The organism is Sulfurospirillum sp. 1612, assembly GCF_036556685.1.
In the GTDB taxonomy this organism is placed as follows: Bacteria; Campylobacterota; Campylobacteria; order Campylobacterales; family Sulfurospirillaceae; genus JAADIZ01.
Genome location: NZ_CP140614.1, coordinates 57,672 through 114,467 on the forward strand (window position 1 = coordinate 57,672; position 56,796 = coordinate 114,467).

The 56,796-nt window shown below is 37.3% G+C and carries 61 protein-coding genes and 6 tRNA genes (2 of these 67 running past the window's edge); 39 read left to right on the top strand and 28 right to left on the bottom strand.

Annotated elements, in window-relative coordinates:
- Nucleotides 1–289, bottom strand: partial view of a methylated-DNA--[protein]-cysteine S-methyltransferase gene (locus SFB89_RS00275; protein WP_331774959.1) — the 5' portion only. 203 nt of this gene lie to the left of the window's left edge; only the first 289 of its 492 coding nucleotides appear in the window; it begins with the start codon at nt 287–289; the stop codon falls past the left edge of the window.
- Between the two features lie 154 nt (nt 290–443).
- On the opposite strand from SFB89_RS00275, the gene SFB89_RS00280 reads away from it, so the two are divergent.
- Nucleotides 444–1,736, top strand: coding sequence for an NAD(P)/FAD-dependent oxidoreductase (locus tag SFB89_RS00280; protein WP_331774960.1), 1,293 nt, complete (start codon nt 444–446; stop codon nt 1,734–1,736).
- Nucleotides 1,737–1,753: 17 nt separating this feature from the next.
- Here SFB89_RS00280 and SFB89_RS00285 read toward each other — a convergent pair whose 3' ends face one another.
- Nucleotides 1,754–3,145, bottom strand: coding sequence for a hypothetical protein (locus tag SFB89_RS00285; protein ID WP_331774961.1), 1,392 nt, complete (start codon nt 3,143–3,145; stop codon nt 1,754–1,756).
- Between the two features lie 170 nt (nt 3,146–3,315).
- Here SFB89_RS00285 and rsmA point away from each other — a divergent pair, with 170 nt between their 5' ends.
- The 5 genes from rsmA to SFB89_RS00310 are packed head-to-tail and all read left to right on the top strand — an operon-like array spanning nt 3,316 to nt 9,039.
- Complete coding sequence (rsmA, locus tag SFB89_RS00290) at nt 3,316–4,164, top strand: 16S rRNA (adenine(1518)-N(6)/adenine(1519)-N(6))-dimethyltransferase RsmA (RefSeq protein ID WP_331774962.1); 849 nt, start codon at nt 3,316–3,318, stop codon at nt 4,162–4,164.
- Nucleotides 4,133–6,097 (top strand): ribonuclease J, encoded by a 1,965-nt coding sequence (locus tag SFB89_RS00295; protein ID WP_331774963.1) that lies wholly within the window; start codon nt 4,133–4,135, stop codon nt 6,095–6,097. The genes rsmA and SFB89_RS00295 overlap by 32 nt, the downstream gene beginning before the upstream one ends.
- An 11-nt stretch (nt 6,098–6,108) precedes the next feature.
- Nucleotides 6,109–7,071 carry a KpsF/GutQ family sugar-phosphate isomerase gene (locus SFB89_RS00300; protein ID WP_331774964.1) on the top strand — a complete coding sequence of 321 codons (963 nt, stop codon included), beginning with the start codon at nt 6,109–6,111 and terminating at the stop codon, nt 7,069–7,071.
- Nucleotides 7,071–7,853 (top strand): pseudouridine synthase, encoded by a 783-nt coding sequence (locus tag SFB89_RS00305; RefSeq protein WP_331776023.1) that lies wholly within the window; start codon nt 7,071–7,073, stop codon nt 7,851–7,853. The genes SFB89_RS00300 and SFB89_RS00305 overlap by 1 nt, the downstream gene beginning before the upstream one ends.
- The gene (locus tag SFB89_RS00310; protein ID WP_331776024.1) at nt 7,846–9,039 is read left to right on the top strand and encodes a replication-associated recombination protein A; all 1,194 of its coding nucleotides are present in this window, start codon (nt 7,846–7,848) and stop codon (nt 9,037–9,039) included. Before SFB89_RS00305 ends, SFB89_RS00310 begins: the two co-directional genes overlap by 8 nt.
- A 230-nt stretch (nt 9,040–9,269) precedes the next feature.
- Here SFB89_RS00310 and SFB89_RS00315 read toward each other — a convergent pair whose 3' ends face one another.
- The 3 genes from SFB89_RS00315 to purM are packed head-to-tail and all read right to left on the bottom strand — an operon-like array spanning nt 9,270 to nt 11,319.
- Nucleotides 9,270–9,518 (bottom strand): glutaredoxin family protein, encoded by a 249-nt coding sequence (locus tag SFB89_RS00315; protein ID WP_331774965.1) that lies wholly within the window; start codon nt 9,516–9,518, stop codon nt 9,270–9,272.
- 14 nt (nt 9,519–9,532) lie between these two features.
- Complete coding sequence (locus SFB89_RS00320) at nt 9,533–10,324, bottom strand: YdcF family protein (RefSeq protein WP_331774966.1); 792 nt, start codon at nt 10,322–10,324, stop codon at nt 9,533–9,535.
- Complete coding sequence (gene purM, locus SFB89_RS00325; RefSeq protein WP_331774967.1) at nt 10,324–11,319, bottom strand: phosphoribosylformylglycinamidine cyclo-ligase; 996 nt, start codon at nt 11,317–11,319, stop codon at nt 10,324–10,326. Before purM ends, SFB89_RS00320 begins: the two co-directional genes overlap by 1 nt.
- A gap of 69 nt (nt 11,320–11,388) precedes the next feature.
- Between purM and coaE the strand changes: the two genes are divergently transcribed.
- Genes coaE through SFB89_RS00340 form a run of 3 tightly spaced genes read left to right on the top strand, consistent with a single transcriptional unit; the run spans nt 11,389 to nt 13,418 of the window.
- Nucleotides 11,389–11,958, top strand: a complete 570-nt coding sequence (coaE, locus tag SFB89_RS00330; protein WP_331774968.1) for a dephospho-CoA kinase — start codon at nt 11,389–11,391, stop codon at nt 11,956–11,958.
- A complete protein-coding gene (gene dapF, locus SFB89_RS00335) occupies nt 11,945–12,691 on the top strand; it encodes a diaminopimelate epimerase (RefSeq protein ID WP_331774969.1) in 747 nt (248 codons plus the stop codon). Before coaE ends, dapF begins: the two co-directional genes overlap by 14 nt.
- Nucleotides 12,666–13,418: a glucosaminidase domain-containing protein gene (locus SFB89_RS00340; RefSeq protein WP_331774970.1), complete on the top strand. Its 753-nt coding sequence runs from the start codon at nt 12,666–12,668 to the stop codon at nt 13,416–13,418. The genes dapF and SFB89_RS00340 overlap by 26 nt, the downstream gene beginning before the upstream one ends.
- On the opposite strand, the gene prfA is transcribed toward SFB89_RS00340, so the two are convergent.
- Entirely contained in the window at nt 13,385–14,452 is a 1,068-nt protein-coding gene (gene prfA / locus SFB89_RS00345) for a peptide chain release factor 1 (protein ID WP_331774971.1), read from the bottom strand. The two genes, SFB89_RS00340 and prfA, sit on opposite strands and share 34 nt — an antisense overlap.
- Nucleotides 14,453–14,479: 27 nt before the next feature.
- Complete coding sequence (gene rpsT / locus SFB89_RS00350) at nt 14,480–14,752, bottom strand: 30S ribosomal protein S20 (protein ID WP_331774972.1); 273 nt, start codon at nt 14,750–14,752, stop codon at nt 14,480–14,482.
- A 195-nt stretch (nt 14,753–14,947) separates the two neighbouring features.
- Here rpsT and glmM point away from each other — a divergent pair, with 195 nt between their 5' ends.
- The 10 genes from glmM to rplT all read left to right on the top strand — a co-directional run bounded on the left by glmM (nt 14,948) and on the right by rplT (nt 22,971).
- Entirely contained in the window at nt 14,948–16,288 is a 1,341-nt protein-coding gene (glmM, locus tag SFB89_RS00355) for a phosphoglucosamine mutase (protein WP_331774973.1), read from the top strand.
- Nucleotides 16,281–16,742 (top strand): signal peptidase II, encoded by a 462-nt coding sequence (gene lspA, locus SFB89_RS00360; protein WP_331774974.1) that lies wholly within the window; start codon nt 16,281–16,283, stop codon nt 16,740–16,742. Before glmM ends, lspA begins: the two co-directional genes overlap by 8 nt.
- A gap of 50 nt (nt 16,743–16,792) precedes the next feature.
- Complete coding sequence (locus tag SFB89_RS00365; protein WP_331774975.1) at nt 16,793–17,752, top strand: TRAP transporter substrate-binding protein; 960 nt, start codon at nt 16,793–16,795, stop codon at nt 17,750–17,752.
- Nucleotide 17,753: 1 nt separating this feature from the next.
- Entirely contained in the window at nt 17,754–18,239 is a 486-nt protein-coding gene (locus SFB89_RS00370; protein ID WP_331774976.1) for a TRAP transporter small permease, read from the top strand.
- The gene (locus SFB89_RS00375; RefSeq protein ID WP_331774977.1) at nt 18,239–19,507 is read left to right on the top strand and encodes a TRAP transporter large permease; all 1,269 of its coding nucleotides are present in this window, start codon (nt 18,239–18,241) and stop codon (nt 19,505–19,507) included. The genes SFB89_RS00370 and SFB89_RS00375 overlap by 1 nt, the downstream gene beginning before the upstream one ends.
- 57 nt (nt 19,508–19,564) lie before the next feature.
- Nucleotides 19,565–19,640, top strand: a tRNA-Val gene (locus SFB89_RS00380).
- A 235-nt stretch (nt 19,641–19,875) separates the two neighbouring features.
- Nucleotides 19,876–21,693: a threonine--tRNA ligase gene (gene thrS, locus SFB89_RS00385; RefSeq protein ID WP_331774978.1), complete on the top strand. Its 1,818-nt coding sequence runs from the start codon at nt 19,876–19,878 to the stop codon at nt 21,691–21,693.
- Nucleotides 21,694–21,710: 17 nt separating this feature from the next.
- The gene (gene infC / locus SFB89_RS00390; RefSeq protein WP_443082180.1) at nt 21,711–22,205 is read left to right on the top strand and encodes a translation initiation factor IF-3; all 495 of its coding nucleotides are present in this window, start codon (nt 21,711–21,713) and stop codon (nt 22,203–22,205) included.
- 101 nt (nt 22,206–22,306) lie between these two features.
- The gene (gene rpmI / locus SFB89_RS00395; RefSeq protein ID WP_331774980.1) at nt 22,307–22,501 is read left to right on the top strand and encodes a 50S ribosomal protein L35; all 195 of its coding nucleotides are present in this window, start codon (nt 22,307–22,309) and stop codon (nt 22,499–22,501) included.
- 116 nt (nt 22,502–22,617) lie between these two features.
- Complete coding sequence (gene rplT / locus SFB89_RS00400; RefSeq protein ID WP_331774981.1) at nt 22,618–22,971, top strand: 50S ribosomal protein L20; 354 nt, start codon at nt 22,618–22,620, stop codon at nt 22,969–22,971.
- 46 nt (nt 22,972–23,017) lie between these two features.
- On the opposite strand, the gene SFB89_RS00405 is transcribed toward rplT, so the two are convergent.
- Genes SFB89_RS00405 through SFB89_RS00415 form a run of 3 tightly spaced genes read right to left on the bottom strand, consistent with a single transcriptional unit; the run spans nt 23,018 to nt 26,070 of the window.
- Nucleotides 23,018–23,971, bottom strand: a complete 954-nt coding sequence (locus SFB89_RS00405) for an SLAC1 anion channel family protein (protein WP_331774982.1) — start codon at nt 23,969–23,971, stop codon at nt 23,018–23,020.
- 59 nt (nt 23,972–24,030) lie between these two features.
- A complete protein-coding gene (ccoG, locus tag SFB89_RS00410; protein WP_331774983.1) occupies nt 24,031–25,410 on the bottom strand; it encodes a cytochrome c oxidase accessory protein CcoG in 1,380 nt (459 codons plus the stop codon).
- Between the two features lie 9 nt (nt 25,411–25,419).
- Entirely contained in the window at nt 25,420–26,070 is a 651-nt protein-coding gene (locus SFB89_RS00415) for a helix-turn-helix domain-containing protein (protein ID WP_331774984.1), read from the bottom strand.
- A 141-nt stretch (nt 26,071–26,211) separates the two neighbouring features.
- Here SFB89_RS00415 and rpsU point away from each other — a divergent pair, with 141 nt between their 5' ends.
- The 7 genes from rpsU to SFB89_RS00450 all read left to right on the top strand — a co-directional run bounded on the left by rpsU (nt 26,212) and on the right by SFB89_RS00450 (nt 30,613).
- Nucleotides 26,212–26,424, top strand: a complete 213-nt coding sequence (gene rpsU / locus SFB89_RS00420) for a 30S ribosomal protein S21 (RefSeq protein WP_331774985.1) — start codon at nt 26,212–26,214, stop codon at nt 26,422–26,424.
- Between the two features lie 132 nt (nt 26,425–26,556).
- The gene (locus SFB89_RS00425; RefSeq protein ID WP_331774986.1) at nt 26,557–27,246 is read left to right on the top strand and encodes a helix-turn-helix domain-containing protein; all 690 of its coding nucleotides are present in this window, start codon (nt 26,557–26,559) and stop codon (nt 27,244–27,246) included.
- Nucleotides 27,247–27,265: 19 nt separating this feature from the next.
- On the top strand, nt 27,266–28,213 hold the full coding sequence (locus tag SFB89_RS00430; RefSeq protein WP_331776025.1) for a D-2-hydroxyacid dehydrogenase: 948 nt from the start codon (nt 27,266–27,268) through the stop codon (nt 28,211–28,213).
- Nucleotides 28,197–28,694 carry a YajQ family cyclic di-GMP-binding protein gene (locus SFB89_RS00435; protein ID WP_331774987.1) on the top strand — a complete coding sequence of 166 codons (498 nt, stop codon included), beginning with the start codon at nt 28,197–28,199 and terminating at the stop codon, nt 28,692–28,694. Before SFB89_RS00430 ends, SFB89_RS00435 begins: the two co-directional genes overlap by 17 nt.
- Before the next feature lie 2 nt (nt 28,695–28,696).
- The gene (locus tag SFB89_RS00440; RefSeq protein ID WP_331774988.1) at nt 28,697–29,017 is read left to right on the top strand and encodes a hypothetical protein; all 321 of its coding nucleotides are present in this window, start codon (nt 28,697–28,699) and stop codon (nt 29,015–29,017) included.
- Nucleotides 29,018–29,021: 4 nt separating this feature from the next.
- On the top strand, nt 29,022–29,633 hold the full coding sequence (locus tag SFB89_RS00445) for a MarC family protein (RefSeq protein WP_331774989.1): 612 nt from the start codon (nt 29,022–29,024) through the stop codon (nt 29,631–29,633).
- Nucleotides 29,634–29,689: 56 nt separating this feature from the next.
- Nucleotides 29,690–30,613 (top strand): AEC family transporter, encoded by a 924-nt coding sequence (locus SFB89_RS00450; RefSeq protein ID WP_331774990.1) that lies wholly within the window; start codon nt 29,690–29,692, stop codon nt 30,611–30,613.
- 48 nt (nt 30,614–30,661) lie between these two features.
- Here SFB89_RS00450 and SFB89_RS00455 read toward each other — a convergent pair whose 3' ends face one another.
- The 4 genes from SFB89_RS00455 to folE form a co-directional block, all read right to left on the bottom strand.
- A complete protein-coding gene (locus SFB89_RS00455; protein WP_331774991.1) occupies nt 30,662–31,651 on the bottom strand; it encodes an iron-sulfur cluster assembly scaffold protein in 990 nt (329 codons plus the stop codon).
- Between the two features lie 12 nt (nt 31,652–31,663).
- Complete coding sequence (locus SFB89_RS00460) at nt 31,664–32,854, bottom strand: NifS family cysteine desulfurase (protein WP_331774992.1); 1,191 nt, start codon at nt 32,852–32,854, stop codon at nt 31,664–31,666.
- A gap of 112 nt (nt 32,855–32,966) precedes the next feature.
- Complete coding sequence (fliI, locus tag SFB89_RS00465) at nt 32,967–34,265, bottom strand: flagellar protein export ATPase FliI (RefSeq protein ID WP_331774993.1); 1,299 nt, start codon at nt 34,263–34,265, stop codon at nt 32,967–32,969.
- The gene (gene folE / locus SFB89_RS00470; protein ID WP_331774994.1) at nt 34,265–34,840 is read right to left on the bottom strand and encodes a GTP cyclohydrolase I FolE; all 576 of its coding nucleotides are present in this window, start codon (nt 34,838–34,840) and stop codon (nt 34,265–34,267) included. Before folE ends, fliI begins: the two co-directional genes overlap by 1 nt.
- A 142-nt stretch (nt 34,841–34,982) precedes the next feature.
- Between folE and tig the strand changes: the two genes are divergently transcribed.
- The 12 genes from tig to SFB89_RS00530 all read left to right on the top strand — a co-directional run bounded on the left by tig (nt 34,983) and on the right by SFB89_RS00530 (nt 42,461).
- Nucleotides 34,983–36,302, top strand: a complete 1,320-nt coding sequence (gene tig / locus SFB89_RS00475) for a trigger factor (protein WP_331774995.1) — start codon at nt 34,983–34,985, stop codon at nt 36,300–36,302.
- Nucleotides 36,302–36,889, top strand: coding sequence for an ATP-dependent Clp endopeptidase proteolytic subunit ClpP (gene clpP / locus SFB89_RS00480; RefSeq protein ID WP_331774996.1), 588 nt, complete (start codon nt 36,302–36,304; stop codon nt 36,887–36,889). Before tig ends, clpP begins: the two co-directional genes overlap by 1 nt.
- A gap of 40 nt (nt 36,890–36,929) precedes the next feature.
- The gene (locus SFB89_RS00485) at nt 36,930–37,937 is read left to right on the top strand and encodes a GGDEF domain-containing protein (protein ID WP_331774997.1); all 1,008 of its coding nucleotides are present in this window, start codon (nt 36,930–36,932) and stop codon (nt 37,935–37,937) included.
- Complete coding sequence (gene def, locus SFB89_RS00490; protein WP_331774998.1) at nt 37,927–38,442, top strand: peptide deformylase; 516 nt, start codon at nt 37,927–37,929, stop codon at nt 38,440–38,442. Before SFB89_RS00485 ends, def begins: the two co-directional genes overlap by 11 nt.
- Nucleotides 38,443–38,494: 52 nt before the next feature.
- Entirely contained in the window at nt 38,495–39,970 is a 1,476-nt protein-coding gene (locus SFB89_RS00495; RefSeq protein ID WP_331776026.1) for a YifB family Mg chelatase-like AAA ATPase, read from the top strand.
- A 4-nt stretch (nt 39,971–39,974) separates the two neighbouring features.
- Nucleotides 39,975–41,360, top strand: a complete 1,386-nt coding sequence (locus SFB89_RS00500; protein ID WP_331774999.1) for an NAD(P)H-hydrate dehydratase — start codon at nt 39,975–39,977, stop codon at nt 41,358–41,360.
- Nucleotides 41,351–41,929: a phosphoribosylglycinamide formyltransferase gene (gene purN, locus SFB89_RS00505; RefSeq protein WP_331775000.1), complete on the top strand. Its 579-nt coding sequence runs from the start codon at nt 41,351–41,353 to the stop codon at nt 41,927–41,929. Before SFB89_RS00500 ends, purN begins: the two co-directional genes overlap by 10 nt.
- A gap of 78 nt (nt 41,930–42,007) precedes the next feature.
- Nucleotides 42,008–42,085, top strand: a tRNA-Pro gene (locus tag SFB89_RS00510).
- Between the two features lie 17 nt (nt 42,086–42,102).
- Nucleotides 42,103–42,179 (top strand) — tRNA-His (locus SFB89_RS00515).
- Nucleotides 42,180–42,188: 9 nt separating this feature from the next.
- A tRNA-Arg gene (locus tag SFB89_RS00520) sits at nt 42,189–42,265 on the top strand.
- Between the two features lie 18 nt (nt 42,266–42,283).
- Nucleotides 42,284–42,360 (top strand) — tRNA-Arg (locus SFB89_RS00525).
- A gap of 16 nt (nt 42,361–42,376) precedes the next feature.
- Nucleotides 42,377–42,461: transfer RNA gene (locus SFB89_RS00530), tRNA-Leu, on the top strand.
- 35 nt (nt 42,462–42,496) lie between these two features.
- Here the strand turns inward: SFB89_RS00530 and SFB89_RS00535 are convergent.
- From SFB89_RS00535 to SFB89_RS00550, 4 genes are read right to left on the bottom strand one after another with little or no spacing between them, the layout of a single operon-like run.
- Nucleotides 42,497–42,796: a helix-turn-helix domain-containing protein gene (locus SFB89_RS00535; protein ID WP_331775001.1), complete on the bottom strand. Its 300-nt coding sequence runs from the start codon at nt 42,794–42,796 to the stop codon at nt 42,497–42,499.
- Nucleotides 42,789–43,553, bottom strand: coding sequence for an AAA family ATPase (locus SFB89_RS00540; RefSeq protein WP_331775002.1), 765 nt, complete (start codon nt 43,551–43,553; stop codon nt 42,789–42,791). Before SFB89_RS00540 ends, SFB89_RS00535 begins: the two co-directional genes overlap by 8 nt.
- Nucleotides 43,546–44,163: a replication protein gene (locus tag SFB89_RS00545; RefSeq protein ID WP_331775003.1), complete on the bottom strand. Its 618-nt coding sequence runs from the start codon at nt 44,161–44,163 to the stop codon at nt 43,546–43,548. The genes SFB89_RS00540 and SFB89_RS00545 overlap by 8 nt, the downstream gene beginning before the upstream one ends.
- A 14-nt stretch (nt 44,164–44,177) precedes the next feature.
- Entirely contained in the window at nt 44,178–44,798 is a 621-nt protein-coding gene (locus SFB89_RS00550) for a hypothetical protein (RefSeq protein WP_331775004.1), read from the bottom strand.
- 202 nt (nt 44,799–45,000) lie between these two features.
- On the opposite strand from SFB89_RS00550, the gene SFB89_RS00555 reads away from it, so the two are divergent.
- Complete coding sequence (locus SFB89_RS00555) at nt 45,001–45,546, top strand: helix-turn-helix domain-containing protein (RefSeq protein WP_331775005.1); 546 nt, start codon at nt 45,001–45,003, stop codon at nt 45,544–45,546.
- Here SFB89_RS00555 and SFB89_RS00560 read toward each other — a convergent pair.
- The 10 genes from SFB89_RS00560 to SFB89_RS00605 form a co-directional block, all read right to left on the bottom strand.
- Nucleotides 45,541–45,750, bottom strand: a complete 210-nt coding sequence (locus SFB89_RS00560; protein WP_331775006.1) for a hypothetical protein — start codon at nt 45,748–45,750, stop codon at nt 45,541–45,543. The two genes, SFB89_RS00555 and SFB89_RS00560, sit on opposite strands and share 6 nt — an antisense overlap.
- Nucleotides 45,737–49,690 (bottom strand): MobF family relaxase, encoded by a 3,954-nt coding sequence (gene mobF, locus SFB89_RS00565; RefSeq protein WP_331775007.1) that lies wholly within the window; start codon nt 49,688–49,690, stop codon nt 45,737–45,739. Before mobF ends, SFB89_RS00560 begins: the two co-directional genes overlap by 14 nt.
- A 489-nt stretch (nt 49,691–50,179) precedes the next feature.
- Entirely contained in the window at nt 50,180–51,064 is an 885-nt protein-coding gene (locus tag SFB89_RS00570; protein WP_331775008.1) for a tetratricopeptide repeat protein, read from the bottom strand.
- On the bottom strand, nt 51,064–52,164 hold the full coding sequence (lepB, locus tag SFB89_RS00575) for a signal peptidase I (RefSeq protein ID WP_331775009.1): 1,101 nt from the start codon (nt 52,162–52,164) through the stop codon (nt 51,064–51,066). The genes SFB89_RS00570 and lepB overlap by 1 nt, the downstream gene beginning before the upstream one ends.
- A gap of 86 nt (nt 52,165–52,250) precedes the next feature.
- Nucleotides 52,251–52,508: a hypothetical protein gene (locus SFB89_RS00580; RefSeq protein ID WP_331775010.1), complete on the bottom strand. Its 258-nt coding sequence runs from the start codon at nt 52,506–52,508 to the stop codon at nt 52,251–52,253.
- An 11-nt stretch (nt 52,509–52,519) separates the two neighbouring features.
- Entirely contained in the window at nt 52,520–53,566 is a 1,047-nt protein-coding gene (locus tag SFB89_RS00585; protein WP_331775011.1) for a hypothetical protein, read from the bottom strand.
- Entirely contained in the window at nt 53,563–54,312 is a 750-nt protein-coding gene (locus SFB89_RS00590) for a hypothetical protein (RefSeq protein ID WP_331775012.1), read from the bottom strand. The genes SFB89_RS00585 and SFB89_RS00590 overlap by 4 nt, the downstream gene beginning before the upstream one ends.
- The gene (locus SFB89_RS00595) at nt 54,309–55,052 is read right to left on the bottom strand and encodes a hypothetical protein (protein WP_331775013.1); all 744 of its coding nucleotides are present in this window, start codon (nt 55,050–55,052) and stop codon (nt 54,309–54,311) included. Before SFB89_RS00595 ends, SFB89_RS00590 begins: the two co-directional genes overlap by 4 nt.
- Nucleotides 55,049–55,519: a hypothetical protein gene (locus SFB89_RS00600; RefSeq protein WP_331775014.1), complete on the bottom strand. Its 471-nt coding sequence runs from the start codon at nt 55,517–55,519 to the stop codon at nt 55,049–55,051. Before SFB89_RS00600 ends, SFB89_RS00595 begins: the two co-directional genes overlap by 4 nt.
- 29 nt (nt 55,520–55,548) lie before the next feature.
- On the bottom strand, nt 55,549–56,796 hold the 3' portion of the coding sequence (locus tag SFB89_RS00605; protein ID WP_331775015.1) for a type IV secretory system conjugative DNA transfer family protein. 588 nt of this gene lie beyond the right edge of the window; 1,248 of the gene's 1,836 nt are visible here — the last part of the coding sequence; its start codon lies beyond the right edge, outside the window — the gene reads right to left on this strand; the stop codon is at nt 55,549–55,551.

The window sequence follows — 56,796 nt, forward strand, 5'->3', positions numbered from 1 at the left end:
TTGTGTTCCCGTAGGGTATCTTTATGAGGGCATCCCAAGCAGCTTTTTGAAATGGCGTGCCCTGTGGCAAGAGTGGAATATCAAATGTGGTGCGCTTGCCCTCAAAATATTCATGGAGTTGATGTTGTGTTTGCACTAAAATAGTATTGTCTTCTTGGAGGGGATTATCAAATTGTAGATTCATCTCCTCCTTGGTGCTTTTGATCAACAAGGCTAAGAGATGTGTTGCATTGGCAATAGCATAAATAGTCCCAATAGGTGATTGAATTGCTTTATAATACTTTTTCATGTTATTTTCTTTATATTATTTATTTGTGATTATACACAAAAAATATAAATATCTGAAGCATTAATGATACTAGGTATCATTATTAAAAAAAGAAGGAGATGATTGATGTCGATATTTTAAAAATTAGAAGGAAATTTTGGTTATAATTTGCATTATGAAAACAGTAACATTAAAATCAAATTATGATGTGATTATTGTAGGTTCTGGACCAGCAGGTTTGGGGGCGGCTTTTAAGATAGCAGAAAATTCCGAGCAATCGGTGTTACTGCTAGAAAAGAAAAAAATAAGCTCCGGTGGACTTCGTAATGATTGCAAACAAAATTATACTTATCCCGTAGGATTCCCTCTGGAGCACTGGAAAAAAGAAGATGCCGATGCCTTGATGGAGGAAGTGAAAGAACACTTAAATCCTACGATTGAAAGACGAGAAAATATCGACAAATACGTCAAAAGAGCGCAAAAGATTGATGTGGAAATATTGATGATTGACCAAGCACATGTCGGCACTGATAAATCTTCGAAACTCATCAGTGACTTACTTCAAAAACTCCGAACACTTCAAGTAGATGTCGTTTTGGAAACAGAAGTACAAGCATTGTCAAAAACGTCCAAAAAAATCATTCTTAGCGATGGTAGGCACATTGGATTTAATAATATTATCTTAGCACCCGGACGGGCTGATTATGATTGGATGCAAGAACAGATGGACCATATTGGTGTTGCATACAACGATAATATCGTAGATATCGGCATTAGAATTGAGATGAAAGAAGAAAATTATCCGATTGTCAAAGAGTATTATGATCCTAAAATCCTATTTCCCAATAAAGTGCGGACGTTTTGCACTAATTCCGGATGCGCTCATGTTGTCCGTGAAAAGTATAAAGGATACTATTCGGTCAATGGACACTCTTTATCAAAAGAAAATGAGAGAAATAACCTTGTAAATTTTGCAGTCCTAAAGACCATTCGTCTCACAGAACCCGTAGTCAGCGGACAGCAATTTGGTAAAATCTTGGGGGAAATGGTGATGCAACTCAGTGGCGGTTCTGTGATTATGCAGCGCGTGGGTGATTTTAGATTGGGCTCTCGTAGTAAGGTTGAAACGTTTAATAATGATTTATATGACTTTAAACCAACGCTTAAAAGTGCCGTAGCCGCAGACTTATCTCTGAGTATGCCTGCAAAGATATTGCGTGATATATGGAAATCACTCAAGATGCTAGATACTATTGTCCCAGGTGTTTTACATCCCTCAAATATCATCTATTATCCAGAGATTAAAACCTACTCAAATAAGCCACATTTTTTAGATGAAAATTTTAAAGTAAAAGAGGGGTATTATATCATCGGAGATGGGGCTGGGACGAGTCGTGGTATTACAGCAGCGTGGGCCTCAGGTATCCGAGCGGCTCAGGGTATCTTAGCAGTCAAGCCCAAGAAGTAAGCAATGTTTTGATGCCCTCAGCGTGTTGTGCCCCGTCCAAATTTGTACAACACGCCGATATTGAGATACGTGTCATTTAGGTTGCCGTTGAGGGCTTTGATTTGTCCGGCTCCCAAAAAGAAATTTTTGAATTCTACCCCGGCTTCTGCCTTGGCAATCAATCCCCCTCCTACATCGACACTTCCTCCTCCTGCGGCACCAACAGAAAGCTTGATAAAGGGTGAAATAGTACTATTATAAATGTATCCTGCGTTGAGCATCCCCGTGGCATATCCACCAGAATTACCGCTATAAGCACTTGATGCGGTAATTCCGACAAAGATGTTGTGACTGAGGAGATAATCAAGATCAAAAGCCAGATTATCTAAAGGTGTGGTATCAGAATTTTTGCGTATAGTAGCACTGCTGAGGTAGCGCTCGTTGTAAATTTTAAGTTTAAAATGAGAGATATCGATATTTCCGCCAGTATAATGATTTCCTGCTGTGACGAGATTAAATCTTTTTTCATATCCAAAAGAGAGATAATAGGCCTTGAAAGTATCTTGAAACGTACCGTAATAACCACCTTGGAGTTTAAAATTATGAAATTGTGTGGCAAGCCCTATTTTATAAGCCATGCCACCAGCAGTATTGACACTTCCCCCGCCTGCCGCACCCAGTGATGCTTTTAGTTGTAGGGGTCCCATTTGCTTCCCCATACCGAAAAAATACTCCGCATACCCATCACTACTGCCGTTGATTGCGCCACCGGCTTCCATAAAATAAAGATATGAGTTGTCAATCTGCCCAATCTCTGCGCCGATAAGATTGAATGATTCTTGTTTGGTTTGATGCGTGTTGTTAGAAGAGCGTGGGAAATATCTCAACACAAAAGGTGCAAAATAGACATGTTTCAAATCATAGCTCAGGTTTTCTGGTTTTTTAAAGAGGTAAATATCTTTGAAATTATAAGCCAATTGTAGTGCGACTTGGTTAGATTTTATTTTGCCATCTGGAAACTCAATATGGTTAACATTGAGCCCCAAATCAAAAGCTCCCATCCTATAAGAGATGCCCGTGTGTGCTTTTATCATGAAGCCACTTCCCTGAGGAGCTGCTCCGCCCCCTCCTCCGCCTAAGAAGAAACCACTATCCCAGATGAATTTATGAAATTTGTATTGATATCCCCCAGATAAACCACTGACAAAAAATCCTCCCCGTTTCCCTGATACTGCAGAATATACACTTGCGCCTGTGTAGATACAATTGCCATAATAGTTGCAAAAATTAAATAAATAACTTGTTTCAAAAAGTCCTAAATCTTCGTTATCTAGATGGAGGTTTTGATAACTTGTCCTAAAGCTATTTTGGGTTGTTTGGGCATATGTCACACTAAGAAGACCCATCATGATAACTAAAAATTTTTTCAAAAAAGCTCCTACTCGCTTAAAATTATAGAGGGAAAGATTTTAACATAAAAAATTAAAATTAACGTTACGAGAAGGAGGTATCATGAGGGGAATGTTTGTAAATATCTATTAATAATACTAATATAAGCAAAATAAAGATAAAATGAAGTAAATTTAAAGGTGGTTTAATATTGATAGAGGCTAAAAAAAGGTTTGGTCAAAATTTTTTGAAAGATAGCACCGTATTAAACAAGATCATCCAATCGATGTCCAACACTAACCGAAACGTGGTTGAAATTGGACCTGGCTTAGGTGATTTGACGCAAGAGTTATTAAGAGAAAAATCCTTGATAGCATATGAGGTCGATAAAGACTTATGCGTTCATTTGAGAAAAAAATTTCACAAAGAGATAGAAGAAAATAGGCTAAAATTAGTAGAGGCTGATGTCTTAGAGTGCTTTGAAAAAGGCTCATTAGAAGACCAGCCGTATGACTTGGTTGCAAATTTACCATATTATATTGCAACCAAGATAATACTAGAAGCATTAGAAGATCCCATGTGCCAATCTTTGCTTGTCATGATACAAAAAGAGGTCGCACTAAAATTTTCAGCTAAGCCCAATACGAAGGAATTCAGCTCTTTATCGATACTTTCTCAAAGTATAGCAAAAGTAACAATATTATTTGATGTGGATCAGAGCTCATTTGAGCCTCCTCCCAAAGTAATCTCGTCTATTATAAGCATAAAAAAGAATAAAGAATTTTATCAAAAACAAGACTCTTTATTTGACAGTATTTCAGATTTTAAGCAATTTAAAAGATATCTAAGAGTGGCCTTTGCAAGTCCTCGGAAAACTTGGATTAAGAATATATCTGCTGTTTATGATAAAACGAAAGCTTTAGATTTGTTGGAAGAGTATAATATTCCGGCAAATTTTAGACCTCATCAACTCTGTGTTAACGATCATCTTAATTTATTTAGGGAACTCCTAAAAATTAAGGTAAATAATGGAAAAGAAGACAACAAACACGCCCAATGAAGTAAGCGAAAAACAACAGGCTCCTGCAAAAAAACACAATGCAGGGCAAACCCAACCTGCCGCAAAACGCAATACGACAGGTCAAACACAACAAAATCACAAAAAAAGATCCAACCCCAATCGCAATGCACGATCTTCAAAAAGTGCCAAAAATCAGCCTAGTGTGATAGGTGGCAATGACAAATGGCAACTTGATATCAAAAAATCAATAGATCTCAATCATAAAATGCACAAAGAGCGACTTGAGCGATTTCATCATTTTGATTTGAATACAAAGGCGAAAGTCAAAATCACACCATTAGGTGGATTGGGTGAGATTGGTGGAAATATCACGGTGATTGAGACAGATATGAGTGCTATTATCGTGGATGTAGGGATGAGTTTCCCAAGCGAAGATATGCATGGTGTAGATATTTTAATACCCGATTTTACCTATTTGCGACAAATTCGTAAAAAGATCAAAGGGGTAGTGATTACTCATGCTCATGAAGATCATATTGGTGCTGTGCCGTATCTTTTTAAAGAGATGCAATTTCCAATCTATGCCACACCTCTGCCACTGGGTATGATATCCAATAAATTTGAAGAGCATGGACTGAAAGAGTACCGAAAATATTTCAGACCAATTCAAAAAAGACAAAAGATCAAAATCGGAGATATTCAAGTCGAATGGATGCATATTACCCACTCTATTATCGATGCCTCTTCTTTGGCGATTACTACAGAAGCAGGTACCATCATCCATACCGGAGATTTCAAGATTGATCATACGCCAATTGATGGGTATCCTACGGATCTTCATCGTTTTGCTGCCTATGGTGAAAAAGGCGTGCTTTGCTTGCTCAGTGATAGTACTAATTCCCATAAAGAAGGGATTACTAGAAGTGAAAATACCGTCGGCAAAACGTTTGATTATATATTCTCAAAAGCCAAGGGACGGGTGATTATGTCCACGTTCTCTTCAAATATCCATAGAGTGTATCAAGCGATTGAATATGGTATCAAACATGGAAGAAAAGTGTGTGTCATCGGAAGATCAATGGAACGCAACCTCTTTACGGCGATTGATTTTGGCTATATTAACTTAGAAAAAAGTATTTTTATTGATCCTCATGAAGTCAATAAACACCCAGATAAGAGTGTTTTGATTGTCACAACAGGGAGTCAAGGTGAGACAATGGCCGCGCTTTATAGAATGGCGACAGATGAACATCGCCATATCAAGATTAAGCCAAGTGACCAGATTATCATCTCAGCTAAAGCCATTCCTGGCAATGAGGCCAGCGTCTCAAAAGTGCTAAACTTTTTGATTAAAAGTGGGGCAAGTGTTGCTTATCAGGATTTTAGTGAGATTCATGTCAGTGGTCACGCCGCACAAGAAGAACAAAAACTGATGTTGCGTTTGGTGAAACCAAAATTTTTCTTACCGGTTCATGGTGAATATAATCATATTGCCAAACATCGTGATACCGCAATAAGCTGTGGCGTTTCATCTAAAAATATATTATTAATGAGCGATGGCGATCAAATCGAAGTGTGTCCAAAATACATGAAAAAGGTCAAGACGGTCAAAACGGGTAAAGTCTTTGTTGATAATCAATTAAACGAAAAAATAGCCAATGATGTCGTGATGGATCGACAAAAGATGGCCGATTCTGGTTTGGTGATGATTATCGCACAGGTGGATGGAAAAGAGTTTAAATTGAGCAGTAGACCAAAAGTAGCCAGTTATGGATTGGTTTCGGATAAAGATGATAGAAAATTTTCACTCGAGATGGAAGGGGTGATTGACCAGTTTACTATCAATGCTAAAAAAGAACTTTTTGAAAATAAAAGAGCACTTGAGAATGAGTTACGACAAGTAGTGAGAAAACATATTTATAGAAAAATGAAAAAATATCCTACAATCGTTCCGACCATATTTGTAATGTAAGGCAGAGTATCATGAACTTTATAGAGATTGCACAAGATGTCTTGAAATTGGAAGCAAAAGAGTTGTTAGATGCCGCCGTCAAAATTGATGCGGAGATGGAAAAAGCGGTCGAGCTAATTAGTCATATTAAAGGCAAACTCATCGTAACCGGTGTGGGTAAAAGTGGGTTGATTGGCGCGAAAATCGCTGCAACATTTGCCAGTACTGGAACCAGCAGCTTTTTTATTCATCCTACTGAGGCTTTGCATGGTGATTTGGGAATGATTGATAAAAATGATGCGGTATTGGCGATTAGTTACAGTGGTGAGAGTGATGAATTGATCAAAATATTGCCGCATGTCAAACGATTTGATGTCCCTTTAATCGCTATGGCACGAACAAAAAATTCTTCTTTAGGCAAATATGGTGATATATTTTTGTCCATCGATGTCTCTAAAGAGGCGTGTCCTCTTGGGGCTGCCCCTACTACGTCTACTACATTGACTTTAGCGATGGGAGATGCCCTTGCGGTGTGTCTCATGAAGAAGAAAAATTTTCAAAAAGAAGATTTCGCATCGTTTCATCCCGGGGGTAGTTTAGGCAAGCAACTTTTTATTAAAGTCAAAGATTTGATGAAAAAGGATGAACTCCCTATTGTCAATGCCAAAACCAGTCTCAAAGAGGCTATTGTCGTGATGAGTGAGGGACGATTGGGTAATGTCATGATTGTTGATGACCAACAACGCCTACTTGCTATATTGAGTGATGGGGATTTAAGACGGGCATTGATGCGTGATGATTTTTCGATTGAAGCCCTCGCCCTCTCGTATGCAACCAAAAATCCAAAAACACTCCAAGGGGACAATTTACTAGCTAGTGATGCGCTTGCCCTTGTTGAGTCGTATAAAATTCAATTGCTCGCGATTGTCGATGATGACAATAGACTCATCGGGACCTTACATATTCATGACCTTATCGAAGCAGGTATCAAATGATGAAGCCTATCCGACTCAATAAAATGATATCCCACAATACGAAGTATTCCAGGAGAGAGGCGGACAAACTGATACAAGAAGGTGCGGTGAGTGTTGATGGTGTTGTTGTCACAGACTTGTCAACAAAAGTGACCTTTGATAATAAAATCAAACTCAAAGGCAGAAGTCTCTACCAAAAAACCAAATACTCAGTGATTGTCTATCATAAACAAAAAGGCGAATTGGTGAGTAAAAAAGATGATAGAGGAAGAAAAACGATTTATGATACCCTCCCCTCAAAATTTGCACACTTTATGAGCGTAGGACGATTGGATTTTACCAGTGAGGGGTTATTGCTGCTCAGTGATGCTCCTGATATCGTCTCTGCGTTGATGCATGGAGATTTAGAGCGTATCTATTATGTCAAGATTAAAGGCCCGGTTACTGAGCACATGCAAACGGCCATGAAAGAAGGATTATTTCTCGAAGATGCCAGCAAGGGCGGTCATGAGATGAGTAAAGTGCATTCGATGGAGTTTGCCCCATTTGTGGGGTATCGTATCATAAAAAACACCCCAACCTACTCTACCATCAAAGTCGTTATCAATGAAGGGAAAAACCGAGAATTACGACGTTTCTTTGGATATTTTGATGCCGAAGTTGTTGGATTAAAAAGAGTGAGTTATGGCAAGATAGACCTTGATGCCCTCAAACCGGGAAAACACCGATTTTTAACGGCTAGTGAATATGATAATCTCAGGGATTATTTGGCCTATTCCAAAAGTGAAAAGCGTGATCAATAACTTTTCTTTAGCATATCGTCCCTCTCATATAGAAGAGATGTGTGGACAGCAGCATCTCTGTGCTCCTGATGCGCCATTTCGAAAACTGTTGGAAAAAAAGAGTCTGTCCCATTCTATATTTTTTGGTCCCGCAGGCGTGGGAAAAACAACGCTAGCAAAGATTGTTGCCAAGAGTATGGAACTCCCCTTTTTTGAGTTGGATGCGACCAATTTCAAGCTGGAAGATATTCGGAAAATTTTGGCAAATCATCGCAATGCTTTATTGAAGCCTTTGATTTTTATTGATGAGGTACACCGCCTTTCAAAAACACAACAAGAAGCCCTACTTCTGCCTATGGAAAATCACGAGGCTATTATCATCGGGGCTTCTACTGAAAACCCCTATTTTACATTGACCAGTGGTATCCGGTCGCGATCTTCTTTGTTTGAATTTTTCTCTCTGGAAGCGAAGGATTTAGAACGCGTATTGGAGATGATTCATCAAAAGATTGATTTTGAAATCAAACCCGATGCCAAAGCCTATTTGATTGATTCATCTGCTGGAGATGTGCGTTCTATGCTGAATCTATTAGAATTCGCTCTCAAAGTGGATAGGTGTGTGGATCTAAAAACCCTAAAAGCGCTCCGACCTAATGCCCTCAAAGATGGTGTGAGTTCGAGTAATACCCATTATGACCTTATTAGCGCTATGATTAAGAGTGTCAGAGGCAGTGATGTGGATGCGAGTATTTACTATCTCGCCCGCTTGATTGATGGCGGAGAAAGTGCTGATTTTATCGCAAGGCGTTTGGTGATATTGGCCAGTGAAGATATTGGAAATGCCAATCCTAATGCGCTCAATCTTGCCAATAGTTGCTTGCAAAGTGTGAGTAAAATCGGTTTCCCTGAAGCCCGGATTATTTTGGCGCAAACCATTGTCTATCTTGCTGCTTCTCCAAAATCAAACAGTGCCTATTTGGCGATTAATCAAGCTTTGGATTATGTAAAAAATGAAAAAAGGCTGGAGGTTCCCAAGCACTTGACAAAACTAGGCTCCAAAGCATATCAATATCCTCATGATTTTGGCGGATGGGTCGCACAATCTTATCTACCCAAGCCACTACATTTTTATGAAACATCAGGGATAGGGTTTGAAAAAACATTACAAGAATGGCTTGAAAAAATTAAGCAAAATAAGAAAAAATAGCAATTTTTGGTAGCAAAAAGAGTCCGTTTTAAAACTTCGAAGCGCGAGATGGTATCTGTTTTGTTATCGACGTCATGAGTGTGATTATAAGACGATGTAGCATCATCTTGATACTCAGGTCTCTTTTGTGGGGGTTCGTTCAAAAAAAAGGTGCTAGCATACTTTAGCGGCGCACCTTTTTATTTATCAAAATATCACAAGAGCAGAATATCTCTTGTATCATGATAGCGTTATTTTTTTAATTCTTGATCGATCTTTGCTTTATCAAATCCACAGATCCAACGCGATCCGATCAATAAAACCGGTACTCCGGTGCAGCCATGTCGTTTGCAATCTTTGGCGGCATCGGGGTCTTTACTGATATCGATTGTTTTAAATTTAATCTCTTTCTTTTTAAGATATTGTTTTGCGGTGCTGCACCAGCTACATCCTGGAGCTGTAAAAATGACAACACGTTTTTGTTTTTTAATTTCTGCCATTAGTAGGTCCTCCTTTATATTTCATTTCTCAGTGCGAGACTTAAGATTCCAAAGTATTCATGCAGGGCAAGATAACTGTGTCTCAATGCGCTCATATTCGGAAAATAATCCCAAACAGTTCTAGGGGAATCTCCTATTTTGATATCTGTGGCTGCTGGAATCACGCGAAAGCCAACATGGTGATACAGTATCATCGCGCGCCTCATGTGATAAGCCGAAGTCACCAGATAAATCAGTGGTTTCTGAATACCGGCTTTATCAAAGATTGCTTTGGAGAAGCGTGCATTTTGCATCGTATCGAGACTTTTATCTTCAACACTAACATTAAAATATCCTGGAATAAGCCTATCTGAGATTGGAATGGTAAGATCAAGAGAGTGATTCAATTCTTGGACACTTTGTAAAAAAGCTTTTGATTCGCTATTGTTGTGGTCCAATCCGCCCCCACTAAAGAGTAAGGGGAGATTTTGTGCTTTAGCAAGAGACAGCCCCCACAGTGCTCTTTTAAAAGCATCAGTGCCGAGTGGAAAATTAGTACTATTGCTCACACTTCCCCCAGCAAGTACGACAACCGCATCGATGTTTTTTGCTTTCATGGGTGCCTTATTGTACGGAGCTTCTAAGGATTTCAACATCGCATCAGCGACAAAGGAATTGCTTAACAAATAGAAGGTTAATGCCAATGATAAAAGAAGCGTTTGAAATCTTTTAGCATACCATGCTGCTACAAAGAGTGCGATGATAAAGATGCCCGGTGGCAACAAAAGATAGGTGAAAAGCTTGGAGAAAATATAGATGATTGACATTAGATAATCTTCGCTTCTTTTGGCCCCTCTTGTAACTCTCCGATGACATAACCATCACTATTTTGCAATATAAAATCAACATTTTTAGGATCAACGACTAAAATCATGCCAACCCCCATATTAAAGGTGCGGTACATTTCAGCCTCTTCTATATGTTGCGACATAAGCTCAAATATAGGCAAGAGTTTAATCTTATCTTTGTGTACGATAGCCTGTAGATTTTCTGGCAAAACCCGTGGAAGGTTCTCCACAATACCACCGCCGGTGATGTGCGCAAGGGCATTGATTTTATCTTTTAGCTTTTTAAAGAGTTTGACATAAATACGGGTTGGTTCTAAAAGGATATCAATCAGTGGTTTGCCATCAACTAAAGTATCAAAATGATAGTCAAGTTTTTCAAAAAACAGTTTTCTTACAAGAGAAAAACCGTTTGAGTGAATACCCGAACTTGGTAGGGCGATTAAGATATCACCGCTTTTTACATGAGGAAGTCTGTTGAGTTCATCTTTCTCTGCCATACCCACAGCAAATCCGGCAAGATCAAAATCTTTTGGTGTATACATCCCTGGCATTTCAGCTGTTTCACCACCAATGAGCGCAGATTCTGATTGGATGCACCCTTGAGAAATACCCGCTACCACTGCGGTGGATTCTTCGATATTTAATTGACTCGTAGCATAATAGTCCAAAAAGAACATCGGGGTACCAAAGTTGCAGATGAGATCATTCACACACATGGCAACGAGGTCGATGCCAACCGTATCAAATTTCCCTGAGTCTATGGCGAGTTTTAATTTTGTTCCGACGCCATCGGTAGCTCCGAGCAAGACAGGTTTTTTATATCCTGTTGGCAATTCGTATGCCCCTGCAAATGAACCGATTCCGCCCAAAACATTGCGATCAAACGTGGCTTTTACCAAAGGTTTGATATTTTCTACAAATGCCGCTCCGGCATCAATATCGACTCCGGCCTCTTTATAGCTGATGGTACTCATGTGAATCCTCATGTTATATTTTAAATAATTTTAGCAAAACTATGTTAAAATGACTATAAAGGTGATGAAATGATTGTGATAACGGGCTCGATTGCCTCTGGAAAATCTACGGTTTGTAAAATACTCAAAGAAAATGGTTATTTGATTGTAGATGCAGATCGTATTGCAAGAAATCTTATTAATCCTGAAGTGATTGGCGATATTTTCGGCAGCGCTTATATTAAAAATGGCACGGTGGATCGCAAAGCTTTGGGTGCATTGATATTTGCTAATCCAAAAGAAAAAGAGAAGCTCAATGCCTACATTCATCCTTTGATTCGTCAACAAATCTATCATGATGTAGAAAAACTCGAAGAGAAAAAGGCGAAGTATCTCGTCGATATTCCTCTCTATTTTGAAAGTGGACATTATGATGCTGAGATTGTGGCGGTGGTGTTTTGTCCTAAGTCATTGCAGATTAAGAGATTAATGGCACGAGATGGAATGTGTGAAGACGATGCACTGATGCGTATCGAGAGTCAAATCGACATTGAAGAAAAAAAGAAAAGAGCAGATTTTGTGATTGATAATTCGCTTGATTTTGCACATGTAACAAAAGAAACAAAAAAATTTATGGAGTTTTTAGATGCACGTATCTAAATATAATGCCAGTGGCAATGATTTTGTGATATTTCATACCTTCAAGCAAGAAGACCGTAGTGCCCTTGCTAGGAGATTGTGTCACCGACAAAGTGGCGTAGGCGCCGATGGCTTGATTGTGGTGCTCCCTCATGAAACGTATGATTTCCAATGGCAGTTTTACAATAGTGATGGCAGTATGGCCGCCATGTGTGGGAATGGAACCCGTGCGTGTGCGCATTATGCGTTTCAAAATGGTCTAGCTCCTGCTAATATGAGCTTTTTGACACAAGCGGGAGTGATTCGCTCATCCGTTGAAGGGGATATCGTAGAGACTCAATTGAGTGCGAGTAAAAAACTGCGTGAGCCCTTTGTGTATGAGGGGAAAACGTGGTATTTTTATGATACGGGTGTTCCTCATCTTGTGACTTTTACTGAAAATCTTGATGATTTTGATCTGACCTTGGCATCAAAGCTACGTTATGAACATAATGCCAATGTGAATTTTGCTTCCATTACGCCAAAAGGCCTGTTGGTGCGCACTTATGAACGAGGAGTAGAGGGGGAGACTTTGGCTTGTGGTACAGGGATGGCCGCGTGTTTTCGTAGCGCTTATGATCAAGGAAATATCCCAGATAAAATCAAAGTATATCCTCGTAGCAACGAAGAGTTAGCACTCAGAATCGAAGAGGGGCAACTCTATTTCAAAGGAAAGGTGTCAAAAGTGTTTGACACGAGTATTGATGCACTTTAAAATTTTGATTGTTGGACTTTTTGTTCTCAAATCCTTTGGTTCTGGATTGCCAGATTATTATTATAAAATGAAGAGTGGTGAGCGACAAAAAAGAGAATTTATCAAAATTATGTTACCCCTGATTAAGAAAAGTAACCATCTCATCGTGGTGGAGCGACAGTTTGTTAAGAAATTTTTTGATGAGGCCATTAAGACGGGATTTCGAGATTTACCATCTAAAAATCTTAGCAAACTGTTGCGTCTCTCTCGTAAATATCGTATTAAAAATTTATTTGATAGACGCCAATATCTAAAACGCATTGATGTTGTTCCTGTCTCATTGGCGCTAGCACAAGCCTCAGTTGAGAGTGGGTGGGGCAAGAGTCGGTTTGTCCGAGAAGCGAATAATATCTTTGGACACTGGACGTACACCGGAGTGGGATTAATTCCAGCGGGCAGAGAAGAGGGCAAAACCCATCGCATCAGAATTTTTGCTAGTTTGCAACGTTCTGTTAATGCTTACATGCTCAATCTAAATCGCAATCTTGCGTATCAGTCTTTTCGTGATAAGCGTCTTAAGTATCGACAAGAGCATAAAGATTTCAATGGTATTGCAGCAGCCAAAACGATGCTGATGTATTCACAATTGCGAGAAAAATATATTAAGATTTTAGTAGGATTGATTCGAGATGAAAATTTATTGTATTATGATGCTTATAAGCCAGCGGCTTTGATGGATTCTGCTTGATAGTGGGTAATGAGCACGTCGATAATTTCATCAAAAAGACCCCCTTCCATAATCGCATCTAATCGGTACAGTGTTAAGCCCACACGATGGTCAGTAATACGGTTTTGTGGATAGTTGTAGGTTCGGATTCTAGCACTTCGATCACCAGATCCTACTTGAAGTTTTCTTTTCTCACTCTCGGTACTGTTTTGTTCTTGTAGCGTCAAATCGTATAATCTGGCTTTGAGAATCTTCATCGCGGCATCTTTGTTTTTGTGCTGAGATTTTCCATCTTGATTGACCACAACCAAACCGCTTGGCAGGTGAGTAATTCTCACGGCACTATCGGTAGTATTGACAGATTGTCCGCCGTTTCCAGAAGATCTCATGACATCAATTTTAAGATCATTAGGATTAATTTCGATTTCAACATCATCGACTTCAGGCATCACCGCTACGGTGATAGCAGAGGTATGAACCCGTCCTTGCGATTCCGTAAGCGGAACACGTTGGACTCTATGAACGCCCCCTTCAAACTTCAATTTGGAATATACATTATCGCCTTTAATCAGGGCGATAATCTCCTTGTATCCGTTCAAAACACCCTCGCTAGAACTGACAATTTCTGTTTTCCAGCCCTTGAGTTCAGCATATCTCATGTAAGATTTAAAAAGATCTGCCACAAAGATTGCAGCTTCATCGCCACCCGTTCCGGCACGAATCTCAAGAAATATATTTTTATCATCATTGGGATCAACCGGGAGTAGCGCGACTTTAATGTCTTCTTCTAATTTTTCTTTGGTTATTTCTAATTCTTTCAGTTCCTCTTTTGCCAATTCTGCTAATTCACTATCTTCAAGCAATTGTTTATTCTCTTCGATACCATCGATTGTGCTGATATAATTCTCAGCCAATCCTTTGATCTCTTCAAGTCTAGATTGTTCTTTTGAAAGTGCCGTCATCTTTTTGATATCTTGAGAAATATCAGGCTCACTGAGGAGTTTGGTTATTTCATCATAACGGTCGAGAAATGGTTGTAATTTATCTTTTAGCATATGAAACTGAGAGAGGTAGGCCGCAATTTAAGCGGCACTATTGAGCGTATTGACTAGTTTGGATAATCTACTTACACGTCGTGCTGCAGTATTTTGTTTTAAAATACCTTTTGATGCATAAGAATGGAAGCTTTTGTTAACATTTTTCAATGCTTCTGTAGCTGCTGCTTTATCGCCTGCTTCTACTGCTTCTCTAAGAGCTCTAGTAAGATTTTTAATTCTAGTTTTATAAAATCTATTTCTTTCTGTTCTCTTCTTAGTCTGTCTAATACGCTTTTCCGCTGACTTATGATCTGCCATGTATTAGCCTTTCATTTAAAATTTAGGCACAGATTATACACAATTTAAAATTAAAGCTAACTTATTTTAAGCGTATTTTTATGAAGTATTTGGGATAAAAGAGTGAAAAGCGACAAGAAAAGCAAAAAAAATCGATTATTATTTATAATTATTTATTTTGTGATACAATTTTATAAAAATTTAGGATATGAAAATATGAAACTTTTTGGAACGGATGGCGTCAGAGGAAGAGCGGGAAAAAAACTCAATGCACAAATGGCGATGCGATTGGCGATGGCCGCAGGTATTTACTTTAGAGAAAACTCAATCACCAATCGATTTTTAATCGGAAAAGATACAAGACGAAGTGGTTATATGATTGAAAATGCTATCGTTTCAGGACTTACGGCGGTAGGATATGATGTCAGACAAATCGGCCCGATGCCGACTCCTGCGATATCATTTTTGACAGAAGACATGCGTTGTGATGCTGGTATTATGATCAGTGCCTCGCATAATCCTTATTTTGATAATGGCATCAAATTTTTTGATTCCTTTGGCAATAAACTGGACGAAAAAGCAGAAGCGGCTATTGAGAAAATTTATTTTGATGAAGCATTGATTGAAGAAAATCAAAAAACAGAATTTGAAATCGGACGCTCAAAGCGTGTTGATGATGTGATTGGTCGATACATTGTGCATATCAAAAACTCTTTTCCTAAAAATCTCACTCTGCAAGGGATTCGGGTAGTCTTAGATACTGCCAATGGCGCGGCTTATAAAGTTGCTCCGACTATCTTTTCTGAATTGGGTGCAGATGTCGTGGTCATCAATAATACTCCAAGCGGTAGCAATATCAACCTAAACTGTGGTGCGATGCATCCAGAGACGCTAGGAGAAGAGGTGCGTAAACTTCGCGCTGATATTGGATTTGCTTTTGATGGTGATGCTGATCGTTTAGTCGTGGTCGATGAAAATGGTGATATTGTGGATGGCGACAAATTATTGGGTAAATTAGCCACGTATCTTGATTCTCAAGATTTATTGAAACATTCTTGTATGTGTGCGACTGTGATGAGCAATAAAGCGTTGGAGGATTACCTAAAAGCGCATGAGATTGAATTGAAGCGCTCTAGTGTGGGTGATAAATATGTGCTTGAAATCCTCAATCAAGAGGGGTTGAATTTTGGTGGTGAGCAAAGCGGTCATATCATCTTGTCAGATTTTGTTAAAACCGGAGATGCCCTCATCTCTTCTTTGGCGGTGATGGCTTGCTATTTGCGCGATAAAGAACCGATTAGTAAACTCTTTAACCCTTTTACGCTGTATCCACAATTGCAACGCAATCTAATTGTCAGTGAAAAAATTCCACTTGCTAAAATCAGTGGTTATAGTGCTATGATTAAAACAATAGAAGCTGATGGTATTCGTGTTTTAGTACGCTATTCTGGTACAGAGAATTTGCTGCGTATCTTGCTTGAAGGTAAAGACCAAAAGGTGCTTGAGTCTCACATGGAAACACTTTATGGATTTTTGAAAAATGTCCTCAATGGCTAAGCGCCTCTTTATTTTCTTTTTAGTCTTTATCGCAATTTTTGTGATAGACCAATACATCAAATCCCTTTTTATCGATGGTTTTAGGTGGGAGGGGTCGTATTTTTCTTTGATATTGGTTTATAATAAAGGGGTGGCATTTTCGATGTTGGCCTTTTTGGAAGAGTATCTAAAGTATTTGCAGATTGTTTTATTTATAGGGTTGAGTCTCTACCTGTGGTTTGAGAAAGAATTGTTTGCGAAGTTTTTTCTCCCCATCGGTATTATCTATGGTGCTGGATGCAGTAATCTTTATGACCGGTTTATCCATCAAGGGGTGGTGGATTATGTTTTTTGGCATCAATGGTTTGAGTTTGCTGTCTTTAATTTTGCTGATGTCATGATAGATGTGGCGATTGTTTTAATCCTTTTTATAATGTATAAAGAGAGAAAACTTCAAAAAACAAACAAAGTATGATTTTTATGGTAGAATTTAAGCTCTAAAAATATTAAGTAAAAGGATAACGGATGAAAAAAACTTTCTATAAAATTGCATTGTTATGTCTCTTGCCTGTTGGCGTGTTTGCCAAAGGCTATGTTGTCAATCTTGGTATCGTAACGACACCCAACTCTTTTCATTATAAAGCTGCGGAGAAATTTAAACAAATCGTAGAAAAAAGAAGTGGTGGAGATATTCAGGTCAAAATCCATCATTCTAGTTCGGTCGGAAATGAGACGAGTATTTTGCAACAATTACAACTCAATGCATTGCAGATGGGTGTTATCACCGCCGGTCCTATGGATAAATTTATCCCCGCAATCAAAGCGATTGGATTTCCTTTTATCTTCGATAGCTATGCTAAAGTCGATAAGATATTGGATGGAAAAATTGGACAAGACATCCTTGGACAATTTCAATCTGCTAATTTGATTGGATACCATTTCTTAGAAAATGGATTCCGTAACATCACAAATTCTAAGCGTCCTATCCATACAGCAGCCGATGTGAAAGGTTTGAAAATCCGTGTCATGAACTCACAACTTCATATCGCAATATGGAAAGATATCGGTGCGAATCCAACCCCTATGCCTTGGCCAATTTATACCCAACTCTCTCAACATGTGATTGATGGACAAGAAAATCCTCTTGCGGTAATTGATCAGTATAAATTATATGAAGTACAAAAATACCTCACCTTGACACGACATGTCTATTCTGCACTTGTCTTTGTGGGAAGTAAACAATTTTACGATGCGTTACCGAAAAAATACCAAACTCTCTTTTTTGAAGCCACCAAAGAAGCTTCAATTTATGAGCGAAAATTGAATCGTGACAAGGCCAACTACTTTTTGGCTGATCTTAAAAAGAATGGCATGATTGTTGATGAACATCCTGATCTTGCATCTTTTAAAGAAAAAGTCATGCCTTTGAAAAAACAGTATCGAGGCGATGCAAAAAAATATTTGGATATGATTTTAGCGCAATAATATGTTGAAAATTTCTCAGATAATCTCACGCATCAATACGATCATAGACAAGCAGATTAGTCTGCTTGTCGTGGCGTTGATGATTTTATTGTCGATACTTTTGAGCGTGAGTGTTTTTTATCGCTATGTTTTAAATGATTCGATTTATTGGTCCAATGAAGTGGCTCGGTATATGTTGGTTTATATCGTGTTTTTGGGTGCGACGATGGCACACAAACACAAATCTCACATTCGCATTGATATTATCTTAGGGGCGCTCTCCCATAAAAATAAAAAATATATTGAGATGCTTATTGGAGGATTATTTATCTTCTTCTGGATTTTGGTTTTGATGGGGTCACTAAAGCTTTTGCCACTTTTCTTGATGCAAAAAACAGCAACACTAGAGATTCCTTTTGCTTATCCTTTTGCGGCATTGCCCCTCTCTGCTTGCATATGGATTTTATACTGCATCGATGACATCATCCGGGAGTGTGTGAAAAAATAATGCTTTTATTAATCTTGTTGCTTATCGTATTGATTGTGCTATCGATACCGGTATTTTTGTCGATAGGTCTTGCCACTACGGCAGCCTTTTTCTCTTCTAATCAGCCTCTTTTTATGATTGCACAAAAGATGTTCGATGGGGTGAATTCATATGTACTCCTCGCGGTACCTTTGTTCATGTTAGCAGGCAGTTTTATGGACCAAGGGGGTATGTCCAAAAGATTGGTCGATTTTTCTGAATCTTTAGTAGGACATTTTAGGGGAGGGCTGGCGATTACTTCCATCCTCTCAAGCATGCTTTTTGCTGGAGTCTCAGGCTCAGCTGCTGCTGATACCGCTGCTGTGGGTTCGGTCTTGATTCCTCCGATGAAGAAAAAAGGATACAACAAAAATTTTGCCGCTTCGATTATCGCAACAGGAGGCTCCATCGGGGTGATTATTCCGCCGAGTATTCCGATGATTATTTTCGCTTTTATTGCTAATGTGTCTGTTGGAAAACTGTTCTTAGCTGGAATCTTACCGGGTGTTTTAATCGGTGTGTCTTTGATTTTATTAGTGGTTTTTAAAACACGACATCTTGATATTGACAATGATCATAAAAGCTTTGATGTACTCAAGTTCAAATCCGCTTTTAAAGATGCCCTTTTAGCGCTAGGCATCCCTTTTATCGTCGTCGGTGGTATTTTGGGTGGTTTGTTCACCGCGACAGAATCTGCGGCCGTTGCGGTTGTGTATGCATTTGTTGTGAGCAAATTTATCTATAAAGAGCTCAGCTGGAAAAAAGTCTATAAATCTACCGTCTATGCGATCAACACCAGTGCTATTATTCTCATCATCATCTCTATTGCGACAGTTTTTTCCTGGTACTTGTCGATGAACAATATCCAAGAGTTACTCAGCGATACCTTCATGATGATCAGCCATAATAAATACATTTTATTGATTTTTATCAATCTTTTCTTGTTGGTGATGGGTACCTTTGTCGAGACAACCGCTGCATTGATTTTGTTTGTCCCGGTTATCACCCCTCTATTAAATAGTTTAGGAATCGATCCGTTGACTTATGGCGTCATGATTGTTACAAACCTAGCTATTGGTATGCTCACACCACCACTGGGTATTTGTTTGATAGTCTCTGGTACCATTGCGCAGAGTAAAATCTTGGAAATCTCCAAAGCGATCGTTCCGTTTTTGCTCGTCATGATCGTTGATTTGTTGTTGATTACATTTATTCCATTTTTGACACGTTATTTACCTTCAATTTATTGATGCTTTAAGAAGAATTTATGCCATTTTTGAGTATTATTCTATCCACCCAAAAAAAATGGTCGCGTAGCTCAGCTGGTAGAGCACTACCTTGACATGGTAGTGGTCGGAGGTTCAAGTCCTCTCGTGGCCACCATACTTATAATATAAAACTACTTTTAAATAGATGCAATAAAAATAAAAAACACCAAAATACTCTTTTTTATGTTATCAAGATTATTATAAGTTATATTTCTATATAATGGCAATTTAATTGGTTTTCTCATAAATTCACAATATGATGTTTTGAAGTGATGACACCCAATAAAAATTCATTTAATTGAAAATTTTGTTCTTCCACTGTATGGGAGTTCTATTAGTAAAGGATAACAATGCAAAATGAGGTTATTGCCTACAAAAAAGGGCAAAATCTAGTCGATACTCAGAGTATCAATCCCCAAGAAATACCCAATTCCAAAGAAATTTTATTTGACAATTCGGATGATTCTTTAGAGGTAATCCGCCACTCTTGTGCCCATTTGATGGCGCAAGCAATAAAAGAGATATACAAAGATGCACAATTTTTTGTAGGTCCTGTTATTGAGGATGGATTTTATTATGATTTTCGTATTCAAGAAAAAATTAGCGACGCTGATTTAAAAGCGATTGAAAAAAAGATGCAAGAACTTGCCAAGAAAAATATGAAAATCGAAAAAATCAACAGCACCAAGGCTGAAGTTGCTGCTAGATTTGCTGATGATGACTTGAAACAAGAGGTATTGCTTCGCATTCCTGATGGCGAAGTTTCTATCTATAAACAAGGTGACTTTGAAGATTTATGCCGCGGGCCACATCTACCAGATACAAGATATTTGAGATTTTTTAAACTCACTCGTGTAGCGGGTGCTTATTTGGGTGGTGATGAAAACAGAGAGATGCTGACTCGAATTTACGGGACGGCTTTTGCTGACAAAGAGAGCCTTAAAGCGTATATGACGATGATTGAAGAGGCCAAGAAACGCGACCATAGGAAACTTGGAACCGAACTCAAACTTTTCACTTTTGATGAAGAGGTGGGGGCAGGGCTTCCGATTTGGTTACCCAATGGAAGTCGCTTGCGTAGTAAAATTGAACAAAGACTTTTTAAAGCGCATCGTGTACGAGGGTATCAGCCCGTACGTGGTCCGGAGATATTAAAAGCAGATGCCTGGAAGACCAGTGGACACTATGATAATTATGGTGAAAATATGTACTTTACCGAGATTGACGGCTCTGAATATGGACTCAAACCGATGAACTGCGTGGGACACATCAAAGTGTTTCAAAATGATGTGAGAAGCTATCGTGATTTACCACTGAAGTTTTTTGAATACGGTGTCGTGCATCGCCACGAGATGAGCGGTGTCATGCACGGACTTTTTAGAGTTCGAGAATTCACGCAAGATGATGCGCATGTCTTTTGTACGCCTGAGCAAATCAAAGATAGCGTTATTGAAATGTTAGGCTTTGTTGATGATATCATGAAGAGCTTTGGATTTGAGTATGAGATCGAAATCTCCACAAAACCGGAGAAAGCAATCGGAGATGATGCTTTTTGGGAAGCTGCGACTCAAGGGCTCAAAGATGCACTTGATGAACATAATATCGCGTATGGCATTGATGAGGGTGGTGGAGCATTTTATGGTCCGAAAATTGACGTAAAAATCTTAGATGCACTAAAGCGAAAATGGCAATGTTCTACGATACAAGTAGATTACAATCTGCCAGATCGTTTTGACCTCTCGTATATTGATGCAAATAATGAACACAAAAGACCGGTCATGTTACACCGTGCGATTTTGGGATCATTTGAGCGATTTATTGGTATTTTGATTGAACATACAGCCGGTGAGTTACCATTTTTCGTAGCACCGACACAGGCGGTCATCATTCCAATATCAGAAAACCACGTCGCCTATGCGAAAGAAATTTCGAAAAAAATGTTGGAAATTGATATTGATACAGAAATTTTGTCGAAAAATGAGAGCTTAAATAAACGGATTCGAAACGCTGAAAAAATGCGTGTTCCGATGATTTTAGTAATCGGTGATGAAGAAATTGCCAACAATAGTGTGGCTTTAAGAGATAGAAGAGATAGAAAACAGTATAATTTAACAATAGAGGAACTAATATCAACAATGAAGGAGAAACTGAGTGAGGTACACTTTTGAGTAAAGACAAAGATATAATGCTCAACCATGAGATTCGGGCCAGCGAGGTAAGGTGCATCGGTGATGATGGAACGCAATACGGAATCATCTCAAGACAAGATGCATTGCGCAAATCCGAAGAATTAGGTTTAGACTTAGTTCTGATAGCTCCGGATGCAAAGCCCCCTGTCTGCAAGATCATGGACTACGGAAAGTTCAGATATCAAGAAGAGAAGAAGAAAAAAGAGGCCAAGAAAAAGCAAAAAACTATAGAAGTCAAAGAAATTAAACTCTCTATAAAAATAGCTCAAAATGACATTAATTACAAAATAAAACATGCAAGAGAATTCTTAGAAGAGGGCAAGCATGTGAAATTTCGAGTATTTTTGCGTGGCCGAGAGATCTCAAATCCTGATGCCGGTAAAGCAGTTTTAGAAAAAGTATGGCCGATGGTAGAAGATATCGGCATGAGAGAGAAAGCTCCGATGTTAGAAGGACGCTATATTAATATGATGGTCGTCCCTAAAAAATAAAGTTTTATTTCTCTTTTACGGTTTCTTAAGATACTTTAAGGTAAAATCTTCGACTTACACCATAGGCATTTGATATGCCTGAAATTTTTCAAGGAGTTTGCATGCCGAAAATGAAAACGGTACGCGGTGCAGCTAAACGTTTCAAGTCTAGTAAGAATAAGATCAAACGAGGCGCAGCTTATAGAAGTCATATCTTGACTAAAAAAGCTACGAAAAGAATGCGTGGTCTTAAAGAAGCGAAAACTGTAGATAGCCGTGATGTATCAGCAGTAAAATTGATGCTAGGAAAAAAATAACAGAGTTTTTGACTTGATGAGATTATCTCATGAGTTGATTTATAATTGCACGTTCCCCTCATGAAAGAGGGCAAGTTCCCAAATGGGACACCAATGAATAAGGTCAAGGAGACAAAATGGCAAGAGTGAAGACTGGCGTAGTCAGAAGAAGAAGACACAAAAAAATACTCAAACTGGCAAAAGGTTTCTACAGCGGTAGAAGAAAACATTTTAGAAAAGCGAAAGAGCAGCTTGAGAGAAGTCTCGTATATGCATACAGAGATAGAAAAAACAAGAAAAGAGATTTCAGAAGACTCTGGATTACCAGAATCAATGCAGCTTGTAGATTAAATGATATTAGTTATTCTCGCTTTATCAATGCTTTGAACAAAGCAAACATCCAACTTGATAGAAAAATTTTAGCAAATATGGCAGTCAGTGATCCTGAGGGATTCGCAAGCGTCGTAAAGCAAGCTAAAGCAGCACTTTAATTTTAGAGGCTTTTAAGCCTCTAAAATCTGATAATATTCAAACTCCCTACTCAATAACACAAATTTCTTTTTTTAACATATGACAGATGGTCTTATACGCTACAAATGAGACAACTATCGTCGATACGATGAGTAACCCGATGGCTAAATAATAGCAAAAAGGCGACTTCGTGGTGTGATAGGAGAGAATCGTAGCAATGGTCATGGCGGTGAGAGGAAAGGTGAAAGCCCACCATGATATGAAGAATTCTAATTTCATAAAATTCTTATACATAAATACAAGTAAAAATGTAAAAAATAACCCTATATTAAATAAAAAACTAGCAAATAGATCAAAGTGACCGGTCAATTTAACATACGAGATGACTCCAACTGCAGGAGGCGCTATGAAGATAAAAAGTGTCGGCATAAACTTTTTGGCTAACTGATTATGAAAGATAATGCGATTCAAAATAATGGTAAAAAGAATAATCCAAAATAAAATACCTATGGAGAAAAAGTACATTAAAAAATTATGATTGACAATACCGATGCCCCCAATAGGCACGACGACATTACCAACAATAGGAATAAACCATGCTGGGTTTGAGTGTTGAATCTCTAATGAATGGTTAATCCAGAAACTAATCGTATAGAATGTCAAAAATGCTTGTAGTACCATTCCTACCCACCAAAGGGCGACAGAGGCTGTTGTGTTTAACTCTTGATACATGATAGACATCAACAGTAGCGTGATAGAAAAAGCAGCAAAGAAGTTGACCCTAACAGGGTGGGTAAATTCTTTTTTAACCTCTTGGCGATACATGATGAATTTTGTAGCATATGTTAAAGATATGGCTATAAACGTAATCGTAGTCAAAGCGACTAGTATACTTGGTATCAATGAGGAACAGTGAAATAGATGAGCAGCTTTTTGATAGGCAATGCTCAAACCGGATAAGCCCATCGTGATGGCAAACATCATGATAGGAAAATTTTCTAATCTAGCAGAAGTTTTCATGAGTAGTAAGTCCTTTATAAGTGAAAATGATATTATATATCATTTTCACTTAATATTAGCTAATGTCTGTGTTGCTCCAGCACGCTAATTTTAGGGAAGAAGAAGACCGTTTCTCGGAATACGGTAATCTTTTTAGGGTCATCTTGTGCATAAGCTCTGACCTTGATAGTAATCGGGGTATCTTTTGCATCAGTTTTTACCAATTCTTTGGTTGTTTGCAAAATAACCACTTTTTTGATTTTCTTACCTGCTTTTAACAAGAAGGCTTCTTTTGGTCTTTGTACTGTTATATCAGGATTTTCAACATCAAAATAGTATTTGTGATCTTTGGAATCGGTATTTTGGAATAAAAAGGTATAAACATTTTCTACCACTTTTCCGTGATCCACAATCTTATAAAGCTCACTGGTTCGATTGATATTTAACAACATATGCTCTTTGGTGCTTCCCATCAGCATCAAACCAACAAAAGCGATGGTGAGAGCGATACCATAAGCGACGGTTCGGAATCGGATATATTTTGTTTTGATACCTTTTTCTTCTGCATTCGCACTGATCCATGAGATGAGTGAAGGTTTGCCAAATTTCTCCATGACCGGGACACAAGCATCGGCACACTCAAGACAGTTGATACACTCTAATTGCATCCCTTTTCTGATATCGATATGCGTAGGACAGACGCGTACACAGGCTTCACATCCCGTACACTCATCCGCTTCTCCTGGAGGTTTGCTCCACAATTTGACACCGTGTTCGTCATAGATTTGACCCCCACGTTTTTCACTATACACAGGCTGTATCGTATCTTCATCAAACATTACGGACTGTACTCTGGCATAAGGACAGATATAGATACAGAAGTTTTCTTTCAACATCACAACATCATAAATCAAAAACAATGTGACACTAGCAAGAAAACCATATAAAACAGGATGGTTGACAGGGTCTTGTATATAAACAAAAAAGGTTTCAGGTGGAATAAAATACCAGATAAAATCAGCCGCTGCGATTAAGGCTAAAAGTGACCATATCAATAGGGCTGCGGTTTTTTTGATGTATTGTCCCTCTTTGGGATCTTTTTGTTTGTTGCTGATTGAACGTCTAAGTTTTAAGAGTTTTGTCTGAATCAAATCTCTATATATCGTTCGAAATATCGTTTGTGGACACGACCATCCACACCAAACACGACCCCCGAGGGTTGTCATAAAAAAGATGCTCAAAAATAGCATAATCAATAAAAATGGCATCAAGTAGAGTTCTTGCATATCAAAAGAGGTAAATAATAGATTTAACTTCTTTTGATCAAAGTTCAGCAAAAATAGATGATTGCCATTGATTCTGATAAAAGGTAATACCAATGCAATAACCGTGATAATTGCAAAGGATAGATACCTTTTCTTTCTGTAGATGGGTGATTGTGAATTAATATCGCACGCCATGGTTGTTCCTTACTTTTTTATAATCTTACATTTCGAAAAAATTTTTTTATTTTTTACAAAATCTTTTTCCCCTAATAGGGTTTTCCTAGTCTCTACTAGGTCCTTAAGCCCTCGTGAGTTTATGTAGTCTTTTAGTGAACTTCTACTGATTCCCAAGATTTTTGATATTTCATTGACTGAATGTTTCTTTTCAAGAAGCTCGATAATTTTCAGCCGATGTACATCAAATTTTGATTTTGACATCCTACCTTTTGGTCTTCCGTGCGTAGAAGTTTTATGGCTAAAAGAGTTTTTTTCTTGTTCTTTTAATAACAAACCAAAAATCATACCGATTGGAGTATCTCGTGTTATTTTAAGATCAAGACTTGTGACATGAGCACTGATAGAACGCTCAAACAGACAATTAAATATCTTTACTAACTCTTCGACATTGTACGAGAAAGTAGATAAACTATAGATTAAAATATTGTCTCCGACGTCCAATGATCTTAAAAAACCTTTTAATTCATTTCGTGACGAGAGATCCTCATTGATATCAAATGAATCAATTTCAGTAGAATCAATATTTAAATTATTTTGATGCGCATATCTGAAGATATGTTTTTGCTGTGAGATTACGTCAACTTTGTCATATTTTGCTTGCAATAATACAATATTCATGTTTGTCACCTTTTTGTCACACGAAGTATACTGTTATTGGCGTAAAAAGTCAAGAAAGAGATATATATTGCGTCAAAGGTCTTTTTCAATAATTTCTGCTATAATAGACCTCCAAATTTTAAAGAGAGGTGGTGGTAGAGTATGCCTGGGATTAAAGTTCACCCAAACGATTCATTTGAAGAAGCCTATAGAAAATTTAAAAAGCAAATTGACCGTAACTTAGTAGTTACAGAAACGAGAGCAAGAAGATTTTTCGAAACTGCGACTGAAAAGCGTAAAAAACAAAAAATTAGCGCTCGTAAAAAAATGCTTAAGAGACTTTATATGCTTCGACGCTATGAATCCAAACTCTAAAACACTATAGTGGCTGAGGATAACTCCTCAGTCCTATCTTCACTAACAAACTTCATCACGTTTTCATCTTTTAACTAACATTTAGCAAAAAACCGTATAATACTTCTTATTAGAGATTCATAAGGAAGGGCTATGGAAAAAAAACTAACTGTTATAGAAACTGCAGAACTTTTAGGCGTGAGCAAAGAGGCAATATATAATAGAATTAGAAGAGGTTCCTTAGACTCTGTCATAGAAAATGGCGTCAAGTATGTTATTTTAACCGAAGATATCAAAAAGACTTCACGAACAAAAAAAATCAATAACATGGTCAATGATGCGTACATTCAACTGTTGAAAGATGAATTGCAAGAATTAAAAGAAAAAGTGAAAAATCTAGAAGCCGATAAAGACAGATTGACGAAAGAAAAGGAAGAGTTGCTTATCGAGTCAACGGCTAAAATGGAACAAATCTATAAACAGCGAGATGAACAGCTCAAAAGTATTTTGGCTCTTGCCTCACGACCGGCACTAGAAAAAAAAGAGCCAGTCTATGAAAATGCCACCAATGACAAAGTGGAAGAAGATATTGATACGATTGAAATAGAAGTAGATAAAGATAAAAACGATGCAGATGAAATACTAGATTCTTATGATAATTGGCAAGATTTGCGAGATTATCTCAAAAATAAAGGCTATTCCAAAAAAGAGAAGAAGGTCATCAAAGAAGAGATTAGTAAAAAAGTCGGTCTTGATGACAGTGTGAAATACAGCAACGGCAAAATATTTATTAAAAAAATCAAAAAAAATATGCAACTCAAAGATATGTTGAGTTGGAGCTAAAATGAATGCAGGAGAGATGATGACTTTATCTTTGTTAGATCGCGCGACATTAGGTCGGGTTGATTTGAGTATTTTTGATCGTTTTGGCGTGATGAAAATATACGAATCAACACGTTTAGAAGAGCGAATTGAGCATATTGGTGACAGTGAGATTGTATTGACTAATAAAGTCGTAATCGATAAAGAGGTGATGGCGCAATGCCCCAATCTCAAGCTGATCTGTATCACCGCTACCGGTACTAATAATGTCGATTTAGAGTATGCCAAAGAGCATCATATCGTCGTTAAAAATGTCGCTGGATATTCGACTGCCTCTGTGGCTCAAGCAACCTTTACGATGGCACTTTCTATTATCGGAAACAGCGCTTATTATGATGCGTATGTGAAATCAAAAGCATGGTCTAAGAGTGAAATTTTTACTAATTTTGATCGTGAATTTTTTGAGATCAAAGGAAAGGTATGGGGTATTATTGGTTTGGGGAATATCGGCAAAGAAGTCGCCAAAATCGCTAGCGCTTTTGGTGCTCATGTGCAGTATTATTCGACGTCTGGAAAAAATCATGATAGTGACTATCCCTCTGTTGACTTAAACGGGTTGCTTACAAGTAGTGATGTTATTTCGATTCATGCACCGCTGAATCCACAAACAGAAAATCTCATCCAAAAAGCAGAACTTTTGAAGATGAAAGAGGGTGCTATTATCTTAAATATGGGACGTGGCGGCATCATCAATGAGCAAGACCTCGCCGAAGTAATCGATACGCGTGATATTTTTGCAGGATTGGATGTGGTGAAAACCGAACCGATAGAAGAGGATAATCCCCTCCTTCATATTCGCAAGCAAGACCATATTAGATTTGCGCCACATACGGCGTGGGCGAGTAAAGAAGCGCGCGCTACTTTAATTAAAATGGTAGCCAAAAACATAGAAAATTTTTTAGGAGAGAACCATGGCAAAAGAGCATAGTTTTGATATATCAGCAGAAATCGATAAGCAAGAGTTAAAAAATGCGATTGAACAAGCAAAGAAAGAGATTGTCAATCGCTACGATTTTAGAGGACTGAAGGCAGACGTTGATTATCATGAAGATGCGAAAACAATCACCTTGCTAACGACGACAGATAACAAGGCTGAGGCGATGTTTGATATCCTCATCTCTAAGGCCATCAAACGCGGCATTTCTCCAAAAGCACTCAAAGAAGCCAGACGAGAGAGTGTCGGTGGGGGCAATACAAAGCTAACCGTTAGCATTAATGATACTATTTCTTCTGATGAGGCCAAGAAAATTGTCAAAGAAATCAAAGCATTAAAACTCAAAGTACAGGTCTCTATTCGGGGCGAAGAAGTTCGTGTTGTGGGAAAATCCATCGATGATTTACAAGAAGCCATCCAAGCCATAAAAGCCAAGGATATGGAAATCCCACTTCGTTTTATCAATTTGAAATAAGTATGGAAGAATTGGTACCTGAATTTATAGAGCCTACTCCGATTATCAAAGGTAAAAAATGTCGGGTACTTCTTTATCTTCTGTATTATTTTATGACCTATACTCCGCTGTTATGTGCTTTGGTTATTGGGTACTATTATGATTTTTTATTTGCTATTGCGGCATTTCTTTTTGGGACGTTAGCGATGAGTGTGCTGATTTCCAAGATGCGGTTGGTATCCCTGCCTCCTTCGCAACGCGAGATGTCATATACCAATAGAGAGATAGCAAGATGGTACCTGGGTAAAAATATCTGTTTTGATGATGAGACAAAGGAGCTCTAATTTTATGGTTGAAAACTCTTCTATTCTCTCGACCGCGATTTTATTCATGTTTATACTCGACCCTTTTGGCAACGTCCCTTTGTTGCTTAGTATTCTAAAAAATGTCGATGAAAAAAGGAAAAAAATCATTATCATGAGGGAGAGCCTTTTTGGCTTGGTGGTTTTACTCTTCTTCTTCTTTTTTGGAAAATCTTTTTTGAGTATTTTCCATCTTGAAACCGCCGCTGTGACCATCGCCGGGGCTATCATCTTTTTTGTTATTGCCTTAAAAATGATTTTTCCAGGAGATAATGGCAACAGCACCCTCTTTGGGGCCAATGAAGAACCCTTTGTCGTACCGATTGCGATCCCGATGATTGCAGGGCCATCAGCGCTTGCGACATTGTTGTTGATGACCAAGACTCATGCGGCGATGTCAAGTTCTAAACTCCTCTTAGCGGTGCTATTGGCGTGGTTTATCTCTTCTTGTATTTTGTATGTCTCGCCTTTTTTGTATAAAATCTTAAGGCGCAAAGGGCTCAATGCCTTAGAAAAATTGATGGGGATGTTACTATTGATGATGGCGGTACAAATGTTTATCGATGGCATACGAAATCTGTTTCACTTGCCCTTTTAGAGACAAATAATGCGCTATACTATCATGATAGATTATTTTATAGTAAAGCGAACATCATGACGATATTTTTAACACTTTTGGGCAAAATCGTCCCACTCTATTTTAGTATTGTTTTGGGCTTATTGAGCACGTTGGTGTTCAAATGTCATAAAGATACGATTGCCAAGATATTGCTCTATCTCTTGGCGCCTTTGATTGTGTTTAATGCTACATTGAGTGTCAAACTGGATGCTTCTGTGCTTTTTTTACCGCTCTTTTTCTTTCTGCTGAGTACGATTTTGGCTTTTTCACTTTTGTATATTTTTAAAAAGATCTGGCATGATAATACGGCCAACCTTTTAGCCTTCAGTACTGCGACGGGAAATACCGGTAATATTGGAATTCCTCTGGCTATTTTATTCTTAGAGCCTCATTTGGTGCATGTGTTTATTTTCACCGTGCTGGCATCGATTTTGTATCAAAACTCAGTGGGATATTATATCACGGCAAAAGGGGATTTTTCTGCTCGGGAGAGCATCAAAAAAGTGTTACGTTTACCCGTCATCTATGCTTTTATTTTGGGGATTATTTTCAATCTCTTGGGCCTCAAACTTCCAGAAGTCTTTGCCTCTTATGCGACCTATCTCAAGGGTGCGTATTCGATTTTTGGGATGATGCTATTAGGTATGGGGATGGAGCATGTACACCGCAATAAGCTGATTGATTTCAAATTTATCTCCATCGCACTGAGTATCAAATTTTTATTATGGCCGGGCATCATATTGGGTTATATTTTTTTAGATAAGCATTACTGGCATTTTTTAAATGATGGTTTTTATATGATTATGTTCTTGTTTTCAATTGTGCCCTTAGCGGGTAATACCGTGACGATTGCGACACTGCTGGATGTCAAACCAGAAAAAATGTCAGTAGCCGTACTCATCTCCACACTGATTTCTTTAGTCTATATTCCCTTTGCCTTATATCTATATACGCGCTAGAAAGGAGAAGATGAAAGCCTATTATGAGACAGGCTTTCATGGGTGGGTTTAGATTGGAAACACACGAATTTTAGTGCTGAGTTTCTCTTTTAATACTTCTTCTATCGCATAAAGCGTTCCCGTTGCACTACTGGCACAACCACTACAAGCCCCTAAATATCGGATAAAAATATCAGTAAAGCCCTCGTCGGTTTCTCTTAAATCAACGATTTCTAGATTGCCGCCATCCATGAGTAGCATTTCGCGAATATTTTCATCAATGACAGCTTCGACATCTTTGAGCTTTTGTACGATAGTCATCTCTTCAAAGGCTACGTTCTCACTGTTATGTGCTTTGGCCGTCGCTAAAGCTGCTAGTGCATCATGATCCATCTCTGCACGGGTCTCTTTGAGAATATCCACCAGATAAAAGTCACGTTCTTCATGACCGCCTGGTTTGATACACGATTTACAAAATGCTCCCGCTTTCGTAAATGCGGTAATCTCTTCAACTGTTTTCAGATCATTGAGCTTAATGACCTCTTTGATCGTACCAAGACTGACGCGAGCACATTCACAGACGATGATTTGGTCTTCAAAACTGGCGGCATCGACACCTTTGTAAGAAGCAGCTGCGGCTTTGATAACATCATAGGCCATAACAGAACAATGCATTTTTTGAGGCGGAACCGCTGGGGTATCTGCTGTATCCCGCATCGCTTTTTCGACATCGATATTGGTGATTTTTACAGCCTCATCGACCGTTTTACCAATGCAGAGTTCCGCCATGGTATCAGAACTCGCAATCGCAGTACCGCAACCAAAACTTTTAAATTTCGCATCGACGATTTTGTCATTACTTTCATCAACCGCCCAATACAATCTGACCGCATCACCACAGCTCTCTGCTCCAAAATCTGCTACGATGAGTTTGGCATTCATAGCTTTGGCTTGTTCTTCTGTGATTTCACCCATATTTTGTGGATTGTTCATTAAATCTTGTACTTTCTGGCTATATTCTTCCCAGATAGAGCCACCTATTAGGCTATTTTTCCCCATAATTTTTTCCTTTTATAATGTACTATGATGCCAAGATGGCGCATATGAAAATGTACTTGAAATCGCACGGAGTCTCGCTACGGCTGTATTGATGACTTCGATTGTGTAGTCGATCTCTTCTTCTGTTGTAAATCGTGATAACGACAAGCGAAGTGCCGTATGTGCCAAATCAGCTTCTGCGCCGATGGCTTCCATGACAGGATTGGATTCAAGCGTTTCACTCGCACAGGCACTTCCCGTACTCGCAGCAATTCCTGCTTTGTTTAAATCCCATAGCATGGCTTCGCCTTCAATGCCTTTGATACTAATCAAGATAGTATTTGGGGTACGCTCTTCTTTGGTACCGACGACAAAAGTATCAGGAATTTGCAACAGCGCATCTTCGAGTTTATTTCTTAGCTTTTTGACACTGTTTTTTTCAAAATCCAAATTTTCTACGGCCAATTCCATGGCTTTACCCATACCTACAAGGCCGGGTACATTTAGTGTTCCACTTCGGCGACCACCCATTTGTTCTCCTCCGTGTAAGAGGCTTGTTAATGTTCTGCCTTGTTTGATATACAGTCCGCCGACTCCTTTGGGTCCGTGAAATTTATGGGCTGAAAAACTGAGAAAATCAACCCCCGCTGTTTGGACGTTGACCGGAACTTTTCCAATGGCTTGTGTGGCATCAGAGTGAAAAAGAATCTCATGCTTTTTACAAATCTTGCCGATTTCTTCGATTGGAAACACCATACCGGTTTCATTGTTGGCCCACATGATATTCACCAATGCGGTTTTATCGGTGATGCTTTTTTCTAAATCTTCAAGCTCAATAACACCAGAAGCATTGACAGGTAGATAGGTCACATCGACACCTAAGCCCTCCAAAAACTTGCATGCGGCAATCACGGCAGGATGTTCTACTTCGGATGTAATGATGTGATTTTTGTCTTGATTCAATATATAATCATAATAGACGCCTTTAAGCACCCAATTAATACTCTCTGTGGCACATGATGTTACGACAATATCATCATCGTCATTGGCTTGAATCCCTGCATATAGTCTATCCATAGCACGTCTAAGCGCTGGATGTGTTTCGCTTCCAAAATTATGAAGTGAATTTGGATTGCCATACATTTGACAAAAATATGGTACCATCTCTTCATATACATGCGGGTCTACTATCGTAGTCGCATTATTATCTAAATATACTCTCATTCCTTCCCCCAAGTTCTGAAAATTAGGATAGTTTTTATCCTAATTTTTGTTTCTGAATATTATTATTTTAAATGTTAAAATTTCATTAAAGTGTGACAACAAGGCGGGGTTACTAGGTGATTATTTCTTTGAGCATCTTTTGAGTCTCTTCAAAATTTATAATTTCATTAGGTTGTTGAAGTAAAAATTCATTCATCTGTTCTTTTTTCTGAATCGCAAGATCGAGTTCTCTGTCGTTACCTTTTTCATAGGCTCCGATTCGCACCAATACTTCATTCTCTTTTAGTATGGAACTGAGTTTTTTGAATTCCATCGCATATTTTTTATGCTCTTCGCTGATGACATCTCCCATCACTCTGGAAGCACTGGTTTGGATATTGATGGGTGGGAAGATACCATAATCTGTGAGTTCCCGACTCAGTACAATATGCCCATCAAGAATACTTCTAGATTGATCAGCAATAGGGTCACTCAGATCATCACCTTCTACTAAAACTGTGAAAAATGCGGTAATCGATCCCTTGCCATCTTCTTTTCCTGCTCGCTCCATCAATTGGGGTAAGAGGGTCAATACAGAAGGGGGATACCCTTTTGAAGTCGGAGGTTCTCCCAGCGCGAGTCCAATCTCTCTTTGGGCCATGGCAAATCGTGTGATGGAATCCATGATAAAAAGGACATCATGTCCTTGGTCTTTGAAATATTCTGCGACACTCATCGCACAAAAAGCTCCATATTTTCGCATCAAAGGAGAGTCATCGCTTGTGGCGACGATGATGACGGTATTGCTTAAATCCCCACCAAGATTTTTTTGGATAAATTCAGGTACTTCTCTGCCCCGCTCTCCGATGAGTGCGACGACTTTGATGGTCGCGCTAGAGCCTTTGACAATCATCCCCATCAAGGTAGATTTTCCGACACCACTGCCTGCGAAAATACCTAGTTTCTGACCTTTTCCGCAGGTGAGTAATCCATCGATTGTTTTCACTCCCACAAAAAATGGCTCGCTGATTAAGCCACGTTTCATGGCATCAAGTGGCGGTTTCATGATTGGTGTCGTGGTGCAATCTTCAATCTCGCCTTTGCCATCTTTTGGCTTCATAAAGGGATCAACAACTCTTCCGAGTAGATGATCGCCCACAGAGATCATCATGCCTTGTTCACTGATAAATATCTTGTCCCCGATTTTAAAGCCCTCGACAAACCCAAAAGGTGCAACAAAAAAAGAGCGTTGATTGAGTTCTGTCACCATACCAAGCTCACTTTTGTCGTTGGAGACAATTTTGACAATATCTCCAATACTCGGATTGAGCCCCTCAGCCTCGATTGTCGAAGAGCTAATTTTTTTAATCGTACCAAAAAGAGGGGAGAGTCCCTCATTGGCAAGGCGTTGTTTGAGTTTGTGCAGTGGCATTAGAATCTTGTTGCTTGTGGGGCATTGATGATATCAAAAAACTCTTTTCGAGTATTTGATTTCAAGAAAATTCCCTTGAGCGATGAGGTGGTCGTGTTTGAATGTGTCTTTTCAACACCGCGCATCTCCATACACATATGACGTGCTTGTATCACAACTCCCACTCCTTGGGGCGCAATGACTTCATTGATGGCATTGGCGATTTGTTCGGTGAGTTGTTCTTGGATTTGTAATCTTCGGGCAAAAATATCTACCATTCGAGGTATTTTTGATAACCCCACGACTTTGCCGTTGGGAATATAGGCTACATGAGCGCGTCCGATTATCGGCAAGAGGTGATGTTCGCATAATGAATAAAACTCGATATCTTTAATCAGTACCATTTGACTGTTGTCGCTTTGAAAAAGGGCATCATTCAAGACTTTTTTAGGATCTTGTCCGTATCCTTGGGTCATAAACTCAAAAGCTTTTTGTACCCTTTTGGGTGTTTTAATTAAACCCTCTCGGTCGGTATCTTCGCCCAAAAGTGTTAGCATTCGTTTGACCAAACTTTCAAATTCTTGTTCTTTTTCCATAAAAAATCCTATTCTAATTTGAGATATTGTACCCTTTTTTAGCTTTTTGAGAGTTAAAGAATCTCGGTTGAACGTTTCTTATATAATACATAAAGTTAAAATTTGCTATATTAATAAAAATTTTTATTTTAAAAGGGAATATATGCAAATCAATGCTAAAAGAATTAATAGTGCAAACGCACAAATAGATGCGAAGATATCTAATACTCTATTAGCTTCGAAAGAAGACAAGATTGCAGCAAAAGCTGCTAAAACTATGAAAGTGGATGGTTTTAGACAAGGTAAAGTACCGGTAAATGTTGTGAAATCAAGACATGGTGAACAAATTAAACAAGATGCAGAACAAGAAGCTTTAAAAGAGTTGTTTGACAAAGGCTTAAAAGAATTAGACGCACAAGCAGATATGGTGGTTGGTGAACCAATTATATCAAAATTTGATAAAACCGATGATGGCATTGATGTTGAGGTAAAAGTCTCTTTTAGACCAGTCATTAAACTTGATGGTTATGAAGAATTGGTCCCTGAGTATAAATCTCCAAGAGTGACACAAAAAGAGATTGATCAAAGAATTGTAGAGATGATGAGTTCAATCGCCGGCATGAAAAAAGTCGAAGAAGAGCGACCATTGCAAAGTGGCGATTTTGCCTTGATTGATTTCGAAGGTTTTGTTGATGGGGTAGCTTTTGAAGGCGGTAAAGCTGAAAAATATCTACTTGAAATCGGCAGTGGTTCTTTTATCCCGGGATTTGAAGGGGAATTAATCGGTATGAAATTGGGTGAAGAAAAAGATATCAATGTGACGTTTCCTGATAATTACAAAGAAGATTTGGCCGGAAAACCAGCGGTATTCAAAGTAAAACTTCACGAAATGCAAGTGAAAGATATTAAACCAACTCCAAGTGAAGAAGATCTCAAAAAATTGCTTCCAGGTGAAGAAAACCCAACAAAAGAAATGCTTGAAGCACAAGTGAAAGATCAATTGAAAAATGAAAAATTACACAAATTGTTCAGTGAAGAGATTCGACCAAAATTCATCGATGCTGTTTTAGAAAAATTTGAATTTGATATTCCTGAAAATATTGTGGATCAAGAGATTGATTTACAAGTGAGAAATGTCTTCTCTAGTCTTAGCGAAGATGAAATCAAAGAATACTCAGAAAATCCAAGTAAAATCGAAGAAAAAAGAGGCGAATTTGCAGATGAAGCTAGAAATAGTGTCAAATTAACTTTTGTTGTGGATGAGTTGGCAAAACGTGAAGAGATTAACGTAAGCGACCAAGAAGTCACACAAATGATTTATTTTGAAGCCATGCAACAAGGACAAGAACCACAAAAATACCTCGAGTATTATCAAAAACAAGGACTTCTTCCGGCTGTGAAGATGGCAATCGTCGAAGATAGACTGTTTAATAAGATTTTTACAAACAATAAAAAAACAGCAGCAAAAACAGAGGCGAAATAATGAGCTATGTTCCCGTAGTCGTTGAAAAAACAGGTAGAGGAGAGCGAAGTTACGATATCTATTCACGATTGTTAAAAGATAGAATCATCATGCTAAGTGGTGAAATCAATGATGCGGTGGCCTCTTCGATTGTCGCACAACTTTTGTTTTTGGAAGCAGAAGATCCTGAAAAAGATATTTATTTGTATATTAACTCTCCCGGTGGTGTGATTACCAGTGGATTTAGTATTTATGATACGATGAATTATATCCGACCTGATATCAGTACGATTTGTATTGGTCAGGCGGCTTCTATGGGAGCATTTTTACTCAGTTGTGGTGCTCAGGGCAAACGTTATGCCCTCCCCAATTCTCGTATCATGATACATCAACCACTTGGTGGTGCACAAGGACAGGCAACGGATATTGAGATTCAAGCCAAAGAGATTATGAGATTAAAACAAACACTCAATGAAATTCTTGCAAAAAACAGCGGTCAAAAAATATCAAAGATAATCAAAGATACCGAGCGTGATTTTTTCATGAGTGCAAAAGAATCTATGGAATATGGACTGATTGACAAAGTTTTAGAAAAAAGCTTTAAGTAAGGTCGTGATATTGTTTTACAATGGGTAAAAAGGTAGGGCTATGTTAAATGCTGAAACATCAAAGGCACAAAATGCTAACAGTGAGTTGGAAAAATTTTCTCTTTTTGTTTTAAAAACAATCAGTGATGAGAATTTGCTTCCGACTCCGGCGAATTTTAAGATATATTTTGAAAAATTGCTAGAGAATAAACCTGCGGCGTTTAAAAAAAGAGCAATCGAGTATATCGAGACAGATGAAGTGATATTGGATGAATCTCGAATCGATTTAGAGAGTAAAATCAAAGATGGCTTTTCGGAGATTAAAAGTATTGCGAAAATTGCTTCTGTTATCTATAAAAATTTAAGTGTCATGGATAAAATTATCAAGAAAAGAGTGACCGAGATTAATGTCGATGTCGATAAATTTATGTTGCAAAATATCATGAGCGCATTAAATGCTGATCTTGATAAGTTGTCAAATGTCACCGAAAAACAGATGTACAATCTCAAAAAACATTATGATAAAACGGTAGAGATTATAAAAGAAGTAGAAGACAAGGCAATCTTTGATCCCAAATATGAAGTTTTTAACAGGAACTATTTTTTACTCGCGTTGAATAAAGAGATTAGTTCAGTCAAAGAGTACAAGCATCACAGCTCCATCGTGCTAACGCGAGTCAAAGAATCTGTGCTAGAAAAAATTGCAAATCAAAAAGAACGTGAATTGTTCCAAAAAAATATCGCAAAATTGATTTTGAAGACGTCACGACGAAGCGATATTATCTCGTACTATGGCGAGGGTGTTTTTTCTATTATAATGCGCCATACTGATCTTGCCAATGCAAAAAAAGCATGCGAGCGCATTGGTGAGCTGATTGACCGTTCGAGCTTTTTCATGGATTCAAAAGAGTTGGATGTGGACATAGAGTTGGCTATTATGCCTGTTATTGCCGATATGAGTGCAGAAGAGCATATTGTCTCTGCTCTTGAAGCGATGCCAGAGACGGGCAAAAATTTGCAACCTTATTTAGTGGGAGCGTATGAAGACAAGGTGAAACATGATTCGTGAGATATTGGTTTATCCAGATAAAAGATTAAGATTAAAATCTAAAGATGTGACAGCATTTGATGCGCAATTGCACACACTTTTAGATGATATGTATGAAACGATGATAGCCAAGGAAGGTATTGGCCTTGCGGCTATTCAAATAGGTATTGCTAAAAATATTTTGATTATCAACCTTGTTGATGAAGAAGGGATGCAGCAAAAAGAGGACTTAATTGAAGTCATTAACCCAAAAATCACCCATAAAGAAGGCGAAGAAGTCTATCAAGAAGGGTGTTTGAGTGTACCGGGTTATTATGATGATGTGAAACGCGCTGAGAAAATAAAAGTCGAATACTATAATCGCTTTGGAGAAAAAATTGTCCAGGAGTTAGATGGACTTTTGGCTATCGCGATGCAACATGAGATGGATCATCTCTTAGGACATTTATTTATAGAAAAACTTTCGTACCTAAAACGTAAAAAATTTGAAAAAGAGTGGAAAAAGAAAATTAAAGTGGACAAGTAACGTGCCAAGTAAAAAAGTCAAAAAAGCATTTTGCGCCACTCTTGAATTTAACATAGCAAAAAAAATATTTGTTGAATCTACTTTTATCCGGGCACTGCCCGGATTTTCAATCGTCGGCATGGCCAATCAAAGCATCCAAGAATCAAAAGACCGGATTAAATCTTCACTTTTGAGTATAGGATTTAAATTTCCCGCCCAAAAGATTACGGTCAATCTCTCCCCCTCTGATATCAAAAAAGAAGGCAGTCATTTTGATTTGGTGATTGCTCTGTTGATTGCTTTTCAAAATAGTGATATTTCGTGTCGAGATTTTTTTATTTTTGGAGAGTTGGGACTCGATGGCAAAGTCAAATCCACTTCGGCAATTTTCCCTTTATTATTATCCCTTGCCCGACAATATGAAACCCTCAATGTCTTGCTGCCTCATGATATGATGGAGAAAGCCTCACAAATCAAAGGGCTCAAAATTTATGGTGTAGAGACGCTTCATGATGCGATGGAATTCTTTGCCCAAAAGCGATATGAAGCACCCTATATTCCGATAAAAGTCCGTGAATTTTTTGATGAAAAATTAACAATTGGGGGCAAAGAGTATTTTTATGATAATCCCAAAGTGCTTGATTTTAAAGAGGTGCACGGGCATCGATTTTTAAAGCGCGCCTTAGTCATATGTGCTGCTGGGATGCACAATATCTTGCTCGAAGGAAGTCCAGGCAGTGGCAAGAGTATGAGTATCAAAAGGTTGCGTGATATTTTACCGCCTGTGACGATAGAAGAGGTACTTGAGACACAAGCGTATCATGCTATTAATTATGAAGATGATAATCTCTCCGCCAAACGTGCCTTTAGAAGTCCCCACCATAGTTCTTCAAAACCCAGTATTTTTGGGGGAGGCAGTGCCAAAGCGATGGCAGGTGAAGCGGCATTGGCACATAATGGGATTTTGTTTTTTGATGAATTACCGCATTTTTCAAAGCAAATTTTAGAGAGTTTACGCGAGCCTTTGGAAAACCATAAAGTATTGATTTCACGCGTTCAAAATAAAATAGAATATGACACCAAGTTTTTATTTGCGGCCGCTCAAAATCCCTGTCCGTGCGGAAATTTGCTCAGTAAAGTGAGAGAATGTCGGTGTTCTGATTTGGAAGTGGCACGGTATAAATCGCGAATATCTGATCCCATTTTAGATCGTATTGATTTGTATATTCAAGTGGATGAAGAATTTTCCAAAGAAGAGACTGAGAGTTCTCATGAGATGTTTCAAAAGGTGTTACGTGCTTTTATATTTCAAAAAAATAGAGGGCAGCGCAGTCTCAACGCACATTTGGATGAACAAGAAATCAAACGCTATTGCACGCTCTCAGCCACAGCACAAGAGACACTAGATATGGCAATCGGTCGCTATGGATTAAACCAAAGAAGTGTGAGTAAAGTATTGAAAATCAGCCGAACAATCGCAGATATAGATGAAAAAGAATCGATAGAGAGAACGCATCTTTTAGAAGCACTCAGCTTTAGGAAAAGGTAAGAATATGAAAAAAATATTTGATGAAGTCACGTCATTGGATCAAAAATGCTATGAAGCCTACGCTTTGAGTGAAGATATACTCATGGAACATGCTGCGAGTGCATTGTGTGATGCAGTGAAACAGCGTGCGAGTGAAGGAGCACGTGTGTTGGTTCTGTGTGGCCCGGGCAATAACGGTGGCGATGGATTGGCTGCGGCTAGGATGTTGCATACAGATTATGACGTCAGCGTCGTGCTGCCTTATGGTGCCAAATCCAAGATGGCGCGTCTGCAAGAGAAGCGATTTCTTGCTGTTGGTGGAGCGATTGTTCATGATATTTTGGAAGCGGATGTTTATGTGGATGCTCTGTTTGGTTCGGGGCTTAGCAAAGCATTAGATGCAAAAGCGTGTGAGATTTTTAAAAATATCAATGCCAAAGATGGCGTTAAAATATCGTGTGATATTCCGAGCGGTTTGGGTGATGCAATCTGCAGCGCTGAAGTGTTTCGTGCGGATATTTCTGTGAGTATGGGTGCTTATAAGTTGGCTTTTTTTGAAGACTTTGCCAAAGACTTTATTGGTGAGATTGTCGTAGCAAATCTTGGCATCTCACGCATGCTTTATGAGGGAAGTGCAAAGACATATTTATTGGACGCAGATGATATGAGATTGCCTTATCGTGAATCAAAAAATAGCAACAAAGGCAATTTTGGACACACGTGTGTGGTGATGGGAGAAAAAGAGGGTGCGGCTATCTTAGCTTCTACCGCTGCATTGCACTTTGGCTCAGGGTTAGTGAGCGTGATGACTCACGCGAAGACGAGCATTCCTCCTTATATCATGAGCACGACTTCACTGCCTAAGAATACTTCGGCTCTTGTTGTAGGTATGGGGCTTGGGTCTCATGATGAGATTGAATCTTTATTGCTCTCTTATGAAGGTCCCATGGTAATCGATGCGGATCTTTTTTACAAACCTTTAATCAAACGTTTGATAAAACAAAAAGATAACTTAGTACTAACTCCACACCCCAAAGAGTTTGCCTCACTTTTGAAAATCTGTGATGTTGCAGATGTCGATGTCCATGAGATACAAAGCAATAGATTTCATTATGTTCGTGCTTTTATAACACGATTTCCTAATATCACGTTACTACTCAAAGGTGCTAACAGTATCATCGCTCATGATGGAATACTTTATGTTAATACACAAGGGAGCAATGTCTTGTCAAAAGGCGGTAGTGGCGATGTCTTGTCAGGTATGATTGGGGCATTACTCGCACAAAATTATAGTCCAACAAACGCGGCGATTAGTGCGTCGTTAGCTCATGCATTAGCGGGAAATAATATCAAATCAAACAATTACGCACTCAATCCTTTGGACCTATGTGAGGGAATCAAATGCTTGTAAAAAAAATAGCCATACTGTTTAGTGGCACGGGAAGTAATCTAGAAAATCTACTTGAAAAATTGCATCAAAAAGAGTTTGATGGCTTTAGGATTGAAGTGGTCTTGACGCTATGCAATAAACCAGGAGCCTTGGGTATTGAAAAATCTCGAAAGTTTGGGATTGAGCCGGTATTGCTAGATCATACAAAATTCCCCGACCGTGAAGCTTTTGATAGAAGGTTGGTACAAGAGATACAAAATAGCGGTGCGGAACTGTGTGTATTGGCAGGGTTTATGAGGTTTCTAACGCCTTATTTTACTCAAAATATCAAAGCGATTAATTTGCATCCTTCTTTGTTGCCATTATTTAAAGGCGGTCATGCGATTGAAGAGAGTTATGCCTCTGCTATGAAAGTAGGAGGTATCAGCGTGCATTATGTCAGTGAAGAGTTAGATGGAGGTGAGATTATTGCTCAAAAATGCTTTGAAAAAAAAGCCGATATGAGCTTGGAATCCTTTGAAAATTGCATTCACCAGTTAGAACATGACCTTCTTCCTGAGGTTATTGTCGATATATTGTCTAAAAAGTGAAATTCTTCTTGACAAAACAGTAAAATTGAGGTAAAATTTCACCCTTAAAATAGCACATCAAATGATATTTTATGTTGTCGGGGCGTAGCGCAGTCTGGTTAGCGCACCTGGTTTGGGACCAGGGGGCCGAAGGTTCGAATCCTTTCGCCCCGACCATTTTTAATTTTGACATGGTGGGTGTAGCTCAGTTGGTTAGAGCATCAGGTTGTGGTTCTGAGGGTCGTGGGTTCGATTCCCATCACTCACCCCATCGAGTTATGCGCTCGTAGCTCAATTGGATAGAGCAACGGACTTCGGATCCGTAGGTTGTAGGTTCGACTCCTGTCGAGCGCACCACCTTGAAATAACACAGAGGCGCTCTTAGCTCAGCTGGATAGAGCAACGCCCTTCTAAGGCGTAGGTCGCACGTTCGAATCGTGCAGGGCGTACCACTTATTATTGTCGTGTGCGGATGTGGTGAAATTGGTAGACACGCCAGACTTAGGATCTGGTGCCGCAAGGCATGGGAGTTCGAGTCTCTTCATCCGCACCATCACCTGAAATAGGTACTTTATTGACAAAATCAACTCAACCTACTTTTTTAAAGGTAGCGGTTTGGGTAGCGGTTGATTTACACTTTTTATCGTATTCATCCAAATCTTTTTTTGAAAACACTACTCTTCCATCAATTTTTGAAAAAATAACAATTCCTTGATCTTTTTTACGATTTAGATTTGGAACTGAAATTCCAAGATATTCTGCTGCTTCTTTAATGTTCATTTTTTCTTTCACTTTTTTTTCTTTTTCCAATTCTTGAATAGCAGAACATACGGCACTTTTAATAATTTCTTGAAGTTCCATTTTTTGTATAACAACTAATTCACTCATCTCCCACCTCCTTTAAATCCATACTAATATTCATATTTTCAACTGGTTCAAACACTATTTTTATGGGCTTTTTTGGAAAAACAACCCTTTCAAATTCCGTACAATCCAATATGTTTTTAACTCCATAGTTGTCTTTTGCGATTGTAAATTTTCTTTTTGTATCACTTTTGTCTATTTTCTCAATTTGATACACAAGTCTTACAGCATCCACTAGAGCCGATGCTCCACGGCTTTTTCCACTACCTTTTGCTGCGTGATGTATAAAAAGAATTGTTTTGTTCTCTTCTGATGCCCATTTTGTAAAATGTTGCATAAAAATTCGTGCATCTGCGTTGCTGTTTTCATCACCTCCATAAAAGCCAATAAGGGGATCAAGTAGGATTAGATTGAAATCTTTTAGCTGCTCTTTTAGTTTTTGAATGTTGTTAAGATTAATTGGGAATGTAGGAGAGTCACTTATAAATAATTTTTCCTCGATTTTTTCTCGCTCCAAGCCCAAAATTTTAGAACATATTAAATTTGCTCGAAATTTTGATAAACCTTTAGGATCTTCACTTAACCAAGCAAATACTTTTTCATCTGGATTTTTAATTAGATGCCTTAGAGCTAACTGTATAATTATCCAACTTTTACCAACTCCTCCATTTGCAACAATCATTGATACTGTTTTTTTAGGAACTGGAAGCCAGTCCTCACAAATATACTCTGTTTGCTCTTCTTCAATTTCTTTTAAGCTTGAAATTTGAATATTAAACATTTGCAACCTCCAGTAAACTTTCTAAATCTTCTTTTTTTAGTTCTGCTTTCAATTTTTTATTTGTCTTTTTACTTGTTGTTAAAATTTCTAATTTTTGGTTTTTTAGGGAAGAGATTTTTTCAATTTTTAAGAGATCTTTGGCCACTTTTATCTCTCTCCCTAAATAACCAGAAAAGGATGTTTTGAGTACATCCTTTTCTCTATTAACTCTCTTTAGAGAGTTAATATGTGTTTTGTGTACACCAATTTTTGTAGGTGCCTCCTTTTTTGGGGTACCCCTTTTTTTGGTGTGGGTTGTTTTATCCAATTTAAAGTCTTGTTTTTTATAAACAGTTACAACTTTATAGAAAGTTGGATGTCCTATTTTGCTTATTCTTTCAAGCAGTTCCATTTCTTCAAGCTCTTTTAGTGCTTTAAAAACTGTATTGTCTTTCTTAATTCCAGTGAATTTACAAAATTGACTAGCACTTATTGCATCGTATTCCTTTGCCCATCCTATTGTTTTCCTGACTATTAAAAGGTAGCATTTCAAAGCGTTTGGACTCATTTTTGGCATTAATTCATCAACTAAAAAATTTGGAACTTGAAAACTATTTACTATATAATTCAACTTTGCCTCCTAATTTATGCAAACTCGAAAAAAAGTTGATTTTTTTCATTTTTTCTCATAAATTTTCGATCCTCAAAATCCCCAAAAATGGCACTTTTTGCGATCTTAAATCGAGCACAAAGATGCTCGATATCGTCAATTTTAAAATCTTCGCTCCACATTTTTTTTAAGCCAAAAATGAGCTCTTTTTTGTCAATTTTTTTAAGTTCCTCAAAAAAATTATTTTTTGAGCAAATATCGATATCATCGATGTTTCGAGGCGATGCCGCATCCGCCTGGACGGAACTTTTGACCCGTCGATCAAAGAAATTTTTGACCTCATTTGCGATCCGCGCGATTAGCCATTTTAAGGCGTCCCGAGGCGTTTTACACTTTAAAAAAGCTCCGTTTTTTATTTTTTCGATTTTCTGCAAAATCGACGTGCACGCGTTGCGATAAAATTGATAATAGTTATCACTTTTTGCGATCCACGCATAATTTGTTGTAAACAAAATTTTTTGCACATCGACATCGGCCAGATCGATAATTGTTTCAAATTTTTGTAAAACATCGAGTGGGCTTCGACATTTTTTAAGCAGGGCTTTTTGCCAGCTCCAAGCTCCGGCAGAGGGTAGGTTTAAGGGTGTTGCGCTCATTTTTTGCTCCTTGTTCATAAGCGCGTCTTAAGCTAAAATTAAGTATAATTTAAGCTAAGACGGTTTGTCTCGTACTCGTAAGCCCGGTTTAAGTTTGGCGACTCGTCGGGCTTGCAACTTTTGTCATTTTGATGTATAATTATATCAAAATGACATGTAAATGTCAAGTTGACATTTACAATTAACAAAAAAAGGCACAAACATGAACTATAATCTTTCTATTATCAATAAATTTAAACAATTACTTCAAGCCAAAAATAACAAAGAGTTGGCACAAAAACTTGGATTGAACGATACAGCTATATCCACATGGCTAGCCCGCGACACAATTAACTATCAAACACTTGTTACGTTTGCAGTACAAAACGATTTGGATTTAAATTTTATATTTAAAGTAGATACTAACAATAAAAAATACGGTAATGATCAGAAAATAGCAGTTAATACTAAGTTGTTTCTTTTCCCGTTAAGGGCATTAAATGCCTTCATTTTTCTGTTAAAACAAAATGAAGACATTAATACAACCCAAAGTTTAATCTTAAAAATTGATGAATTTTTTGAAGGCATCAATAATGTTGTACATGTGAATTTCAAGACAACAGATTTTACAACAAAATTAGACAAAAAAAATCTAATCTCCTGTGCTAAATATCTACTAGAGGACCAGGATGTGCAAATTATTTTTACGAATAAAGAATATTATTTAGAATATTTAGTTTTTGTACAAAAATCAAAAAGGTGGTTATAGTCCTCTTCTTTTGCAATATTTATAAAAACCATTATATGTTATATTTTTATTTTTAAGGTTTTTATTGCTTAAAATTTTCCATATACTTGCTATTCCAACATCCATTTCAAGATACATTTTTATTTCGTCTATATAATCATCCAGAACACTTTTTTTCCCTGGCTTTTGTTTTCTTTTTGTTATATTGTTTTTACCTTCCATCATTTTCAATCCCCATATTATTTTCATTTTCTTTGCTTTCTTCTAACTCAACCATTTCTTCCCTCTCAAATCTTTCTTGCCTTTCATTGTTTTTGATAATGTTTTTGGCTTCTTTGTCAAACAGAATATTCATTTTGGCGTCTAGCTGTTCCTCAAAATAATTGTACTCGTGTTCTTCAATCAATTCTTTGTTTTCATTTAGCAGTTGACTTGCTTGGTATATGTTATCTTCTTGAAGATATTCAGAAATTTCTTCTTTAAGTGCTTCCTTCTCTAAATAAGATTCATAATCTTCTTTTCCATCTTGTAAAGACAATAATATTTGACTGTTAACATCTAGCATCTTTTGCACTTTCTCATCACTGATCTCTAGTCCCTCTTTTTCAATAGCCTTTTCCATGCCATCATATAGCATTTTGTTTGCTTTCTCTTCTACAAGTTCAAACTTTGCTATTTCTTTTTCAACTTCATATTTACTGGTGTAATTGTTTATGAATTTTGCTATCTCATAAGGTTTGTCTCTCAAGCCGTAAGCCTCAATGTATTCTTTCTCAAAATTGTTTTCTAATGCTCTGTTCGCTATCTCCATGCCTTTAATGTTCAAAGTATCTGCGAGCTTATCTACTTGTATCAGCTTTTCATACATGGTGACATCGTTATGATTATTGTAGTGCTGTATCTTTTCAAAAGTTTTTATAAAATCTTTTTCCTTGCTTATGTCAGTGATCAGATCGTTATAATATTTTTCTTGGTTATCAAGACTTAAGTTGTCAGGATTGATATCAAGCAGAAAAGAGTGTCTATCGTCCATCACGTCTTTAAACTCGCTAATATGTTCGTTGATAAAGTCTTTTGCAGTTGTTTTTGTGATATGATCGGGGATATCTATGTATAATGTATCGGCAATTTTATACATAAATTCTAATTGCTTTTCACTTACCGGTGCATTCACAATTGATTCATTGTACGAATGTAAATTATCTTTTATAAAATGTCCTACGGTTTGTTGATCTTGATTGAACTCAATGTTGAGTTGTTCTGATATTTTGTTTGCAAATTCAATCTTTTTATAGCTTCCATCGGACACGGTTGGACTTTCTTTGGACTTTTCTTGGACATTGTTAAACTTATTTTCTTTCTGCGATCTTGAAATCTTATCGTCATCTTGCTTTTGTAGTTGGTCCCAATATGTCGTCGCGTTGTACTTTAGTTGTTCAACTTCTACAAAACTCTTTAATTGCTCTTTGTTATTTGTAAAAATCATCAAATTTTCTTCTGCTCTTGTGATCGCGACATAGAAAGAGTTAAAGTTTTGATTTGTAGCATCCATATATACAATAACATTTTTAGCGGTTTGACCTTGTGCTTTCATTGTAGTAACTGCATATCCGTAATCAAGATAATTGTAATCTTTGATATTAAATGTCAATTCATTCTTCTTATCCTGAATAAAAAAAGTTAAGTTCCCTTCGCTATCTATATTTTTTAAAACTGCATTCTCTCCGTTATTAATACCTAGCTTTTTATCATTTTTTGTAAAAACGATTTTTTCATTAATGGATAAGTTTATATCCTTTTCAAAGTATGCTTGTATATTTTTACCGTATTTTTTAAGATCAATTTCATATTCTCCATCTAGTTGAATAGTATTTTTGTCGGTGTTAACGCTTGTAATCCTTAGTTCTCTCCCCGCTTTAAGATCCCCAATGGCTGCTTGTAGAAATACATGACTGCTCTCTTCATAGCTCTCTGCGAGGAATTTCTTGCTTGGGGTTAAATTGCTAGATTGTTTTACCGTAAAACGAGTGCTTCTTTGATCTACTACGCCTGCATCTTGAAGTCTTGATCTGATCCTTTCGTTTATTGTGTCTTTTACTTTATTTGTGTTGGTTAGAATTATATTGTCTTTGTGGCTTTCTCTCCCGGCTACGACCGCCAATTTGTCTTCATCATCCTTGAAATACTCATTAATGACCGCATCAACTCCGTCTTTCGTCTCCTGGATGATTCCTTTCTTATCAAGAATGCCAAAAGCTTTAGCACTATCGTATTGATTAAGTGCCCAAACTGCGCTTTTTAATGTTTGATCTTTTTGTCTTAATACTTCATTCATATTTACGGTTTTCATATCAGCATGATTTTTGAGTAGTACAAATGGATCTCCGGCGCCGATTGCTTTAAACTGTTTTTCATCACCGATAAAGACCAATTGCGCTTTTGTCTCGTTTGCAATTTGAACAAGTTTTGCAGCATCCTTTGTTCCTAGCATACTTGCTTCGTCAACAATGATTTTTAGATCTTTGTCTCCATCTAGTTCAAGATAACCTTTTTCGTATTTGTTTAGAAAGCTTGCAATGGTTGAGCTTTCAATGCCGGCACCTTTAAAAACTTCTTTAGATTTGATTGCGGTTTTTAATTCTATTTCATTTGCAGCTTTACCGGTATAGGATAAACCTATAATCTTTGTATTAGATGATTTTAACTCGTTAAGAGCTTTCAACATTGTAGTCTTGCCTACACCGGCGTCACCCTGAATACCGATAACTTGATTTTTATTGCTTAGGATATGTACTGTTGCTTTTTGCTGCCCTATAGTCAAACTTTTGCCTGTTCTATCTTGTTGTTCGTTAGAATAATTCTCGACAAGTTCTTTAGCATCTCTTTTTAAGTACGCCTGCTTGATCGTTTTAGTCTCCTTGACTGATTCAATTAAGTCATGCTCTGCGGATAATATTGAGGCTGTCGTGTATTTGTCTTCACCGAGAGAAATCATAGTGTGGTTTTTAGTAAAAAGAGCTTCCTCAAAGACACTTGGTGCTATATGCTCTCTCATTGCCATTTTCCCGGCAATGGTAACAATGTCATTTTGAGAAAACACGGATGTTTCTTCGCTTAAAGCATAAGTTGCATTTTCGAGATATTCTTTTGCTTTTTCTATCTTATCATCACGGCTTAGAATTTCATTTTTGCCTGGATTAACTTGTAAATGTTTTCCCTTATCAAACCCTAACGCTTCGGCTCTTTTTAGGTTGTCTTGTTCTACCGCTTTTCTGTCAATTTTTCCTTTCCATTCTCTTGAGTGATATGCAGCCATTTGCTTGATCTCGCTGTCACTTTTATTTGGATATTTTTGTTTTAACTCTTTGATGAGACTTTCTTCGTTGAGTTGCACTGAGCGTTTTGAGAATTCTTCTAATAATTTATCGTCATCTTTGGTTTTAAAATCTATTTCAAAGAATGCCTGGCTTTGATTAACAATTCTTATATCGAATCCTAACTCAGACATTGAGTTGGCAAGTTCCATACGATACAAAGAACCCACCTTAATATATTCTTTGAAAATATCACCGGTTTCAATTGCTTTAAAAGTTCCATCTTTTGCTTGTGTCATATTCATAACGACTGCATGAGTGTGTAAGGAAGGATCTACGGTTGTTTTCCCAGTTTCTCCGTTTTTGACCGGACGCGCTACCGAGTGGGTAAATTTAGCAACCGCAATATTCCCGCTTCTGTATTTTGTGGTATTACCATCAATTGTTTCTCGTGTTTGTATCAATCTTTCAAAGTTATCAACACCTTTTTCAACGGCTTTATGGTGTGCATTCATAATTGCGGTCGCTAGTTTTTTATCCCCCGTTGCGTTTGCAAGTTCTAAAGCTACCGATACAGATTTTGGGGCATTGAATGTTAAATCAAGTGCAGCTCTTTTTCTGTCACCATCTTTATCTAGTCTTGTTCCAACGACTTGATTTCCTTCATTGCTTTTACCCCACAAAGCTTTTTCAAGTTCTTTTTCTGTAACCACCCCAACAAAACCCAGACTCTCAGCGCCTTTGCCTTGCCATTGTCCAAGATCCCCCTCTTGTTGATAGTAGTTGTCTTTGCTCTCCACATGATATTCCATCGCTGAATTAGCACCTATCCAAGCTGGTGTTGCAATCATCTCTTGTTCCTTTTTCTGATTATTCTCTTACTTATATTCAGAAATTAACGATAAATCAATATATTTTTTGTTACATCGCTGTTACATTGTAACGGTTATGAAAACATCGTAGGAGTGCGGTAAAAAATGCTATAATTAAAAAAATAAAGCGTCCTTCTGTCAATCGGTTTTCGGATGATTTTGTCTGAATAAGTGGTTGATTGGTTTGAATATTTAAGGTCTCAAAATGCGACTACAAACTGCTGCACAAAAAAGAATTTGAAGCGGAACAAAATGAAATAATCTCGATTATCGAGCAGAGAGATCCTGGAGGGAAAAAGAAAAGGAAAATTTGATTTTGCGTCGTATCATAAGGAACGTATGGCAAAGAGAAGATGAGAGCGTTACCGCTTTGTTACCTCAGTGTTACAATGTAACGCGAGATAGTATTCCAGTAAGATAGCTCTTACTGGAATATTCTAAACACAGTGAGAAGTGAATTAAGGTTGGTTACATTTCTGATTTTTGATGCCAATGCTTGGATTGATTTAAATCTTGTTTGACGCCATAACCTTTTTCATACATATAACTTAATGCCTCTTCTGCGGACTTATTGCCATTAAGAGCTGCTTTATGAATCCAAACGAAAGCTTCTTGATAGTTATTGCCTTCTGGAATATTACTTTGAAAATATAATTTTCCAAGTTGAAATTGGGCCTCTGGAATATTCTTTTCTGCCAAAACAGTGTAGAGCTTGAAAGCTTTTTGATATTCCTTCTGAGATAAATATTCTTTTGCTTGAAATAGTTCATTGCTAACTAGTAACTTTTGGACTTGATTAGCCTGTTTAATATGCCTATCATAAACATTATATCCTGTCCCAAGAAAGATAAACAATATTCCACTAATGATAGCAATAATAAGTATTTTTTTAAATTCTTTACTTTTTATATAAGCAATTATTAGTAGTATGATCTTTTTTAATACTTCAATTAAGAGTAGTGCAGGAATTGAAAATACAAATGTCAGGACACCCAAGATAACAATTTTGCCAATATTTCCAAAATAGTCCTCTGGAGTAATTCTAAATTTTTCAATGATATAATAAAAAAACTCTACTGCAGGATAGGCTGCTATTACAAATGCTAAAAAAATAAAAAATTCATCATAAGATTTTTTCTTACCCTGTGGTTGAGAAGTGCTTTCAATATTGTTTTTGACAATTTGCTTCTTCCCTATAAAAATATAGAGTAAAGCGCTAAAAGGTAAAAAAATTAATAATATGATCCATATTAATTTATTATTATTTTGAAATTCATTGGAAATGACAGAAAATAAAGAATATATCCATATGATAATACCTATAAGCATTATATAATAGACTGAATTATCCATTAATTATCCTTTGAAAAAGTTTGATGATATAGATATGGTGAACATGATTCTTTATCGATTAGAATTGTAATAAGTTCAATATTATTTTTGCTAAGAAATATCTCATGTATTTTAATGCCGGAAAGCAAATAGCTTTGTACATTATTGTTTTTGTTGCTAAAAAGTAAAGCACAGGTACCACTTTTTTCATTGTCGGAAAAGCTTTTGATAAAATCTTGTTCATCTTTGAAGTTTTTAAGAATATCGTTTTTTGTATAATATGGGTATTTCAAATAAAGGGTTATCTCGTTTGAATTGCTACTTGTATATTTAACAGACTGCAAATTGTTATTGAGCATAAGTGGAAGATCTTTATTTTTGGCTAACTTGGTTTGAATCAATTCTTTTCTTCTATCTCTGATATGTTGTTCAGTGCTTTCTCCATTTGCAAAATATGCATAGCCAACTATGTCTTGCGCGGGAATACTACCCCAAAATCTACTGTCATTGGAGTGATCTCTGTTGTCACCTATCATGAAGTATTTATTTTTTGGAACTTTTGTATAAAATGCATTATAAACTAGACCCGGTTTTTTAGGTAATTCTGCAACTAGTGCCGGTTGCATTGCCAGTTGATTGATATTCATATACAAACCCATTTGTTGAAAGATATTGACGCTTTGGTCATAGTGAATACCGGGATATTTATAAAAATATGGATTTTTGACCCAGATTTTACCGCCAAACGTGACGATTTGATCCGCTTGGAAGTTTTTCTTCATATAAGCATCGCCTTCGCGAAATCTAATATAAAGTGTTTTATCTGCATAGAGGATTTGATCTCCACCGAAGGCTACACAACGTTTGGCGTATATGACTTTTATATTCTGAGGATATTTAAATATTAAAATGTCACCTCTTTTGATTTGTGACAAATCGGAGAAAGGTTTTGCCATTAAAATATCACCTACTTGTAATGTAGGGCTCATACTTTTTGCAACGATTCTATAAGTTTTTTTGTGTAAAAACGCATATAAAAAACCTACTAGTATCCCTATAAATAATAAAACCAAAAAATATTTAGTCTTTTTAAATCTAATAATATTTTTGCTCACTTTCATTTGCCTCCAAAATTAAATATGCTGATAATTATACCACTAAATAATGGATTTCAACAATGCTTCTTTCAATCAACGCAAGATTTCACTCATTCAAGCACATTGCAGCTATTGATGTTGATTGCTTGATTTTCTTTGATGAAATAGCGATCTTTAAAGGTATACCCCATCTTTTTTGAGAGAACTATAGTGGTACCATTTTGTTGAGTGCAGACAAACTCTTTCATACTCAAGAAATTTAGCTTTGCACTTGTTTTTGTGTAGGTATTTACAGAATAGGTAATAAGTAATAGCGTTGGTAGCACAATAACCGAAATAATTACAAAATTCTTAATATAATCCCACATTGTTGCTCCTTTTACTGGAATATTTTTAAGACGGCCAAAGGCGAGCCTGAGTTAATCGCCTGAACGGTTGCACTTGCTGAATTCGTAATGTTATGCGTTAAGGATTTTTCTACAAAAGCATTTTCAATTTTCTGTGCGATTTGTTGTTTACCTATACTCTTGAGATGGCTAGTGTATCGACGGACCATATTCGTGATACTTCGTGTTGAACTATTTTGAGATAGTTTGGAGAGAGCATTACTTGTGCTAGTTGCATAAGCAAGTGTAAGAAGAGGCGTGGAATAACCAACTCTATCCGATGAATACAAGACTGAACCATTTTTAAATAGTATAGGTATTGAACTTGTAAGCTGTAATGTATATTCTCCGTTATTACAAGAATATGTATCATTATTTCCACCAAAATTGCATTCATAGATGTAAATTTTTTGTGGTAGAGTTTGCTGTACTGCTACTTTTAGAGCCATTGCAACCCTGATTTGGATATTATCGATAGTATTTTCTCCAGGGAAGCCGGTAAGTGTCTTGATCGTAGAATTAACTATCTGTGAAGTGTAATTTAACAATTCAACTATCTTTTTAATTTTTTTAATATTTTTATCTTCCATTCTTGCTCTTTGTTGTGCTTTTTTTTGATAATAGTTCATCGCAAGATTGTTAACTATATCTTCATCTCCATTAACGTAATAAGATGTTCCAACATCATCATTACCCAAGAAAAATGCTTTGCGAGGCCAATTGTATTTCCTAAGCTGAATAAGAACATATGGAATCGGATTGATTTTAATATCCCATGAGCCAGTTTTTGTCTGACTCACAGTTTTTGTTGAACTTTTGATTTCACTCAAAGTTTTGGTGGTTGAGCTAGACGTACTGTGCTCATTTCCCCTTGATTTTGTTATGTTTTCACTTTTTTGAAACTGATGACTCATTTGATGCATCTCTTTTTTTGCCTCGCTACTACTCGTGTCTTTTCGAGAGCTATTTGAAATGTCTGCAAATGATAGAACAGGCGATAAAAGTAACAAAACAAGGAAAATATTCAAACTTGTTTTCATTGCTCCATGCCTCTTATGTGATATCCAAAATATTCAAATTTTTTAAATATCATTTTAGTTGCCAAATTCACAGGCCTAATACTTTCTAGGTAGCTTTCTAGTTTCGGATAATTTGATAAAAGTGTTAGTATTTTAATAGCTTTTGCATTTCCCCTTAATGCAAGTTTTACAGTAGTAACGAATTCATGTTTCATTACCCCATTGGAAAAATCAGTAGAATAATATCCTTCGGAAAGAAGAAATGAAATCATAAGCAATCTCCTCTTAATCATAAAACTCTTGCTTTTTCCCGTGAAATATCTTGGAAATTGGATGAATCTAACCCAAAGTGCAGTTGTATCATAAGATACAGTTAAAGAATTTCCTTTTGTTGAAAGATCTACACTTTTAAGGTTTACCTGTGACGGGACTTGGCCACTTTGTAGTAAACCTATAATTGAACCTTTACGCGCACCTGCAAAATCTATTAAATCATCCATCAGCTTACCGCTTGACGCAAGTCCCTTGCTTACTTTATCTGCCGTTGCAGGTATTAGGTCATTTGGATTTTTTGCTATTAATGCAGCTGTGCAATTAATAGCATCAGCAACAAACCCTGAAATATCATTTCCATAGCCGCCACTTTTTATCCTCTTGTCAAATTTAGCAATAGCTGAATTTATACGTGCATCTATACGGCTTGTGTTGGCAGATAAAGCACTTCCTCCAAACATTATTAAAAATGCAACTATAATTACTTTTCTCATTTCACACCTCCTTTTTTATTTTGAGATCGCAACTTTTCAAGTAACATTCTCATTCTTTGCCAGTCTGGTTCAAATTTTGCAAAATATTTTTTTGAGAATTGATTGTTAGACAAATCATTCAATTCGTTTCCCGCAAACAAAATGTAATTAAAAAATGCTTTTTGAACAAATCTCCTTTTACCCATACCTTCGTAAAAACCTATTACTGTCGAAGTCTCATTAAATCCTGTCCAATTTTTCTTTTTGGTTAAAGCTGTCACACACCAACTTGTAAATCCACTTTCAATTTCTCCGTGTATGTAAGTTTCTCCGTTTCGATTAGGGCGTAAAAAAGTCCGTAATGAAATAAGTTGATACAAACGATAATAATACTCGTATGCATCTTTTGAGTGTATGAGATACATATTTGAGTTAAAAACTAGGTTGCTCCACTGGAAGCTTCTATCTATCGTATTTGTTGGTAATCCTATCGAACTTACGGTGTCTTTAAGCGTACCATATTGAGCAGTTAGGATACTCCCTCTCGCGTTACAAAAACTTCGCATGTATATCATCCCGTTTTTACCCATAGCAGAATTTGTTGTATTTTTCACCCATGGTTTATCTTTTTGTGTCTGTATGTTCGCAACACCTTCTTTTATGGTTGCAATTACATTTTTGTTTTCCCACCAGTTGGTCTCTGCGCAAGCGCAAGAGACCAATACTGTTATCACTGTTATTGCCGTCAAAACTTTTTTCATTTTTTCTCCTTTAATTTTTTAGATAAGTATGTCTTCACGTAGTAAAGAAAGGTGTTATAACATATCGAAATGTCTTTATTTTCACTAAGAAATCTCAACCACGCTTTTCTAACGCTTCTGCTTTTTTCGACGAGTAATTTGATCTGCCCGTGATACGGGCTTAATTTACTCTGTGATATAGGGTTAATGCCCTCTTGAAAAATAGATTTTTCTATTTCATGTTTTTCCTCCCACTTTTTTTTTAATTTTTCCCCATCCATCTTCTCCTTTTCAATTTTCTTCGCTCGATCGTCAAGAAGTTTCTTTTCCTGCTGTTTTTTAATCTCTTCGATCGTTTCTATCTCGTATCTTCTACTACCGTCCGAAAATATCGTTGGTACTATCAGCCCTTCTTTTTCCATTTTTTCAAATTTTGTGCGAGTTATAATCTTAATTTTAATAATTAAGTCTGTTTTTGTAACTAGCATTTGCAATCCTCCATTCTTTATTACAATATTCAGAAATTAACTTTGAGTTCAGCATTTTTTCTACCGGCCAGTTGAAAATCAATATATTTGTTTTGTATATTTTGTATATTTTTTTCCATCTCTTCGGTAAGCACTTTTACCGCCATTGTCTTAGACTCAATATATTTTTTTGTGCCATTGTTTTTTAAAAAAACCGGTGCGAACTTACCTTTTAAGATCCACTTGCACCCTTCAATTTTTGCGTAAAATTCAAACTTGTTAAGCATCGTTATTTCGCTCTCGTCAATAAGATTTTCTTTAACCATTTGTCTTTGCAATTGTGATCGGTCTGCCATATCATGCATACCGAAACTGAAGCTTTCGTTGTTGCGGATTATTGTTGTTTTACCAAATAATTTTTCGAGGAACTGGGCACCAAAATTATTTTTAAAGATCAAAAAAGAGTTCGTCGTGTCAAGCATTGATTCCGCTTCTTTCTCACCAAATTCTTTTTTGATCTGAGAATATGATTGCATAGCCATAAGGACTTTTATGCCTTTGGATCGACCAACTGCAAGTGCTTTTTCGAGGTTTTCCCCGATGATTTTTCCAAGCCGAGGTAACTCATCCAGGATAAAATAATAGTCTCTTGTTTTTGTGTCTTCGAGATCTAAGATCGATGACAATAAATACGATGTAATGACTCCATATAGCGGAGAAAAAACTTTGCTAAGATTTTCGGTCGCGACGAGGAACAACTTTCCACCCTTGCCATCGTTAACCCACTTATCGAAATACATTTTTTCGCCGGGTATGTCATCAAGATAGGCTAGATATTGTAGTATTTTTGCTTTTCTGATCAATGACGACAGAACAGATTCCGTCGCTCTAGTCGGGGCACCGTTTGCTTCGAAGAATAGGAACTGTGCCGATACCATTTTTGCTTCTTCATCGTCGAGAATTTTGATGAGTTCACGAGGCGAAGAAACCATTTCATAAATTTTTTTATTGCTTAAGTTTCTTTTCGAGGCATAGATCAAAATCGCCTCCATCACACATCTTGCAGCCGCCACCCAATGTGGGTCTTGGCTTTGTTTGTCGTCGGTGATTAGAGTCTCCGCGATGATGCCCGTGTCAATCTTGGATTTTAGCAAATTTGACAAAGAAAAACGTAAAGTTCTTACATCGCTGGGACACAAGATATAGTCTGTTTCTTTGTTGTAGTGTTTTTCGAGAAATTCGCCCTTAACGTCTATTATGATTTGCTTTGATGTAGCGGGTGTTTGTTTAATAATCTG

What these genes read in the sequence shown, in the direction of transcription:
- SFB89_RS00280 (WP_331774960.1), top strand. Translation starts at nt 444, where the DNA reads ATGAAAACAGTAACATTAAAATCAAATTATGATGTGATTATTGTAGGT.
- SFB89_RS00295 (WP_331774963.1), top strand. Translation starts at nt 4,133, where the DNA reads ATGGAAAAGAAGACAACAAACACGCCCAATGAAGTAAGCGAAAAACAA.
- SFB89_RS00300 (WP_331774964.1), top strand. Translation starts at nt 6,109, where the DNA reads ATGAACTTTATAGAGATTGCACAAGATGTCTTGAAATTGGAAGCAAAA.
- SFB89_RS00305 (WP_331776023.1), top strand. Translation starts at nt 7,071, where the DNA reads ATGAAGCCTATCCGACTCAATAAAATGATATCCCACAATACGAAGTAT.
- SFB89_RS00315 (WP_331774965.1), bottom strand. Translation starts at nt 9,518, where the DNA reads ATGGCAGAAATTAAAAAACAAAAACGTGTTGTCATTTTTACAGCTCCA.
- SFB89_RS00320 (WP_331774966.1), bottom strand. Translation starts at nt 10,324, where the DNA reads ATGTCAATCATCTATATTTTCTCCAAGCTTTTCACCTATCTTTTGTTG.
- purM (WP_331774967.1), bottom strand. Translation starts at nt 11,319, where the DNA reads ATGAGTACCATCAGCTATAAAGAGGCCGGAGTCGATATTGATGCCGGA.
- coaE (WP_331774968.1), top strand. Translation starts at nt 11,389, where the DNA reads ATGATTGTGATAACGGGCTCGATTGCCTCTGGAAAATCTACGGTTTGT.
- dapF (WP_331774969.1), top strand. Translation starts at nt 11,945, where the DNA reads ATGCACGTATCTAAATATAATGCCAGTGGCAATGATTTTGTGATATTT.
- prfA (WP_331774971.1), bottom strand. Translation starts at nt 14,452, where the DNA reads ATGCTAAAAGATAAATTACAACCATTTCTCGACCGTTATGATGAAATA.
- rpsT (WP_331774972.1), bottom strand. Translation starts at nt 14,752, where the DNA reads ATGGCAGATCATAAGTCAGCGGAAAAGCGTATTAGACAGACTAAGAAG.
- glmM (WP_331774973.1), top strand. Translation starts at nt 14,948, where the DNA reads ATGAAACTTTTTGGAACGGATGGCGTCAGAGGAAGAGCGGGAAAAAAA.
- lspA (WP_331774974.1), top strand. Translation starts at nt 16,281, where the DNA reads ATGGCTAAGCGCCTCTTTATTTTCTTTTTAGTCTTTATCGCAATTTTT.
- SFB89_RS00365 (WP_331774975.1), top strand. Translation starts at nt 16,793, where the DNA reads ATGAAAAAAACTTTCTATAAAATTGCATTGTTATGTCTCTTGCCTGTT.
- SFB89_RS00370 (WP_331774976.1), top strand. Translation starts at nt 17,754, where the DNA reads ATGTTGAAAATTTCTCAGATAATCTCACGCATCAATACGATCATAGAC.
- SFB89_RS00375 (WP_331774977.1), top strand. Translation starts at nt 18,239, where the DNA reads ATGCTTTTATTAATCTTGTTGCTTATCGTATTGATTGTGCTATCGATA.
- thrS (WP_331774978.1), top strand. Translation starts at nt 19,876, where the DNA reads ATGCAAAATGAGGTTATTGCCTACAAAAAAGGGCAAAATCTAGTCGAT.
- infC (WP_443082180.1), top strand. Translation starts at nt 21,711, where the DNA reads ATGCTCAACCATGAGATTCGGGCCAGCGAGGTAAGGTGCATCGGTGAT.
- rpmI (WP_331774980.1), top strand. Translation starts at nt 22,307, where the DNA reads ATGCCGAAAATGAAAACGGTACGCGGTGCAGCTAAACGTTTCAAGTCT.
- rplT (WP_331774981.1), top strand. Translation starts at nt 22,618, where the DNA reads ATGGCAAGAGTGAAGACTGGCGTAGTCAGAAGAAGAAGACACAAAAAA.
- SFB89_RS00405 (WP_331774982.1), bottom strand. Translation starts at nt 23,971, where the DNA reads ATGAAAACTTCTGCTAGATTAGAAAATTTTCCTATCATGATGTTTGCC.
- ccoG (WP_331774983.1), bottom strand. Translation starts at nt 25,410, where the DNA reads ATGGCGTGCGATATTAATTCACAATCACCCATCTACAGAAAGAAAAGG.
- SFB89_RS00415 (WP_331774984.1), bottom strand. Translation starts at nt 26,070, where the DNA reads ATGAATATTGTATTATTGCAAGCAAAATATGACAAAGTTGACGTAATC.
- rpsU (WP_331774985.1), top strand. Translation starts at nt 26,212, where the DNA reads ATGCCTGGGATTAAAGTTCACCCAAACGATTCATTTGAAGAAGCCTAT.
- SFB89_RS00425 (WP_331774986.1), top strand. Translation starts at nt 26,557, where the DNA reads ATGGAAAAAAAACTAACTGTTATAGAAACTGCAGAACTTTTAGGCGTG.
- SFB89_RS00430 (WP_331776025.1), top strand. Translation starts at nt 27,266, where the DNA reads ATGACTTTATCTTTGTTAGATCGCGCGACATTAGGTCGGGTTGATTTG.
- SFB89_RS00435 (WP_331774987.1), top strand. Translation starts at nt 28,197, where the DNA reads ATGGCAAAAGAGCATAGTTTTGATATATCAGCAGAAATCGATAAGCAA.
- SFB89_RS00440 (WP_331774988.1), top strand. Translation starts at nt 28,697, where the DNA reads ATGGAAGAATTGGTACCTGAATTTATAGAGCCTACTCCGATTATCAAA.
- SFB89_RS00445 (WP_331774989.1), top strand. Translation starts at nt 29,022, where the DNA reads ATGGTTGAAAACTCTTCTATTCTCTCGACCGCGATTTTATTCATGTTT.
- SFB89_RS00450 (WP_331774990.1), top strand. Translation starts at nt 29,690, where the DNA reads ATGACGATATTTTTAACACTTTTGGGCAAAATCGTCCCACTCTATTTT.
- SFB89_RS00455 (WP_331774991.1), bottom strand. Translation starts at nt 31,651, where the DNA reads ATGGGGAAAAATAGCCTAATAGGTGGCTCTATCTGGGAAGAATATAGC.
- SFB89_RS00460 (WP_331774992.1), bottom strand. Translation starts at nt 32,854, where the DNA reads ATGAGAGTATATTTAGATAATAATGCGACTACGATAGTAGACCCGCAT.
- fliI (WP_331774993.1), bottom strand. Translation starts at nt 34,265, where the DNA reads ATGCCACTGCACAAACTCAAACAACGCCTTGCCAATGAGGGACTCTCC.
- folE (WP_331774994.1), bottom strand. Translation starts at nt 34,840, where the DNA reads ATGGAAAAAGAACAAGAATTTGAAAGTTTGGTCAAACGAATGCTAACA.
- tig (WP_331774995.1), top strand. Translation starts at nt 34,983, where the DNA reads ATGCAAATCAATGCTAAAAGAATTAATAGTGCAAACGCACAAATAGAT.
- clpP (WP_331774996.1), top strand. Translation starts at nt 36,302, where the DNA reads ATGAGCTATGTTCCCGTAGTCGTTGAAAAAACAGGTAGAGGAGAGCGA.
- SFB89_RS00485 (WP_331774997.1), top strand. Translation starts at nt 36,930, where the DNA reads ATGTTAAATGCTGAAACATCAAAGGCACAAAATGCTAACAGTGAGTTG.
- def (WP_331774998.1), top strand. Translation starts at nt 37,927, where the DNA reads ATGATTCGTGAGATATTGGTTTATCCAGATAAAAGATTAAGATTAAAA.
- SFB89_RS00500 (WP_331774999.1), top strand. Translation starts at nt 39,975, where the DNA reads ATGAAAAAAATATTTGATGAAGTCACGTCATTGGATCAAAAATGCTAT.
- purN (WP_331775000.1), top strand. Translation starts at nt 41,351, where the DNA reads ATGCTTGTAAAAAAAATAGCCATACTGTTTAGTGGCACGGGAAGTAAT.
- SFB89_RS00535 (WP_331775001.1), bottom strand. Translation starts at nt 42,796, where the DNA reads ATGAGTGAATTAGTTGTTATACAAAAAATGGAACTTCAAGAAATTATT.
- SFB89_RS00540 (WP_331775002.1), bottom strand. Translation starts at nt 43,553, where the DNA reads ATGTTTAATATTCAAATTTCAAGCTTAAAAGAAATTGAAGAAGAGCAA.
- SFB89_RS00550 (WP_331775004.1), bottom strand. Translation starts at nt 44,798, where the DNA reads ATGAGCGCAACACCCTTAAACCTACCCTCTGCCGGAGCTTGGAGCTGG.
- SFB89_RS00555 (WP_331775005.1), top strand. Translation starts at nt 45,001, where the DNA reads ATGAACTATAATCTTTCTATTATCAATAAATTTAAACAATTACTTCAA.
- SFB89_RS00560 (WP_331775006.1), bottom strand. Translation starts at nt 45,750, where the DNA reads ATGATGGAAGGTAAAAACAATATAACAAAAAGAAAACAAAAGCCAGGG.
- mobF (WP_331775007.1), bottom strand. Translation starts at nt 49,690, where the DNA reads ATGATTGCAACACCAGCTTGGATAGGTGCTAATTCAGCGATGGAATAT.
- SFB89_RS00570 (WP_331775008.1), bottom strand. Translation starts at nt 51,064, where the DNA reads ATGGATAATTCAGTCTATTATATAATGCTTATAGGTATTATCATATGG.
- lepB (WP_331775009.1), bottom strand. Translation starts at nt 52,164, where the DNA reads ATGAAAGTGAGCAAAAATATTATTAGATTTAAAAAGACTAAATATTTT.
- SFB89_RS00580 (WP_331775010.1), bottom strand. Translation starts at nt 52,508, where the DNA reads ATGTGGGATTATATTAAGAATTTTGTAATTATTTCGGTTATTGTGCTA.
- SFB89_RS00585 (WP_331775011.1), bottom strand. Translation starts at nt 53,566, where the DNA reads ATGAAAACAAGTTTGAATATTTTCCTTGTTTTGTTACTTTTATCGCCT.
- SFB89_RS00590 (WP_331775012.1), bottom strand. Translation starts at nt 54,312, where the DNA reads ATGAGAAAAGTAATTATAGTTGCATTTTTAATAATGTTTGGAGGAAGT.
- SFB89_RS00595 (WP_331775013.1), bottom strand. Translation starts at nt 55,052, where the DNA reads ATGAAAAAAGTTTTGACGGCAATAACAGTGATAACAGTATTGGTCTCT.
- SFB89_RS00600 (WP_331775014.1), bottom strand. Translation starts at nt 55,519, where the DNA reads ATGCTAGTTACAAAAACAGACTTAATTATTAAAATTAAGATTATAACT.